Origin of the sequence: Venatorbacter sp. C2-1 (genome assembly GCF_022832715.1) — a bacterium.
GTDB classification, from domain to species: domain Bacteria; phylum Pseudomonadota; class Gammaproteobacteria; order Pseudomonadales; family Oceanobacteraceae; genus Venatoribacter; species Venatoribacter alkanivorans.
On sequence record NZ_CP094879.1, the window covers coordinates 1435348 to 1493018 of the forward strand.

The following is a 57671-nucleotide window of genomic DNA, read 5'->3' on the forward strand; positions in this document are numbered from 1 at the left end:
CAGCCGCCCAGATCTTTGTAGCGATTGATGATAAAGCAGAACAGTTCGGCGGTTTTGTAGGTGTCGTAAGCGGCACTGTGCGCAGCGCTGTTGTCAAAATCGATGCCGGCCATTTTGCACGACTTGGCCAGCACGGTATGACCGAGGGCCAGTGCGGCAATGGAGGCGGTATCGAAGGACGAAAACGGGTGGAACGGATCGCGCTTGATATCGTTGCGGGCGACGGCGGCACGCAGGAAGCCATGATCGAAGTGGGCGTTATGGCCGACCAGAACGGCGCGGTTACAGCCGTTGGCTTTGATCTCGCGGCGCACGGTCTGGAACATGGCGGTCAGGGCGTCGATCTCAAATTCGGCATCGCGTTCGGGGTCGAACGGATCAATGCCGGTAAAATCGAGGGCTTCCTGCTGCAGGTTGGCACCATCAAAGGGATGAATATTGGCGCTCAGGGTTTCATTCGGATGCAGATAGCCATCCTCATCCATGCGTAGTGTGACCATGGCGATTTCCAGCAGGGCGTCGGTTTCGGCATCGAAGCCGCCGGTTTCAACATCGACAACCACGGGTAAAAATCCGCGGAAGCGCTGTGCCATCATGGTTTTTTCCTGTTTCTCTTCACTCACCCTCAGTACTCCAGTTTCCAGCGCAGGGTTTCGCCGGCACGCAGCGGCACAATAACATCACTGCCGAATGGCAGCTCGACCGGCGCCTGCCAGTCTTGTTTGATCAGGGTAATTTCGTCGCTGTTACGCGCCAGACCGTAGAAGTCCGGGCCGTAATGGCTGGCAAAGCCTTCCAGTTTATCCAGCGCGCCGAGGTCTTCGAAGATTTCGGCATACAGCTCAATGGCGGCGTAGGCGGTAAAACAGCCGGCACAACCACAGGCGTTTTCTTTGGCGCCTTTGGCGTGTGGCGCACTGTCGGTGCCGAGGAAGAATTTGCTGTTGCCGCTGGCGACCACATCCTGCAGCGCCTGCTGGTGGATATTACGCTTCAGAATCGGCAGGCAGTAGAAGTGCGGCTTAATTCCGCCAACCAGCATATGGTTACGGTTGTAGGCCAGATGCTGCACGGTGATGGTGGCGGCAACGTTGCTGCCCTGGCTCTGTACGAATTCGGCGGCGTCTTTGGTGGTGATGTGTTCAACCACCACTTTTAAGGTCGGATGACGGCTGACCAGCGGTGCCAGAATGGTGTCGAGGAATTCTTTTTCGCGGTCAAAGATGTCGATGTGGTTCTGGGTGACTTCACCGTGCACCAGCAGCGGCATGCCGTTTTCAGCCAGCGCAGCGGCGATATCATCGAGCTTGCCGAGATCGGTAACACCGGAAGCGGAGTTAGTGGTCGCTCCGGCCGGATACAGCTTAACGGCTACAATGTTACCGGCTGCCTTGGCTTCAGCAATCATTTCCGGGGTGGTATTGTCGGTTAAGTACAGCACCATAAGAGGGTTAAATGTCAGACCCTGCGGTACGCGTGACAGGATGCGGTCGCGGTATTCCAGTGCCTGTTCGGCATTCATCACCGGTGGCTGCAGGTTTGGCATGATGATGGCGCGGCCCATCACCCGGGCGGTGGCAGGCACGGTATGTTGCAGCACGGCGCCATCGCGTACGTGCAGGTGCCAGTCGTCGGGGCGGGTAATGGTCAAACGGTCAGTCATGCTCTTCAACCTTCAGCTAAAATTGATGGGGCATTGTACCGAAAGCAGCCTTTAACCGCTTAATTTTTCTCGGAATTGGCCGATAACTCAGGAACAGCCCCGAATTTAACAGCCTCAACCGGATGTCTATGCACAAACTAATTGCCTTAAGCTGCATGTTGCTCAGCGCTTTCTGCCAGGCGGATGCGGCGCTGGACTACGGCGGTGACATTGAAACTACCGACTGGTCGGTCAGTGGTTCGGTATTTGAGTGCCGTTTTGAGCAGACGCTGGCCGGGTATGGCCGCGCGGTGTTCTATCACGAGGCCGGCGAGGACGTTACTTTTCAGCTCGAAACCCTGAAGAACCTGATGTCGTACAGCCAGGCACGGGTCAGTATTCTGCCGCCGCCCTGGCAGCCGGGAGTAAAAAGCGAAGATCTGGGTGTGGCGCGGATTGTAAAAGACACGCCGAATCTGAGTCTGGACGCCACCCGCACCAATCAGTTTCTGCATGCCTTGCTGGAAGGCAAATGGCCTGCCATCAGCCACAAAACCTATTACGATCAGAACCGCTTTGTAAAAGTGCATCTGTCGGCGGTGTCGTTCCCGCAGTTTTATCTGGATTATCTGGAGTGCGTAAAACAGCTGTTACCGGTTAATTACCGGCAGGTGGCGCGCTCGAAGGTGCTGTTTGCCAGTGGTGAAGAGCAGATCGATGCCCCCGATATGAAAATTCTCGACCGCATTATTTTTTACATAAAGCATGATCCGCGCATTTTTGCCGTGTATCTGGACGGTCATTCTGACAACGTTGGCCGCCGTTACGATAACCGCCAGACGTCCAAGGCGCGGGTTGAGGATGTGGAACGTTACTTTATAAAGCAGGGTATTGATGCGGAAATGGTGACCACCCGTTTTCATGGTGACCGTTATCCGGTGGCCAGCAACAAAACCGCGGCCGGACGTGCCGAAAACCGCCGTGTGACCATCCGCATTGAACAGCGGGAAGATATGCCGATACCGGATAATCTGCTATTTAAACCGAAGGTCCGCACCCAGACTACCGCCAGCGGCGACTGATACCCGCCGCGCTTTCTTTATTGCTCTTTTTAGTCCTCTTTCTTTACTGCTCTTTCTTTGTCCTTTGGGTACGCCTGTTGGCTATCCCGTGCACAATCAGTACAATACCGCCCCTTTCATTATTGCTATCCGCCGGTACGGGCTGTTTGCCCCCTGTGCGGCTAATCATCATCCTGGAGAATACCCATGTCAGACATCAAGAAAGTGGTGCTGGCCTATTCCGGTGGTCTGGATACGTCCGTGATCGCCAAATGGCTGCAAGAAGAATACAAATGTGAAGTCGTAACCTTTACTGCTGACCTGGGCCAGGGCGAAGAAGTTGAACCGGCACGCGCCAAGGCTGAAGCTCTGGGTATCAAAGAAATCTTCATCGACGACCTGCGTGAAGAGTTTGCCCGTGACTTCGTATTCCCGATGTTCCGCGCCAACACCATTTACGAAGGCGAATACCTGCTGGGCACCTCGATTGCCCGTCCGCTGATCGCCAAGCGTCTGATCGAAATTGCCAACGCCACCGGCGCTGATGCCATTGCCCACGGTGCAACCGGTAAAGGCAACGACCAGGTGCGTTTCGAACTGGGTGCCTACGCCCTGAAACCAGGCGTAAAAGTGATTGCTCCATGGCGTGAATGGGATCTGACTTCCCGTGAAACCCTGATGGCGTACTGCGACAAGCACGACATTAAAGTTGAGAAAAAAGCCGGTAAGAAATCTCCGTATTCTATGGATGCTAACCTGCTGCACATCTCTTACGAAGGTGACATTCTGGAAGACCCATGGAATGAGCCGGAAGAAGATATGTGGCTGTGGTCTGTGTCTCCGGAAAATGCTCCGGACGAAGCGGCTTACCTCACCATCAGCTTCAAAAACGGTGACCCGGTTGCCATCGATGGCGTGGAAAAATCTCCGGCCACCATTATGGAAGAGCTGAACAAGCTGGCTGGTGCTCACGGTGTTGGTCGTGTGGATATCGTAGAAAACCGTTACGTGGGCATGAAAGCCCGTGGTTGCTACGAAACTCCGGCCGGTACTGTACTGCTGAAAGCACACCGTGCGATCGAATCCATCACTCTGGATCGTGAAGCCGCGCACCTGAAAGACGAACTGATGCCACGTTACGCCAAGCTGATCTACAACGGTTACTGGTGGAGCCCTGAGCGTAAAATGCTGCAGGCGGCTATCGACGAAACCCAGAAAGTTGTTAACGGCGATGTGCGCGTAAAACTGTATAAAGGCAACGTGATTGTGGTTGGCCGTCGTTCAGAAGACACTCTGTTCGATGAAAAAATCGCCACTTTCGAAGACGATGCCGGTGCTTACGACCAGAAAGATGCGGCCGGCTTTATTAAGCTGAATGCTCTGCGTCTGCGCACGGCTGCGAAAAAAGGCCGCAGCTTCCTGGATTAATTCCGGCGCTGTTGTTTTTCGCAAAAAAAGAACCCGCTACGGCGGGTTTTTTTATGGGCTTTTTGAAGCTGTTTCCAGAACACTTCTGCATGCTGCTGGCGATTTTATGTCGCAATAAATCCCTTGTTTGCTGATGGTCAGACTGATAAGTTTATTTTTAGCGTAGCGCCTTATTGATGATGGCCTGCATATCATGAAATGACTGCTTGTTAGGGATAACGATGCTGGTATTTTTCAACGGAATAGCACAGTTACGGACGTATTTTTCTCAACCAGCTATTTATAATTTTCAGCGGCGGATATTTCTGGCGGTCATGCTGGGATGGCTGAGCGGCTGCACGGCGAATGTGTATTTTCACCCTCCGGAAGAAATGTACTTAGTTCAACCGGAAATGGCGGTGAAAAAGGATCATCAATCCGGATTATGCTGTTTGCTGATACGACCCAGATAACGTGGGTGGTGAATCAGCCAGCCACCAATAAGACCAATCAGACTGCCCAGTAAAATATCGCTGAAACGCGCCAGCATAAGGGTATCCAGCGGACTTTGCAGCGCCGTTACTTCGGCAAAAAGCAGTGTTAATGGCGTAATAAAGAGCATAGCAATGCCGTAATTACGCACCACCAGAACTTCAATCGAAAAACTCAGCAAACCAATAATCAGCACCAGCATCCAGCCGTTGGGCTGCAAGGCAAAAATCAGCCATGCGATGCCCAATCCCAGTGCGGTGCCGACGACGCGGTGTATTTTCCGTTGCCATACCAAACGAAAGTTGGCGCCCTGAATAATCGCGGCGCAGGAAATAGGTACCCAGTACGGATTATGCAGCTGTAGCGCGTTGGCTAATAACGATGACGCTGCAACAAAGACGGCGATAACCGTGGCTTCGGCCAGTATCCGGCGTGCCGGAGCAACGGCGCTGACTGGTGGTGTTGTTTCTGCTGGTAACAGCAGACTGTACAGCAGGGCAAGAATACAGGCTCCCGCGCTGCCGAGGCCAACCAGCAACAGTCTATGTGAAATCTGTTCCGTTTCATGAGGCAGAACGCTTGCCAGCGCGGCAACCAGAATAAAAAAGAAACTTCCTGGTGGTGGCATGCTTAGCCAGCGTGTCAGAAAGGTACTGGCCATGGTTATCAACAGCAGCATCAGGGCAGCACTCAGAGGACCTGAGCTGATGCTGGCGAGTAAAAAACTGAGCTGAAAACCAAGGCTGCAGGCCAGCAGTGTCAGCAGGCGGCGACGCAATCCGGCGGCGGGCAGATACAGAATCACCAGCGCACCAACACAGCCGAGAATGCCGGATTTTATATCGCCATACAGTACACCCGCTAATGCAGGCAGTGCCGAACAACACGCGACCAGCAAGGGTAAATGCCACGGACGGTTGGTCGGATTAAGGTGCAGCAGGGCACGTATTTCCTGTTTTATGATGGACCAGCGTGAGGAACGCTGTGGCGAGGGCGGCATAGATTCAACCTGAGCATGCAAAGGACTATGATACGGCGATGAGGTATTGGCTTACAGAGGTTTTATGTCGTCTTCAGGGGACAATCATACCAGCGTTCAGCAGGCGGAAAACTGTTCAGAGGGTGCAGATGAGCAGCGTTGTCCGCTCTGCGGCGGGCTTAACCAGTGTGCGGTTGCAGCACAAACAGAGCCATCGGCTTGCTGGTGTTTTCAGACGGAAGTCAGTCTCAGTAAATTGCTGCACCAGCAGGCTGATCTGCCAGAAAATTATTCCAGGCAGACGTCCTGCATTTGTCCGGGTTGTGCATCGAGACTGATTTCAGAACACTCGCGGATACCATAAGGGCGGAATAATTCCAGCAGCTTACCGTTGCTTTTCAGTTCATCCATCAGTTGGTTGATTTCTTTTGCGCCGGGCATAAAACCAGGACGGATCAGAGCGGAGTGCTGATAGCGCTGGTCATAACGATCCGATACCAGAAATTCTTCACGCGCGCCGGGGTTATCTTTAAAAAAGCGATGCAGAAATGCTTTGCTCATGACTGCAATATCGCCATGCCGCTCACGCAGCAATGACAGATTTTTTTCGTTGGTCCAGGACAAAATCATCTGAAAATTCTGCCGCAGAAACTGTTCGTCGGCATTAAAGGCGGCGAAGCCGTAATGAAAACCGAGAATGCCGATCATGCGCTTATCTGAGAGGTCGGCAAAATATTGCTGGTCGCGGCCTTGTTCGGCCAGTGCCACATAGACTTCACCGTCAGTCTGATAGGGGCGGGAAATTTCTATGGGAATACCCTGCCAGCCCCAGGCCGGGTTCTCAAAAAAGATGACGTCATAATCGCCCATGGTAAAGGCCTGATAACGGCGCTTGGGCGAGATGGGTACAGGTACAAACTGATAATGACTCTGGTGCTCGTTAAGCAGCTGAATAAGGCTGATGGCGATGCCCTCATATTCTCCCTGCTCATTCTGTTCAACATAGGGAGGATATGGATAGATCCCGACTTTAACCTGAGCTTCCGGCTGTGCTGAGGCAAGCAGCTGCGGAGACAGTAAATACAGGGCCAGCCAAAGCATGATACGGCGGCTGGCACTGATCTGTCGGAAGGGGGATGTTACTTTGTAAGATTGCTTAACCAAGTCCTTGGCCTCTTTTGTATAAGCATTGTATACAGAATAGTCCTGTGTCCGGGGCTTGAAAAGATTTTACTCATCAAGCTCTGGAACGGTTCACACTAATTTAACGGGCCCGGCTTGGGAGCGGCTCTGCGCGCTGTTATAGTCCGGCCTTATTGTTGCAATTTATTGCTCAGATTCTTTGTTCTGATGTCCACGCAGGATGCCTGGTATGACCAATTCATCTCCCCAGACTTTATATCCGGACGCCAGCCCGGTGGCTGAAATCCCGTCAACCTTGAAGTTGATTGACAGTTTGCGCCTTAACGCCCAGCTGGGTAAGAACAGCCACTTTTACGCATCGCTGAAGCGCCGTAACCTGCACATTCTCTGTGGTGTCCCGGTGGTGATTATTAATCTGATTCTGGGGTCGGTATTTTTTGCTCTGTTACAGGCCGAGTTACCGGACTGGGGCAAATGGCTCAGTGCCGGTCTGGCATTACTGGCGGCTGCTCTGGGCGGTGTGCAGACTTTTTTTGATTTTAAGAAAAACTGCGCCGGTCATCGTGAAGTTGGTAACGATTATCTGGAGCTGGCGCGTGAGTGTGAGCGTCTGCTGGCACTGTACGATGATGAACTGATGAATCTGCAGCAACTGGCTGTGGAACTGCGCCGGCTGAATAAGGAATATGCCGAGATTAACGAGCGCGCCGAGATGTTTATTGTGACACCACGTGAGTATGAATATGCCCGCCAGCGTTTGCTGACACGGGCACGATAGCGCTAGTCATCCCGGCTGCCGCTCTGTTGCCGGAATCGGAATCCACATAATAATAAGGACGACAGCATGCCAACTGAATGGGCTTATCAGAGTGCGACCCGCTTACTGGCGGCAATGGCCGCCGGACAACTGAGCAGCCGCGATCTGCTCGAATATTACCGCCAGCGGATCGAACGCTATAACCCGCAGCTTAATGCGGTGGTCGCCACCGCTTTTGACGCCGCTTTTCGCCGTGCCGATGAGGCTGATAATGCGCGCCGTGAAGGTGTGTCCTGGGGACCACTGCACGGTCTGCCGATCACCATCAAAGATACCTTCGAAGTGCAGGGCATGCCCTGTGTGGCCGGCGCACCGGCACTGGCCGGACATCGGCCGGACAGTAATGCCTTTGCGGTGCAGCGCCTGCTGGATGCCGGCGCCATTATTTTCGGTAAAACCAATGTGCCGCTCTATGCCGGCGATATTCAGAGTTACAACAAGGTGTACGGCTCGACCAATAACCCCTGGGATGAAAGCCGTACGCCAGGTGGCTCGTCCGGCGGTGCCGCAGCAGCGCTGGCCGCGGGCTTTACCGCACTGGAGCTGGGCTCGGATATTGGTGGCTCGATCCGTACACCGGCGCATTTCTGTGGTGTGTTCGGCCATAAAGTTACCTACGGCATTGTTTCCAGCCGTGGCCATATTCCTGGGCCGCCGGGCATGCTGAGTGAACCGGATCTGGCGGTTCCCGGTCCGCTGGCGCGCAGTGCCGAAGATCTGGATCTGGCACTGCAGGTGGTGGCTGCTCCCGGGCCGCTGATGTCGGAACATTGGTCACTCAATCTGCCGGCGCCACGGGCTAAGCAACTGCAGGATTTCCGCGTGTTGCTGTGGCTGGATGATCCGCTCTGTCCGCTGGATGAAACCCTGAAGCCGGTGTATGACGGCCTGTACCAGCAGCTGCAGCAAGCGGGCGCGAAAGTGACGAACGGCGCTCCTGAAGGAGTCTCACTGAGCCGCTTCTTTCCGGTGTATATGAGCCTGCTGGGCTCGGTGCTGGGCTCCGGCATGAAGCCCGGACAGCGGCGTATGATGCGTCTGATGGGCGGCATGGCCAAACGCTTTGGCCGCTGGCTGAAAAGCGGGGCATACGGTGATGAATTTTTGCTGGGCATGGGGCAGAGCCATGCTGACTGGGTAAAGCGCAGCGAAGAGCGTCATCGCCTGACCGAGTCGTTCAGCAAGCTGTTTGACCAATACGACGTAGTGCTGACGCCGGTGGCGATGACGGCGGCCTTCCGTCATTTGCAGGATGTCCCGATTCAGGTGCGCAAACTGGATGTGAATGGCGGGCAGCGTAACTACTCCGATATGTTTATGTGGATTGCTCCGGCCACCCTGATGGGGCTGCCTGCGACCAGCGCACCGGTCGGGCAGACCGCCACCGGCCTGCCGGTTGGCATTCAGATTCTGGGGCGCCGCTACGATGACCGAACGACCATTGAGTTTGCCCGGCTGCTGGAACAGGCGGGTATGGATTTCCGTGCGCCGCCGGGGCTGAGCTGAATGCCGGCAGGGGAGGATGGCAGCCTGCTGACTGTACTCTTTGCCGGGTTGTCGGTACCGGCGTTGCTGACCTTATTGCTGTGCAGCTTTCTCGGTTCGTTGCTGACAGCGGCACTGGGTGTTGGCGGCGGGGCATTTCTGATTACGGTAATGGCCGGTATTGTGCCGCCGCTGGCACTGATTCCGCTGCATGGCATGGTGCAGCTGGGCTCTAACGGTTCCCGCGCCTGGCTGGCCCGGCGGCATACTCAATGGCCTAAGGTCGGTTGGTTTTTAGCCGGCGCTTTACTGGCCGTGGTGTTATCCGTACTGGCTTTGCACTGGTTGAGCGGGCGCCTGGACCCTGGTGTTATTCCGCTGTTTATCGGTCTGTTTATTCTCTGGCTGAGTTGGGGCAAAGTGCCGCCGGTTGGGCTGGGGGAGCATCCTCTGGGGTTGTTTGCAGGAGGCTGGCTGACGACGCTGGCGACCATGCTGGTCGGAGCCACGGGGCCTTTGGTGTCGGCCTGGCTGGGACGCAGCGATGGTGACCGCTGGCAGTACACGGCCAATTTTTCGACCAGCATGAGCGTGCAGCATCTATTAAAAGTCGTGGTATTTGGCTTTGCCGGTTTCGCCTTCAGCCAGTGGCTGCCATTACTGCTGCTGATGGTGCTGGCCGGTTATCTGGGTACCCGTGCCGGTCTGAAACTGATGGGCAGGATTCCGGAAGCCTTGTTCCGCACCTTGTTCCGTTGGGTGCTGACGCTGTTGGCGTTACGGCTGATCTGGGTCTGGTATCAGGGCTGACAAGCCGCTGCACTCAGACGCCGATATCTTCGTTCCATAATGTTGGCTGATCTGCAATAAAGCCGCGCATCAGTTCAATGCATTCTGCATCGTGGAGTACGGTCAGGCTGACACCGCGCTCGCGCATATGGGCCTCGGCGCCCATAAAGGTAACGTTTTCGCCGATCACCACCCGCGGGATGCCATACAGCAACGCGGCGCCACTGCACATATCGCAGGGGGACAGGGTGGAGTAGAGCGTGCATTCACGGTAGTCGGCGGCGGTTAGGCGTCCGGCGTTTTCCAGACAATCCATCTCGGCGTGTAACACCACGCTGTTCTGTTGTACCCGGCGGTTATGGCCGCGACCGATAATCTGCCCGCCTTTAACCAGAACCGAGCCGATGGGAATGCCGCCTTCGGCCAGTCCTTTACGTGCTTCTTCCAGTGCGGCCTGCATCGCTTGCTGATCGTTCATAGGTTTGTCCTTTTGCCTGTTTTTGCTTTGGCCGGTTGCCGTTTTTATGGGGCTACCAGAGATCGCCGAAACGTTCGCGGTGGCTTAAGTATAAGCGCAGGTCGAATTCCAGCTGGTGGTAATCCGGTTCCATATAGCAGCACAGTTTGTAGAAGGCTTTGTTGTGTTCTTTCTCGCGCAGGTGCGCCAGTTCGTGTACCAGGATCATGCGTAAAAAAGCCTCCGGCACCTGACGGAACAGGGTGGACACGCGGATTTCGTGCTTGGCTTTCAGCTTGCTGCCCTGCACCCGCGAGACAAAGGTGTGCAGTCCGAGGGCGTGATTAATGACGTGAATTTTGTCGTCATAAATTACTTTGCTCAGCGGTGGAGAACTGCGCAGGTGGTCGTTTTTTAACGCCATGGTGTAATCGTACAGCGCACGTTCGTTATTCAGGCTGTGACTGTGCGGATATTTTTTCTGCAGCAACGGACCGAGTTTACCGGCCTCCAGTAACTCGGCGGCCTGGCGTTGCAGATCGGGGCTGTAGCCGTTGAGATAGTTTATCTGGCGTTGTTTCATGGGTTCCTGTTCGTTACTTGGTTAACGACGTGCCTCAGGGATTGAGGGCATGGTTACGGCACAGCTCAATCCAGGCCTGAATACCGGCGCTGCGGTATTTCTGGCGGTGCACAATCATGTACAGCTGGCGGCTGAAGTCGCGTTGCGGGGCTGTTAAATGCACCAGGCTGCCACGGCGGAAAGCATCGGTAAGGGTAATCTGCGACAGACAGCCGATACCGAGCCGCGCTTCCACCGCACGCTTAATGGCTTCGGTGTGCTGTAGCTCAAGGGTGATGTTGAGGTCGGGCAGCAGGCCGTGCAGGGCGCGGTCAAAGGCCTGCCGGGTGCCGGAGCCGCTTTCGCGCAGAATCCAGCGGGCTGCGAGTAAGTCGCTGTCATCGATATGGCCCTGCTGTTGTTGCTTGTGCGCCAGCTCGTCGTCGGGGTGGCAAAACACCGCCAGTTCGTCGTTATGCCAGGGAATCATTTCCAGTTCCGGATGATTCAGCTCGCCTTCAATCAGGCCGATGTCCAGCTCGTAGTTCAGCACTTTGTCGGCAATCTGGCGGGTGTTGGCCACATCCAGCCGCACCGGTGCATCCGGGTGTTCGGCCATATATTTCGCCATTAAACCCACCGCCAGATAATTACCGATGGACAGGGTCGCACCCACATTCAGCGGCCCGGCTTCGGCATGGCGCAGCAGTATCTGTTCGAAATCCTGTGCCTGAGCCAGCAGCGCTTCGGCCCGTGGGCGTACCAGCCGGCCCTGTTCGTTCAGCTGCAGGCGCTTGCCGACACGGTCAAACAGCTGCACGGCAAACTGATGCTCAAAGTCTTTTAACGCGCTGCTGGCGGCACTCTGCGACATGGCCAGTTCATCGGCGGCGCGGGTCAGGTTCTGGTGGTGGGCAATGGCAATAAACACTTGCAGCTGACGCAGGGTGTAACGCATGGCGGCCTCGGAGATGCCGGAGCCGGCATCGGGTTGTTATTCGGTAAAACCGAATAAAGTTATTCAGATAACTTGATTTGCCGATAGTCTGCCGTGGGTTACTCTGCCTGACAAGTTAAATTGGCCGCCAGGAACCAGCCATTATGAGCAATCTGATCCGCGAAACTGTTACCAGTGTGCATCACTGGAATGAAACCCTGTTCAGCTTTACCACCACCCGTAATCAGGGGCTGCGTTTCAAGAATGGTCATTTCACGATGATTGGTCTGGAAGTGGAAGATAAGCCACTGCTGCGTGCTTACAGCATTGCCAGCGCTAACTATGAAGAAGAGATGGAGTTTTTCTCCATCAAAGTGCAGGACGGCCCGCTGACCTCTCACCTGCAAAAGCTGCAGGTTGGCGATGAAATTCTGGTGGGTACCAAGCCGGTGGGCACACTGATTACCGATAACCTGCTGCCCGGTAAAAACCTCTATCTGCTGAGCACCGGCACGGGGTTAGCGCCTTTTATGAGCATCATCAAAGATCTGGATGTGTACGAGCAGTACGACAAAGTGATTCTGACCCACGGCGTGCGTTGGGTATCCGAGCTGGCGTATCAGCAGCGTATTGAGCACGAACTGCCGAACAACGAATATTTTGGCGATGTGGTGCGCGAAAAACTGATTTATTACCCAACGGTGACCCGCGAGCCGTTCCGTAATAACGGCCGCCTGACCGATGCGCTGACCAGTGGCAAGCTGACCCGTGATATCGGCCTGGCCGATCTGAACCCGGAAACCGACCGCTTTATGCTGTGCGGCAGCCCGGCGATGCTGGATGACCTGACCAGAATTCTCGATGACATGGGCTTTGAAGAAGCGCGTGGCGGTAAGCCGGGGCATTATGTGATTGAGCGTGCCTTCGTCGAAAAGTAAGGCGCTGTTGCCAATGAATTCGCCGTGATAGCGGCAAGCGGGTAAGCCCGCCCGTTCTCTGTTCTGCCGGAATCTTGGCCCGTCAGAACAGAGAACGGGTGGGCTTTTTTATTGGCCGTTATTCCTCTGCATGCTCAAAACTGAGCAGCAACTGACGCAGCAGATCGTTCAGTTGCCGTTGTTGTTCAGGCTGCAATGCGTTGAGCAGACGTGCCTGCAATTGCAGATGGTGCTCAACTGCACGGTTAATCAGTTCGCGGCCACTGTCGCTCAGCTGTACCAGCAGGCTGCGGCGGTCATCGGGATCGGGCAGGCGCTCAATCAGGCCGCGTTGTTCCAGCCGGTTCAGACGGTTGGTCATGGCACCGGAGGTCAGCATGGCCGATTTAAACAGAACCGTCGGAGTTAAGCGGTAGGGCGGGCCGCTGCGCAGCAGGGTGGCCAGCACATCAAACTCACCACTGGCGAGCCCCAGCTGCTTATGCAGTTCGCTGATTTCCTGACGGGTATAGTTTGCCAGACGCGATAGCCGGCCCACCGCCTGCATCGGCCAGATATCCAGGTCTGGCCGCTCCTGCTGCCATTGGTCAGCAATAAAATCCACATGATCCTGAGTCATAAGGTGTCGCTTTTCCTGTGTAAAACGGAATCTGTTCAGTGTGCCCGGGAAATATCTTAACATAAAGATATTTGACCGGGATCGTCGTTAGGGATATCTTTGCTTGAAATATCTTAACATGAAGATAAATGGTGGGCAGAAATGACAGCGAGCAGTAAAGATATACCCGTTGGTTTGCCGCTATGGCTGATGGCCGTGGCAGCTCCTTTGTTGTGGGGAACAACCTACGCGGTGACGCAGGCTTTTCTCCCCGGAGTTGATCCATTCTGGCTGGCGACGCTGCGCATCGTGGTGCCCGGCGTGATGATGGTATGGCTGGTGCCGCTGGCGGTGTGGCGCCGGCATTGGCTGAACATTGTGGTGCTCAGTGCGCTGAATATCGGCATCTTCACGGTGTTGTTGTTTGGTGCTATTCAGCGCTTACCGGGCGGCATGGCAGCGACACTGACGGCCAGTATGCCGCTGCAGTTACTGCTGTTGCGCGCGTTGCAGGGCAGGCTGCCGGCCCCTTTGCAGTTGCTGGCTGCGGTGGGCGGGATGGCGGGGGTTGGGCTGCTGGTCTGGCAGGCTCCGGCTGAACCTGACTGGACGGGAGTGGCGCTGGCTTTGGCGGCGGCATTCTGCATGGCGCTGGGCGTGTTGCTGATGCCGGTTCTGGGGCGCGGTATCAAACCGCTGGTACTGGCCAGTGCGCAGTTGTTCAGTGCCGGTGTTGTGTTATTGCTGCTGATGCTGCTCTGGGGACGGCCGTTTCCGGCACTGGATACTCAGGGCGTGCTGGCGCTGGTCTGGCTCGGACCGGTGGGTATGGGACTGGGTTATTACCTGTGGTTCCGTGCTATTACCCTGATTGCCGTTGATAAGCTGGCCTTTATGGGGCTGATTAATCCGGTGGTGGCAGTATTGGCCGGTGTTCTGGTGATGGGTGAACTGATGAATATCAGTCAGGCTTTTGCCATTGCACTGGTGCTGTTCTGTGTGTTGCTGGCTCAGCATCCGGCGGCGCAGCGGCATTTGTCTGCAGCCAGGGTCAGTTAAAACTGGCACTGAAGCTGCAATGTCTCCGGTTAGCTAAATAAATCGTCGGATTTCCGGCGTTATTTGAATGATCGTGTGACAGGAGAATGACAATGCCCGGACAAGGTACCGTAGAAGATGTACTGCGCAGCCTGAACTTTGCTCAGGATGTCGGTAAGCAGATACGCGACGCCGGTTATGTGCTGGATAAAACAGAGCTGAAGCGTCTGCTGGCTGAACTTACCTCGGCGGTTGCCTCCAGTAAAATGGAGCTGGCTTTGCTGCAGGGCGTGTGTGAAGCCCGTGACGAAGAACTGATCCGCTTACATGAAGCACTGGTGTACAAAGGCAATCTGCGCCGCCGCGGTGATGGCTATTACAAAACGCTGGATGGCCGTCCTTATGGTCAGCCTTATTGCTCCTACTGCTGGGAGAGTAAGCAGCAATTACTGCATCTTCACAGCCGGATTCTGAGTAAAGACATCCGCATCTGTCCGGGCTGCAAAAATGAATATCAGGCCATCCGCACACCGTATCTTGAAGCGGACGGCATGACGGTTTAAGCCAGCGCACGCCGATCGTTGCAGCTGGGAGACAGAGTGTCTGCGCTGTTTGGCGGGAAAATGGCCGGACAGGTAGAGGCTGCTCTCGCACTTCGCTCAGGGCACGGCTATATTGGCCGCGCAATGTCTGGCGATGGAATCCGTATGAAGCTGCTTAACCCTGCTGTTCTGATTTTAAAGGTATCGTTACTGGTCCCGGTTCTGGTCTCAATGCTGTGTCCTGTTTTTGTGGCCAATGCTGAAGACACTGAGGCTGATGCCGGAGCCGGTAGCGAACCGACGGTGCTGGAAGAATTATTACCCGCCACCGGGCCGCTGAAAACCAAGCAGCAACCGGTTGATATGATTGCGGATGATGAGTTCAAACCAGCATTGCGTGACAACCTGCCGCAATTGGTTGAAAAAATTCAGGTTGAGCGCCTGGCATCCGACAGTCCTTACGTGATGCTCCCGCACCGGCCTAATTATGTGTTGCCTCTGTCTTATCAGGGCCGTCCCAGTGATCGTGAACAGAATCGGGTTTTGCAACATTACACCGGAGATCCTGACGCTGAACGCGAAGCTGGCAATGATCATCTGGAGGCGGTATTTCAGCTCAGTATCAAATACCGTTTGTCCGAAGGTCTGCTGGGAAAATTCAGCAGCATTGATGTGGCTTATACCAACCGTTCCTTCTGGCAGGCGTACAACGGCGATATTTCCCGGCCATTCCGTGAAACCAACCACGAACCCGAGCTGATATTTTCCTGGCAGCCACAAAATAAATGGGTTGATTATTTTTCTCTGGCCATTAATCACCAGTCCAATGGTCAGACCAGCTCGATGTCGCGCAGCTGGAACCGGGTTATTGCCCAGGTTGCATCGGTATCGTCTACAGGGATCTATTCCACCCGGATCTGGTGGCGCCTGCCGGAAGAAAGTAAGGCTGATCCTTTTGACCCCGCCGATAATGATAACCCGGATATCGACGATTATATGGGTAACGGTGAATTCACCTATATCCATGTCATGGGCAACCACAATATCAGCACTATGTTGCGCAATAATCTGAATCCGGATAAAAACCGTGGCGCGATTGAAATCGGCTGGACCTTTCCGCTCAACCGTAAAATCAAAGGCTTTGTGCAGTATTTTAATGGTTACGGTGAAAGCCTGATTGATTACAACCGCTATCAGGAGCGTATTGGCGTCGGCATTAAACTCAGCGACTGGTTCTGAGCTGGCTGTATAACAATAGCGCGGTATAATCGCCGCGCATTCAGGCCGGAATTTCTATGATGTTAACCCTCGGACTTATTATTAATCCTTATGCCGGTATCGGTGGCGCCGTTGGCCTTAAGGGCAGTGACGGCGCGGACATCGTTGCCGAAGCTCTGGCCCGTGGCGCTGAGCGTAAAGCTGTATTACGTGCCCGTCAGGCGCTGGATGTTTTGATGGCATTAAAAGAGCGTTGCCACTTTCTGACTTGTCCCGGAGAAATGGGGGCCGATCTGCTGACGGAGCTGGGTTTTTCTTACCGTCTGATCGACGCCGATATTCCACAGGTGAATACCAGTGCCGAACATACCCGCCTGGCGGCGGCCGCAATGCTGGAGAATAACGTCGATTTACTGTTATTCGCCGGTGGCGATGGCACCGCCCGCGATATCTGTGCGGTTATTGGTGATACCTTACCTGTACTCGGTATTCCGGCTGGCGTGAAAATTCATTCGGCGGTGTATGGCATTACTCCGGCGGCTTCCGGTGAGGTGGTGCGCAGTCTGCTCGAAGGCGGACTGGTGGATATTAAAGAAGCCGAAGTACGTGATCTGGATGAAGAGGCTTTTCGTAATAATCAGGTACGAGCACGGCATTACGGTGAAATGCGTGTGCCGCAGGCCGGGCATTTTGTGCAGGCGGTAAAGCAGGGCGGCGTTGAAGTTGAGGAGCTGGTGCTGGCTGATATTGCTGCCTTTATCTGTGCCGATATGGACGATGATGTGTTGTATCTGGTTGGCTCAGGCAAAACCACACAAGCGGTGATGGATGAATTAGGGCTCGATAATACTCTGCTGGGTGTGGATGCTGTCTTTAACCGCGAGCAGATTGGTAAAGATTTAACCGCGGCTGAAATACTCAGGCTATTGGCAGAATATCCGCAGGCTCAGGCGATTGTCAGTGTGATGGGCGGTCAGGGACATATTTTCGGCCGTGGTAATCAGCAGTTCAGTCCGGAGATTTTGCGTTTGCTGGGTAAAAAGAATATCCGCCTTATTTCAACCAAAACAAAAATTGGCGCACTGAATGGCCGGCCGTTAATTATGGACAGTGGTGATCCTCAATTGGATAAAGACTGGGCCGGGACCATTGAAATCACTACCGGTTATCGTGATCAGATCGTACATACCCTGATATAGAAGCGGTTAAACCGGTGTCAGCAGGTCGCTGATCGCAGGCTGAAGAACAATGTTTAAACAATAAAAAAACGGCACTGGCCCACTGCTGCTCCACAGTTTTTAATCAGCACCGCAGCTGACAAAAACAGCATTTTTTAACATCCAGGCCCAATGCCTCCCAGGGGAACTTATCCCCTTGCCGGCGGGCCGACCCCAGCTTCGCGCTTTCTGGGCCGTGAGACTCCGGGCGTCCTGCCCTTCGCGCTGCGCGCCAGCCTTCGGCTGTTCATTTTGCTCCGGCAAAATAGTCCTTGAAACCTTGATATTTACTGGCCGCGCGGCTCATCGGCCATCCATGGCCCCTTTCTTTAAAAGACAGGGCTTGCCCGCATCCCTGCGGACAGACCAGAAATATCATCGGTTTCTGCGGCGGCCCCAGAGGCGCAGAAAACCATCACCGCGATTCCGCTTTTCAAATCAAACGTATTCTTTTAAGTCTCATGTCTCAAACACGGTTTCCTTTGAAATGCGGCTGAGCGAATTACTTAAACCGGCGATCGTGCGGCGCCAGACAACCAGATGATTCTGCGGCCTTCAGAGCAAAACCCTGCCCCGGAACGATACAACTTATTGGTGTTTTAAAGCGTCGTTCCGGGGCGAATTGTTTTGCGTGCCGCATAATCACAGTTGGCTGCCCTCTTTTTTCTAAGTCAGGCCGGACGCGCCGAAAAGAGAGGATCGTAAGGAGATACCTCTCCTTGCAGGGGTCCAGGGGCTTGCCCCGGAAAGGCGTTTCAGATTGAAAAATAGTAGTCTATGAATGCTGCAGTTTGGAGTGACACAATGTCACTCCAAACTGTGGGACAGTAATGGGCGTTGGCCGGTTCTTTTATTGTTTTCCCGGTGGAAGATTGAGTCATCAGTTGACGACAAATTTCTCTACCGTCTGATTCAGACGCGCTGCCAGTTCTGCCAGTGCCGCACTGGCCAAGGCCGCCTGAGACGCCTGCTCATGGCTGGTACTGGCCAACTCATTAACACGTACGACGTTGCGGTTAATCTCTTCGGCAGCATAGCTTTGCTCTTCGGCTGCAGTGGCGATCTGGGTGTTCAGGTCGTTGATGCTGCTGATGTTGCTGTAAATCACCTGCAGAGCTTCACTGGCTTCACTTACGCGGGCGATACCGGTTTCGGCGCGGTCACGGGATTTCAGCACGGTGTTGACCACTTCAGCGGTTCCTTTATTAAATTCGTTGATGGTTGCCCGAATAGACTCAGTGGATTCCTGAGTTCGGCTGGCCAATGTCCGCACTTCATCGGCAACCACGGCAAAGCCACGTCCCTGCTCGCCGGCACGTGCGGCCTCAATGGCAGCGTTCAGAGCCAGCAGATTTGTTTGTTCGGCAATGGCACTGATTTCACCCAGAATCGCGCCGATACTTTCACTGTCTTTCTGCAGTTTTTCGATGGCCTTAGTGGCCTCCAGAATTTCACTGTTGAGGGTTTCAATTTCGTGGCGGGCTTCATCCGAAATACTTTTTCCGCGACTGACCTCGCGATGTACTTCGTTGACCGCACTGGCTGCCTGATTAGCATTGCCGGCAATGTTCTGAATAGTTGAGGTCATTTCGGTCATGGCAGTAACCGCCTGGGCAACTTCTTCCTGTTGCTGATTGCTGGCATCGCCGACTTCACGGGTAATGGCTGACATCTCTTCCGATGCGGAGGCTACTTCGGTTGCACCGGATTTTACCTGCTCAACGGTTTCGCGCAGTGTGGCAATTAAAGCGTCAAAGGCATGAGATAAAATACCAATCTCATCACCGGAGCGGTGACCGATTAATTGTGTCAGGTCGAGGTCGCGGGCAATGCGCTGAATTTTTCCGGTAATATTCTGCACAGGCTGGTAAATCGCACGGGATACCAGAAAGGTCAGGGTTGCAACCACGGCGAAGGTTAACAGGATGCTCAGCGTGAGGGTTGTATATACCCGCTGAGTCATGGTTTCCATTTCGCTGGTGATGTAGACCGTCAGCTCATCAAAAATGGTTTCGGTTTTATGGATGGTGCTGCGCATCTCGCCGCGCAGACCTTCTTTTTCGTTTAATCCCATCAGCTGCTCTTTATTGAACAGTGTGGTGAACTGATCCTGGTAACTCCTGAGTTCCTGCTGAACCTGACTGTTACCGGCCAGACTGCTGCGTTCCAGCGCCTGACTGAAATCGTTAATACCCGCTTTGAATTTATCCATATAGGATGGGTCGCTGCGCAACATAAAATCTTTTTCATGGCGGCGCAGCATCAGCATGTAATAAAGCAGCTCATAGTCTTCGGAAGATTTTGCCGAGGTTTCGATATCATGTACGGCTTTGCGCAGGCCGCCATACAGACCGCTTTTAGGGTCCAGACCGATTTCCTGCTGAGCAGCGGCAAGGGTATCAAATATCTTGCGGTAACCATTCACCTGGGTGCTCAGTTGCTGGACCTGAGTGGTATTCAGACCCAGTCCCCGCATGTGGCTGTTCAGTTTCGTGATGTCATCCTGAGTTTTATCTGCGACGGTACCGAACTGCTGGACATACTTCATATCCTTGCGTGCCAGAAAATCCTTTTCATTACGGCGCAGCAGCAGAATATCGCCACTCACCGTTTGCTGTTGATACAGCACATCAGATAAAGCACCAAGGCGGGAAAACTGCTGTACGCTCAGTGCTGATGTAATTATCAGGCCAAGAACAACCAGCACCAGAATCATGCTGTGTTTACTTTTAATGCTGAAATTGTCAATAACCATGGGGTTAACCTTTATGTAGCTATGACAGAAGACTAGAACAACTGCCGTAGGGCGCCAGTGCTATGCAGTATATGGCAGGTTTTGGCTGCGTATCGCTGTTTCCGGTGTAGCCATTGGCATGGCAAGTCCTAGGGAGTACGGATATATCCCTGCTAATTTAATACGTAAGTACCATAATAAAAAATAACAGGGCCTTACCATGTCGATTATTACTCACGCCAGCCGCTACCGGCGCACCGGTTTTTGTATTCTTTCTGCTTTGACACTGCTCCCCCTGCAGGCTGTTGCTTTGCACAGCATTCCTGCTGCAGATGAGGTGCTTATCAGAGAAAAAGTCGTTGCCGGTCAACAGGATAAGGTCTTTGCCGCTGCCTCTGGCCGCGAGCTTGGATTCCGTGGCTTCAACGTATCCGGTGAAGTGAAGCTGGCAGAATCGGGCTTTAAAGCCTTTAAAAACAGTGAAGATGCGCAGGTCAGTCTGGGCTTACTGAAGGACAAAACCGGTGCCAATCTGATTCGCTACACCCTGGCATGGGAAGGTGTGCAACCGCAGCCGGGGCAGGTGGATGAAGATTATCTGGCGGCGCTCAGCCAGCAGATTGCCATCGCAGCGGACCTCGGACTGTATGTGCTGTTGGATTATCACTCGGATTTATACAGCCGCCATACCTTTACGGCCGATTCCGGCGATACCGGTAATGGTGCGCCGCGCTGGGCGGTAAGCGATGTTTACGGCAAGGATGATTGTGGTCTGCCCTGTCAGCTGACCTGGGCTGCGCACAAGCAATCCGATTCGGCGGTACGTAATGCCATGCGTGGTTTCTGGGCTGACCACTGGGCGCTGAATCAGGATCTGGCCGATATTGAACTCTATCTGCCTGCGTTGGATCAGTGCGTGGATATTGCTGGTGGCCAGGCCGGGAATTCGGTCACCGTTGGCGGCTGGAGCTGCCATGGCGGTGCTAATCAGCGTTGGCATTATCGGCAGGATGGCACCTTACGCAGCCTTACGGACACGGGACAGTGTCTGGATGTAGCCGGTGCCAAAACCGCAGCGGGTACCGATATTCAGGTGTATCAATGCAACGGCAGCAGCGCGCAGCAATTTATGGCGGATGCTTATGGCCGCGTACACGCTGTGCTGGACTTGAATAAATGCCTGAGCCTGAATAACGGTAATGTGCAGCTGGATGAGTGTGTGGCAGCCAGTCAGGTTACAGACAGCCATCAGCAGTTTCAGCTGCGTGATGCCGCCACCGGCCTCTCTCTTATGCCGCAACTGGATTTTGTCCAGAGCCAGTTTGTCTGGCAGCTGGGGGAAATGCTGAATTATCTGCAGACACATCTAACAGCCGCACAGCGGGCGATGATTATTGGCGTTGATCCGGTTAATGAGCCCTTTGACGGTGGCATCGGCAATATGAGCTATGCCGACTGGGATAATGAGGTGCTGTGGCCATTTTATCAGCGTGTGCGTGCAGAAATGGATCAGCGCGGCTGGAGTAATACCCCGGTGTTTGCCGAGCCGATGGTGTTCTGGAGTTCTATTGCCGGAGCCGTTGCACCGGCAACCGGTGGCCATCACTTAACCTATCAGCCCGGTGATGGCTTTGTTTTTAACAGCCATTTTTATGATCAGGCCCGTATGGGCGTTAATGATTTAACCGTGGCGCGTAATGGCAGCTATTTTTCCAATATTGACCAGATCCGTGACGAAGCCCGTTATCTGAATATTACGCCGTTTTTATCGGAGTTCGGTATGTGGCTGGACGGTTGGGGACATACCGATACCGAGCGGGTGGTGAATGCCACCTATCAGGGAATGGAAAGCTCAGATCGCGTTTCCGGTAAAGACCGGTATGTGGATTTTTATACGCCTCTGATCAGCGGTACTCAATGGCAGTGGGACTATTATTACGACAACCATCAGGAATTACAGAACGGTAATCCTCAGCGCGTAATGACCGACGATGATGCCTGGAATGGCGAGAATTTTTCCGTCATCCGTGATTATGGCCAGAACTACAATATTAATGCCGAACTGGTACAGCGTGCTTATCCGCGTGCATTGCAGGGGGATCTTCTGCATTTCAGTTACGAAGGCCGGGTACCGGATCGTGCCGGCGACCGGATGAACTACCACAGTATCCGTGTTTCTTTACCGCCGTTATTTTCTGAACGTGAATTTCTGCGCAATACCGAATTTTCTTTTGCTGCCTGGCGCGGACGTTTAAGCGATGCGCCGACGGAAATTTACTGGCCACGGCATTTGGCAAAAGAACAACTTACTGTAATTACTGATGCCGGTATTTTTCCGGCCGCGACATTATCGGCTGCGGTAACACAGCAAGCGGATGAAGTGGTTATGATTTCTGATCGCGGGGCTGGCACTGGCCAGCGGGTATTCATCTGGGATGATGTCACGGAAGGAGAAAATTCTGACAGTCTGCATTTTGCCCTGTTAATTCATGGGGATGCAGGGCTCAGTGGCGAAGAACTGGCGGATTTACAGGCGGGTATCCGCTATCAGTTAGCGCAGGGAAAAAGCCCGGTGTATCTCACCGGCAGTATGACGCATTCCGGCTATAGCGCCGACAAAGGAACTGCGGCCAATGGTTTTTCGCTGATTAATGCCCGCTCAGGCTTATGTCTGGATGTTGCCGGGGCACGCAGTTGGAACGGCACGAATGTGCAGTCCTATCCATGTAATGGCAGTAATGCCCAGCGCTGGTTTTACGATGCCAACAGTGGCTATCTGAAATCGGCACTCGGCAATAAATGCTTAGATCATGGAGGCCAGTTACGTGATAACGGTAAAGCTGTGATCTGGGACTGTGTAAACAGCGATAACCTGCGCTGGAACCTTCAGCCGGATGCTCAGGGTTATCAGCTGATTCCGCGCTCATCGGATGCTTATGCCCTGGATGCCTATGGCACTGAGGACAGCTCTAATGTGGGTCTCTGGTCACGTCATCAGGGGGCACAACAACGCTGGAAAATGCAGTTCTGAACTCTTTTTTGTGGGGCCATAAATAATAATTAAAAAATAAACTTATAAATAAAAACCACAAAAATGGAATAACTCATCATGACTTCTGCGTTACACAGATCCCGGATGCCGCATGGCTCCGGGAGGCGGCGAAAGCCGCTGCTCAAAGCTTTGTTTCCCGTTACAACCTTACTGCTTGGCAGTGCACTGACACAGCCGCTGCTGGCTATGAGTGATACTCCGCCAGCGGAATCGCCTGCCGGATTAGCTCAGCCCGGTCCCGGGCTTGGTAATCTGAGCTACAGCAGCAGTGAATTATTCACGCCGGTATCCTGGATTAATCAGGATAACGGCATTCCGCCGACTTATGCTTTCCGCAAAGCTTATGGTGCTAACGTCGGCATGATGGTGGACGGGTATTTTCTGACGTTATTTGCACCGGACAGCGGCTGGGGGCCCGGTGGCTTCCTGCTGTATGACGTATCCGACCCGCGCAATATCCAGCTGGTAAAACGCATTTATGAACCGGAAGGGCGTACCGGCGAATTCCGCGAAGCCCATGCCTTTGGTCTGACCAAAATTAATGACCGCCGTTATGTCAGCGTGCAGACCATTAAAGGCATCGAAATATGGGATTTCACCGACCTTAACGACCCGCAGCAGGTCAGCAAGCTGGTTCTGCCGGGGGTGAATTCCGGTGACTATACCGCCGTTGCCTGGCAGCAGTGGTGGCAGGCGCCTTACCTCTATGTTGCCGCCTCGGATCAGGGGGTATTTATCGTTGATGCCAGCGATCCGGCGAATCCTGTTATTGCTAACCGTGGCAACGGCCGGCCGAACCCGGTACCGCCGGCTGAGCTGGGAGGTTCGCGCGTCGGGCCGATCTTTACGCTGGGCAACCAGATGGTGGTCACCAGCATGGATCAGCGCGATGGCTTTGCCAGCCTGGATATTTCCGATCCGCTCAATCCGCGTTTACTCGACCGCACCCCGGATTTACCGCAGGGCTATTACGCCACCTGTTTCGATGGCAATAAAGTGCATGCTTCAGTGCGTGGCGCCGGCGCTTATATGGTCAGTTATGACCTGAGTAATCCGGGTAAATTTGTACTGGAAAGCAACAGCCTGCAGATTGATGAGCAGCTGTATTGCGGTGTTCAGGACAACCACGTGTTTCAGGGGATAGAACACGCGGTGCATAAAGTGGATATCAGTAACCCGTTTAATTACACCGATATTGGCCATGGCTCCTTACCGGTCGCCAATGCCGATCATGGTCAGGTCGCGCCCTTTGGTAACCTGGTGTTTATCGGTAACGATCACGGCACCGGTAATGCCTTTATGGTGCACGATATTCACCCGGATACGACGGCTCCCTGGGTGAAGCAGGTGTCGCCACGTCCGGGAGCACTGAATCAGGCGCTGACCAGCCGTATTGGTATTGCCTTTGCCGACTCCGTCGATTTTGAAAGCATCAGTGCTGCGACTATTCAGCTGCGTCCTGTCACTGAGCCCGGTTCGGCACCGCTGGCCGGTACGTACAGTGCCTGGCTGGGACTGGTGAATTTCACCCCGGCACAGCCTTTGGCGCCCAACACCGAATATGAACTGCGGGTCAGCGGCGTAAAAGACTATGCCGGTAATGCCCTGAGCAGTCTGTATATCAGCCGCTTTACCACCGGCAGCGCGACCAATGCCAGCCTGGCTTACCACTGGCCGCTGGATGGTAATGGCCGTGATGAGGCCGGTGGCAACCACGGCGAGTTCAGCAACGGCCAGTTTACGGAAGGTGGTCTGGCGCTGAATGCGGCGGGTCAGCTCAGTCTCGATGACGATGTTTCGGGCATTCTGGGCGGTTCGGCCACGGTGTCGTTTTATTTAAAAACCACGCAAAGCGGCAGCAATAACGCCTGGCAGGCGCCGGGATTATTTGGCCGTGATAATGAGAACGGTACCGAAGACGTATTCTGGGGCTGGCTCGACAGCAACGGCCGCTTGCGCCTGAGCGCCGGTAACGATGCGGGCATCAGTACTCCGCAGGCTGTTAATAACGGTGAATGGCGGCATGTTGTGCTCAGCCGTAATTCTGCCGACGGTGCACTGAGTATCTGGCTGAACGGTGAGCGTGTTGCCAGTGGCAGTGCCCGCGCCGGTATTCTTGGCGGCGCCTGGTATAACAGCTATCAGACCTTAGGCCGCATTCTGCAGCAGGGGCAGGCGCTGCAGGGCGTTATTGACGATGTACGGGTGTACAACCGCGTGTTATCCGATAACGAAATCCAGACGCTGGCGGCAACGCCGGTGCTCAGTATCAATGCCGATACCCGCGAGATGCAGCAGCAGGTGAACACCGCCGGCAGCTTCCGGGTGGATATCCGTGGCAGTGAAAACGCGTTAATCAGCTGGAATTTTGGCGATGGTACGGTGACGCCGTTCAGCAGCGCCAACCCGGTCAGCCACCAGTACAGCACGCCGGGTCACTACCGGGTGATTGTGACTATTCAGACGCCGGAGGGCGAACAAACCCAAAGCTTCGAGCATACGGTGACTTATCCGCTGACACCTCAGGCTCCGGCGAATTCAACCCCGGTCACTGGCGATGGCCAGCAGGTGTATAACGTCAATCCGGATAACGGCACTGTGACCGCCATTAATGCCAGCTCCCTCAATAAAGTCTGGGAAGTGGCTGTGGGGCGCGATCCGAAAACCCTGGCCATCGGTCCGAACGGCTGGATCTGGGTAGCGGTGCAGGCTGACGATCTGCTGCTGGCACTGGACAGCGCCGGGCAAGTCCGCAAGCGTGTTGCCTTACCTTATGGCGACGGCCCTTACGGCATTGTCTTTACTCCGGATCAGAGTCTGGGTCTGGTAACACTGCAGAACCGTGGTCAGTTACTCAGCTTTGACCCTTATAGCGGTGCCGAACTGAACCGCGTTGCGGTGAATCCGGATGCCCGTGGTCTGGCGGTGGATGCCGACAGTGAACGGGCCTACGTGACCCGTATGCGCACAGCGATCAGTAATAACGGCACCGGTGGTGCTGAAATCAGTGTGGTGAACCTGGGCAGTATGACGGCAGAAAACAGCATTCTGCTGGCCAACGACACCAGCACCACCGACGCCGAAGACCGTGGCCGTGGTGTGCCGAACTATCTGCATCAGGTGGTGATTTCGCCGGACGGCCGCCGTGCCTGGGTGCCGTCAACCAAGGTGAATATCGAGCGTGGGCCGGTGCGTGATGGCCGGCCGCTGAGCCATGACAGTACCGTACGCACGGTGGTAAACCAGATTGACCTGAGCAGCGGCAGCGAGCTGTTTGCCGAACAGATCGACTTTAACGACCGCGATTCCGCTCATGCGCTGGCGTTCTCACCGCAGGGGGATTACGTGCTGGTGGCGCTGCAGGGCTCGAACACCGTTGAAATTGTCGATGCCTACAGCGGTGCAGTGCGTGGTGCGCTGAATCAGAGTGGTCTGGCGCCTCAGGGCGTGTATATCGATGCTGAGCGTCAGCGCGCCTTTATTTATAACTTCACCAGCCGCTCGGTCAGTGTGTTTGATCTGAAGGATGTGCTGGCATCGGTCAGCTTTGCGCCGGCAAAGGTTGCCGATATCATGGTGGTAGCCAACGAAAAACTGGAAGATTCGGTGCTGCGCGGCAAGCAGATTTTCTATAACGCCCGTGATCTGCGTATGAGCCGCGATGGTTACATGGCCTGTGCCAGCTGCCATATCGAAGGTCTGGATGACGGTGTGGTATGGGACTTTACCGACCGTGGTGAAGGTCTGCGTAATACCATCAGCCTGAAAGGACGTATGGGTCTGGGCCATGGCCGGGTGCACTGGACGGCGAATTTCGATGAAATTCAGGATTTCGAAAATGATATCCGCTACGCCTTTGGCGGTACCGGCTTCCTCGCGGATGCTGACTTTAACGCAACGCAGGCGCCACTGGGTGCGGCCAAGGCTGGCAAAAGCGCTGATCTCGATGCGCTGGCCGCTTATGTTGCCTCACTTGAACACTATGAGCGCAGCCCGTACCGCAGTGAAAACGGCAAACTGACGGCGGCGGCACAGAGTGGTGAAGCCCTGTTCGGTGAGGTTGGTTGTGCCGGCTGTCACAGCGGCGATACCAAGCGTGACGGACAACGTCACGATGTCGGTACCATTCTGCCGGACTCCGGTCTGGGCCAGAATCAACCGCTGGCGGGAGTCGGCTTTGATACCCCAACGTTGCACGGCGTCTGGCGTACCGCGCCGTACTTCCATAATGGTCAGCTGCCGACCCTGGAAGCCGTGCTGGCATCCGGACACGGTGCCAACCGCAGCCTGAACAGTGCTGAGCAGGCCCGGTTGCTGGCCTATGTACGCTCGCTCGATGGTGCTGAGAAACAGTACTTCCGCATGCAGATGCGTGACTGGGATGAATGCTGGGTGGCCGAAGGTGTGGGTGACGATGCCAACATTGGCCGTTATCAGTGCGGTGACTGGAACGATCAGTGGTGGTATCAGGATCTGCTCGGTCGCTTCCATCCGAAACGGGCCGAACATTATTGTGCCAAAGGTCAGGCCGCTGACGGTGGCTGGTTCTCGCTGTGGAAGTGTAATAACAACGCCGATCAGCAATGGCAGACCGACGGTTACCTGATCCGCCTTAAAGCCGATCCGGGTAAAGTGGTTGATGCTCATCAGGGCCAGTTACGTGAAGTAAATATGTGGAGTGAAAACGGCAACAACAATCAGTTCTGGCAGAAGAACCCGTCTGACTTCCGGCATTTACGCCATGGCAGTGGTTTGTGTCTGACGGCTGTTGCGGTGCAGCAGGACAGTGGTCTGGTACTCAGTGAGTGCCGTGTGGATGAGAAGCAGCAATGGCGTGAAGACAGCGCCGGTCGTTTCCATCTGCTGGCTAATCCGAATCTGTGTCTGGATTATAAAGGGCAGACGCAGGACAACGGTGCGCTGGTTCTCTGGGCCTGTAACGGTGACTGGAATCAGCAGTTTATCCGTGACGGAGCACAGCTGACGACCCGCCGTAATACGGCTTTCGCTGTTGAGTCAGCCGAAAATGTCAGCGGTGCCTCTGTGCGTATCTGGTCGCGTGACCATTTACCGCAGCAGCAATGGGTCAGTGAATAAGCAGTACTGCGCTGAGTAAAATTTGCAGTCAGTCTGGTAAATTACCGGGCTGACTGCGGGTTTAAGCAAGGCTGTGTTGAATAAAAATTGAGGAACAGCACGCTGTACGTTTCTATTACATAAAAGTTACAAATTCTAAGAGGATTGATAACATTGTTATTAATCCTTTTTTTATATAGGGGTATAAAATTCTTTTTTATTTTTTGTGGAATGCATGGTTTATGAAGTGCGAGTTTTGCCATCAGTCGGCATTAGCCGGAAAACCCATCACGGTTTCCGGAATCGGTATTGCACACCAGTCCTGTTATGAGCGTCATCTGATTGAACAACGTGTGTTTAAATCTCTGAATCTGCGTCAGCTGAATGCAACGGAATTGAATGAGCTGCAGGATCTGGTGCAGATTGAAGTTAATTCCCGTCAGTCGATTCATACCGAAATCGAACTCTGGTAGCCGCCCAGCAATTTGCCGGATAAAAAGCAACGACCTCTATGCCTCTTGGGCAATGTTTTATTCGGCGTATACTGATGCCATTACTAAAGATAGGGATACTGTCATGGCACAACCATCGGCTCATTTTAATCTGCCCACCAAACTGCTGCATTGGGGGTCTGCCCTGCTGATTTTTGCTCTCCTGGCGATTGGTATATTGCTGGAGGAATTACCCCGCGGGCCGGAAAAACTGCAGCTCGTTGGCCTGCATAAATCCTTTGGCGTAGTGGTGCTTATTCTGCTGATTATCCGTATTCCGGTACGTCTTAATAATCCGGTTGCCCCGTTGGCTGGTATACCAAGGGCGGATGTGATTAAAGCCAAAGCCGTACAGGGACTGCTTTATCTGTGCATGCTGCTGATGCCTGTCAGTGGCATTCTGATGAGTCAGAGTGCCGGATATCCGGTTGCGCTGTTTGGTCTGGAGTTACCCACTCTGATAGGTAAGAGTCACGATATGCATGAATTCTCTGAAGGTGTACACGGCCTGACAGCCTGGGCACTGGTGATTTTACTGGTAGCTCATATCGGAGCGGCGCTGTATCACCACATCAAGCTGAAAGACGACACGCTGAAGCGCATGAGTCTGAAAAAATAACCAAACCAGTTCAGCATAAAAAAACCGGCAATCCGCCGGTTTTTTTTGTCCGTTACGATCAGACCGAGCCAGCTCAGAACGGGCTCATCACCAGAACCACATCGGCATCGCTGATGGTCAGGGATTTCAGCATCATCCGCGCCATGGCTTCCGTCATATCCTGATCGCTCAGGGTGTAGACCGGCTGCTTGGTCAGCGCCGGGGTCAGCGCCTTCTGCGCCAGTGATATCAGCTGTGGCTGCAGCGACGGAGCCAGGCCATCAATATCAAGCTGGCGGATGACCGGTTCTTCAATAAAAAAGCTGTAGCTGGCTTTGTCGTAGCGGATTTTTCCTTCCACGGTCAGCTGGCCACTGCTTTGCAAACCGATGCTGGTGGCAATCACGGCATTGGTTTGCAGGCTCAGGCGGTTACCGCTGGGCAGCAGATCAAGCTTTGGATTACTCAGCGTTAACGTCACCATGCCCTGACTTTGTGTCAGGGGCATCTGGCTGTCTAACTGCTGCTGCAGTTGCTGTTCCGTGAGGCGTACTTCATAGGCCTGTGCGGCAAGACTGAACAGCAGCAGGCTGCTGGTGCAGAGTGTGGTTAATAATTTCACAGATGCTCCTTAACCGCCTTCTGCTGGCTCAGATTGCGGATTTTTTTATTGGTCTGCCACTTCCAGAAAGCGGCCAGCAGAGAACCGCTGATGTTGTGCCAGACGCTGAACAGTGCGCCGGGCAGGGCGGCCATCGGGCCATAAAATTTCAGTGCGAGCGCGACGCCCAGGCCGGAATTCTGCATCCCGACTTCCAGCGCAATGGTGCGCGCTTCCACTTCGGTATGACCATTCCAGCGTGCGATGCCATACGCCGCGGCCAGACCCAGCAGGTTATGCAGCATCACCGCCACAACGGCGAGTGCCCCCATGGTCGCAATCTCGTCAGCATTCAGGGCAACGATGATGGCAATAATGGCGAGAATAAAGGCACTGGCAATATCCGGCAGGTGGCTGTTCAGGCTGCGTCCGACCTGGGGAAGAAAGCGGTTGCACAACAGGCCACCGGCAATCGGCAGTAAGACAATCTGAGCGATGCTGATGATCATCGCCTGGGTATCCACGGCAATTTCAGCGGACGAATAAAAGGCAACCAGCCATGGCGTCAGCACCACGCCCCACAGGGTGGAGATCAGCGTCATGCTGACCGACAGCGCCACATCGCCGCCGGCCAGATAGGTCATCACGTTGGAGGCGGTGCCGCCGGCACAGGCGCCGACAATGATCAGGCCAATCGCCAGCTCTGGCGGCAGTTGCAGCAGCTGTACCAATAGCCAGGCGATCAATGGCATTAAGGTAAACTGCAGCAACACTCCCAGAGCGATAGGCTGTGGTTTATTCCAGACGCGGCGAAAATCCGCCCAGCGCAGGGTCAGGCCCATACAGAACATAACGATGGTCAGCAGCGGCACAATGGCGTCTTTCAGCCCTAGCAATGGCTGCGGTTCATACCAGGCGAGGGCGCTGACGGCGATGGCCAGCAGGGGAAAATAACGGTTAACAGAAAACATAGGAGCCTCCGGAAGCAGAGCGCTATGTTACCTCAGTGACGCCTGCGGCGCAGTGCTGAGCGTTGGTGTATCGTCAGTGCTTATCCGTTGTCTGGTATTTCACGCCGCTGGCGGGAATAATTCACCCGGTTGTAAATCCGATCAATAACGGAGTCATCATGGAATTACGTTTTGCCGACCTTAACCCTGTTGAGAGTTATCACCTGCTGATTCAGACCGTTCTGCCGCGGCCGATCGCCTGGATTCTGAGCGCAAATGACGATGGCTCATCCTATAACCTGGCGCCGTTTTCGTTCTTCGCGCCGGTCTGTGCCAACCCGCCCACCTTTGTGGTTTCTGTGGGTAAAAAGCCCGGCGGCGACGAAAAAGATACCTTTACCAATCTGGCCCGTGATGGCCGTTGTGTGCTGCACATCGCGTCGGTTGAACAATTACAGGCACTGAACGCCAGCTCAGCAACGCTGGCCTATGGCGACAGTGAGGTCGAGCGCTCCGGTCTGGCGCTGGAAGCTTTTGCGGGTTCAGAACTGCCGCGCCTCAGTCAGGCGCCGGTTGCTTTTGCCTGCACTCTGCAACAGCAGGTGGATGTCGGACCGGGCGGGCAGCATGTGCTGTTTTTACAGGCCGGGGCGGCGTATCTGGCGGACGACATTGTACTCAGCAAAGAGCCGCGCCTGCAGGTAGGGGCTGCGGAGCTGAACCCTCTGGCGCGTCTGGGCGGCAGTGAATATGCCGCGCTGGGTGAGTTGTTTAATCTGCCGCGGCCGGAATAAATACGCTGGCACAAAACAGCGTCGTAATAAAAAACGCCCGGAAATCCCGGGCGCAGCGGCGACTCAGCCTTTATTCAGAAAGCGGATAATGGCGCGGGTAACCGCCCGTGGCAGCAGCTGGCTGGCGGCGTAGGTCAGGGCAAATTGCAGACTGACGGCGCGGTGGGTCTTAGGCTGTTCTATCTGCTGCAGAATGGTTCGCGCGACATCCTCGGCATTCAGGTGCACACCGAGTTTATCCAGAACCGGGGCGCCGGAAGCCTGTTCATTCAGCATCGGTGTGCTGACAAAAGGCGGCATCACATCGCAGACACGGATGCCGTACTCTTCCCATTCCAGCTCCAGCGCTTCGGTCAGGCCGCTGATGGCAAATTTGGAGGCGGAATAACTGGCCAGCCGCGGAATGCCATAGGTTGCCGAGGCGGAACTCATATTGATCACCTGAGCGCCGCTGGTGTGACGCAAATACGGGAAGGCGGCCTGACAGCAGTGGATTGTGCCCATCACGTTGATATCGAAAATCTGCTGGTGGCGCTGGCTGCTGACGTCTTCAAAACGGTCAATCTGCAGAATACCGGCGGAGTTAAACAGCAGACGCAGCTGTTTGTCATGCTGCGCGGCAAACTCACCGATCACCGCGGCACACTGCTCGGGTTTGGTCACATCGAGGGCGTAGCAGCACACGCGCTGCTCATCCCAGCCCAGGGTCATTTCCTTTAATGCCTGTTCGTTAATATCCGCCAGACCCAGACTCCAGCCCTGAGCGTACAGGGTTTCGGCTGTGGCGCGGCCAATGCCGGAGGCGGCACCGGTGATAAAGGCATTTTTCATCATGTGGCTTTACTCAGTAAAAAGAACCAGAGTGTCAGACTCGCGATTATCGTCTGACAGGTAAAGGGTAAAGTACGCCAGACATAAAAAAGCCCGCAATGTCACAGATCATGGCGGGCTTTTAAATCAGTAAAGGCTTACTGAGCGCTGTCTGCCAGACCGGCAGGCTGCAGCGTAAAGCGTGACAGCTGTTCGCGTTGCAGGCTGTCGAGCGCTGGCCAGTCCTGTACCGCGCCGCCCTGGGTCAGCAGCAGCCAGGGCTTGCCACGTTCCAGAATGGCATTCTGGTAGAGTGCGCGGACTTCGTCCTGGCTCAGGGTTTTCACCTCGGCGGCGATGGCTTCGTTGGTATCGAAGCTGTAGCGCTGCACTTCAATATCACGCCAGAAGCGGGCGACTTTTTCCGCCATATTTTTCGGTTTTTCCAGCAACAGAGTGCTCAGGCCCTGACGGTAGGAGTTAAATTCTTCCTCCGACATGCTGCCCAGCTGCTGTTCGAAGTTGCTGAAAAAGCTCAGGCTGCTGTCGAGAATTGCCTGTGGCGAAGCTTCCGGTGACTGCACGATAAAGGCCAGGCCCGGAATGGTTTGCTGCGGGAATGGCGTGGCAAACACGATATAACCCAGCTGCTGTTCGGTGCGCATGGTCTGGTAGTAAGGCGCACTGAGAATCTGACCCAGCAGTGCGTAGCGTGCACGGTTGCGGTCGCTGCCTTCCTGGCCCTGCACATAGAGCACGATGGCGGTGTCCTGGTGATCCAGTGTCAGGTTTTTCTGGTACTGGCCGGCTGGAATCTGCAGCAGTTGTGGCAGAGCGACCTGAGCGGCTTTGGCCGGATACTGAGCGTCAACAATGGCGGCCAGCTCTTGTGCCTGAGCTTTGCTCAGCTGACCATGAACATACATCTGCACGGCCAGTTCGTTGCTGAAGGTGGTGGCGTATTGCATAACGTCTTCACGGCTGACTGCGGCCAGAGCCTGAAGCAAATCGGCCTGATCGAAGCTTGGTTCGTACAGCCAGTTTTTCAGCACCGCCAGTTCACGTTCAAACGGCTTGTTCTTCAGCTGATTTTCCAGAGTGCGCTGCAGCGAGGCTTTGTAGCGGCCGAAGTCTTCTTCACTCAGGTTGATGCTGTTCATTTCGCTGAGAACGCGCTTCAGCAGTTCCGGCAGCTTGTGCTGATAACCACCCAGCGCCAGTTCCAGGCCTCGGCCGGAGGCATTGAGGCTGTAATTCAGACCGGCCAGATAGGCCGGATAGCTGTAGGTGTTCAGCGCTTCGTTAACGGTGCGGCTGTACAGCTGCGCCAGTACCCGCTGACGCGCGGAATTCTGTACGCTGGCCTGTTGCAGCTGCACCATCACCCGGGCTTTCGGCATGGCGAATTCATGCTCCGGGTAATACCACAGCAGACGGCCGGGTTCGCTGATCAGTTTTTCCGGAGTCGCCTGGGTGCTGTCTGCGTGCAGGGTAAAGTCGGTCGGAATAAACGGATTCGGTGCCGGCAGTGTCAGGCTTGCCAGACCCTCGGTGGTCACCGCATCGGCGCGGTAATCGCCGGGGCGGATACGGATCGCGGTGCCGTACCATGGGTCGATGGTTTCGGTGGCAATCTGTGGGGCGATCAGGGTGCGCAGCATGTTACTGGCGGATAACGCATCCAGATAAGGCTGCAGCTGTTGCTGGCTGATTGGCTGCCAGCGGTAATCGCCGTAGATAATGTCTTCAGCCGGATACACCAGCATGTTGCTGCTCAGGCGTACCACGTAATCACTGATGCGGCTCTGTTCCTGGAAGCGGAATGACAGGTCGCTCAGTTGCTGCTGCTCGGTAAGCAGGTATTGCGGCAGCGGCTGTTGCTTCAGCAGGTCGATGTAATGCATCAGCGCCTGGGTAATGTTTTCGGTATACAGCAGGCCCAGTTTGGTCAGCTGAATCTGCACCACCAGTGTGGTTTCGTCCTGAGTGCTGAGTGAGCGACCGGCGCTCAGACCTTCGGCCCAGCCTTTCTCTTTCAGGAACGCCAGCAGGCTGCCTTCACCTTCGTGGCCGATCAGGTTTGACAGAATCTGTACCGGTTTATAGGCATACAGCGACTGGGTTTCCGGCATCGGGAAGGTGAACTGCAGGCGGCGGATTTCTTTCACCGGCTCAATGTTCATATCCAGTGGCAACTGGCCCTGAATAAACAGGGGCGGATTAGCAACATGAGCTACGGTCTGACGCTTTGGTACTGCAGAAAAATGACTTTTTGCCCAGGCTTCCAGCTGATCCAGCTCGTATTTACCGGCCAGTACCAGGGTCATGCGATCGGCAGAGTAATGGCTGTTGTAGAAGGCCAGTAACTCGTCGCGGGTTTTGCTGTCAGGACGGTCGGACAGGGTATCGAGATTACCGGTGGCAAAGGATGCGTATGGGTGATCCGGATTCATCGCCTGTTTTTCGGCGGAATAAATACGGCGGAAATCGTCTTTCAGTTTAGAGCTGTATTCGGCATGAACGGCGTTTTTCTCACGCTCAACGTAGGCTTCGTCGAAGGTTGGCGAGATAAAAAACGGCGCGAAACGATCCAGTGCACCGCTTAAGGCTTTGTTATCGATGTCGAAAAAATACGTGGTCTGGCTGTGGGCAGTAAAGGCGTTATGGCTGCCGCCATGACGGCTGATATAAGCCTGATATTCACCGGCTTCCGGGTAAGGCTCGGTACCGAGGAACAGCATGTGCTCAAGGAAGTGAGCCAGGCCTTCACGGCCTTTGGGGTCATCGCCACTGCCGGCATCGACGCTGACGGCGGCAGCGGCTTTGTCGGCATTGGGGGTATTGACCAGCAGCACTTTCATACCGTTATCCAGAGTCAGATAACGGTAATTAAAAGTGTCAGCCGGGCTGACGATCAGTTCGGGTCCGGCGGAAAACTTAATCATAGAAAATACGATTGCGCCCAGTACGATGAATAAAAACGTCCAATAACGTGGCGATAACATGCCTGCTCCCTAGTGTGCAGTTCCGTTGTAATGAATGATGGCCTGCGCATCCGCCAGGGTATGGCGTTGCGGATCCAGCTGTTGAATCTGGTTGAGACGGTGCTTGCTGTCTTCGAGTTCCGCAACCAACAGGGCAAACTGACTTTCGAAGGCGTTATCGATAACAGAATACAGCTCTTTGACCGGGTCTTCGGCGCTGGCACCGGCTGGGGTACGCAGGGCTTTCAGGCAGGCGAGGGCAATCTGGTGGTAGGCTTGATCTTTATTCACAACGGGCTCCTTTTAACAGGAGCCTATCATAACCCAAGGAGCCTCTGAATAACCCGCTACCCACACGGGATTGCAGAAAAGTTCTGCATCATTCAGCCCAGTTCGGCGCTGGGCGAGAACCATTGCAGCTGGTCGGCGCTCAGCTCGCGCGATAATACCGATCCGGATAACCAGTCGACATTACTCTGATGGGCCGAAGCCAGGGCTTCCGTGTTGTCCATTCCCGGAGCGTAAATGGTCAGCTCATGATCGTGAATGCGCTGCAACAGACGGCGGCTCTGTGGCAGCGACTTACTGTTGCGCATATGAATGAGGAATTCCGGAGCCAGACTGACGCCCTGAATCGGCAATGACAGTATCTGGCGGGAGTTGAGGAAGCTGCGGCCGAAGTTGGCAATAAACAGCTGACACTGCTGGGTGCGCAGTTCGTCACGCCAGTTAAGATCGGCTTCATCCTGGCTGAGAATGCAGTCTTCGCCGAGGATGATATGGCATTGCAGGGGCAGGCGCTGACGGGCTTCAGCAAGGGCTTTGACAAAGGCCCTGACACTGGCTGGCGGTTGCTCAGCTGCAGGCATAATAATGTGCAGTTCATGATCAAAGTGTTGCTGCCAGATATTGCCGATGGCTCTGAACCAGGCAACCCAGCCGGATTCATTGTAGGTACTGGCTTCCGGAGCCTGCAGTGCGGTCAGTGTTCCCTGCTGGTTAAAGACCGGCAGAGCCCGGAACTGGCTGCTGGCGTGATGTTGATCGGCAACCGGTGTGGTTGTGGTCGTACGCGGTTGTTCTTTTCCGCTGGTCGCCGGCAGGCCCAGGCGGCGGCGCAGCCAGTCATCCCAGTGAGCGATGCCTGTGGGTTTCTGTTCGATGCTGATCTGTGGTTGCAGCAGAATTGGCTGTCCCTGAAAACTGACGCTCTCATTGAAATCCTGCTGAATATTCTGGCTCAGCCGTTCAATCTGTTCCGCAGATACCGACGCCGGCAGCAGAATCAGAAAGGTATGTGGTTGTGGTGAGTAAATCTCGTAAAGGTCATCTGTTGCGGCTTGCAGGCGCTCGTAGCAGATGGATGACAGATCTTTATGGCTTACTTCTTCTGGCAGCGCGACCACCATCAGCTGTGGCTCAGTACGGGCATCGTCTGCCGCCTGTTGCAGGCGTTGCAGGTGGTGCTCGCCGGAGTAGCGCTGCAGCTCGTCTTTAAGATCGCGTTGCGGAGACTGGTCGGACGTCACAAAGTTGCAGGAGCACAACCGGTACTGGCTGCCTAACGGGGTGATTGCCATCCAGGCTGGCAGGTTTAGCTGCCGTGGGCCGGTAAGGTTGAAGTGGCCAAGCCAGGTCTGCTGCTGTTCTACCTGACGGGTTACGTCGGTTTCCAGTGTCACGGGCATTGAAGAAAGGGCGTGGGCAAAGAGATTAATACCCAGCAGATCGCTTTCTTCACATTGCAGGGCCTCGCACAGTAATGGGCTGGCCATGCGTACAATCCAGTTGTTGTCAGTCAGCAGCATTGCCTGTTCGGTCTGTACCGCCTGACTGACCTGTTGCAGGTTTTTCAGTAAATCGTGCTGCTTCAGACCTTCTTTGATATCAATACCGAGTAACAGGTTGTCCCAGGGTTTGGCGACAAAACGGTGAACATCGCCTTGCTGCCAGGCGCTGCGCAGGGCGCTGTAATCAACCTGGCCAGACAGCAGCAGGCGATAGGTGGCGGGAGAAATTTCACGTGCTTTCCGGCACAGGGTCAGGCCATCCATTCCCGGCATTTTGTAATCGGTGATCAGCAATTCAATGTCATAGCGCTGCAGGATGGCAAGGGCTTCATCGCCACTGCTGGCCTCGTGGATATGAAAGGGCTCTGCACGCAGCATACGGCGGATGGCCTGAATAATGCCGGCCTCATCATCGACGAGTAAGACGTTCCTTTGCATTCTTTTTCTCCTGGCGGTTTAACATGGCCTGAGTCTGTCCTGAGCCAAAGCTACTGTAGCATCCTGCTTCTGCTTTATGTATGGCTCTGCCCGGGGTGAGGCAGGGGAATGTCGCAATTTGCTCATTTCTCCTTGCATTGGCGAAAGGCTATCTATACTGAAACCAGTGTAGTTGCTGACTTGAGATAATGCTGTGAGGGAAAAACAGGCCTTAACAACCGGAGAAGTGGCGAAATACTGCGGCGTGAATTTCCGCACCGTTATTCGCTGGATTGAACGCGGTCACCTGGATGCCTATAAGCTGCCGGGGCGCGGAGATAACCGTATTCCGGTGAGCAGTTTTATTACGTTTCTGCAGGACAATAATATGCCGGTGCCCGGTGATTTATCGCTGGGAGTAAGAACGCTGGTGTTATTGGCTGATGCAGAAGATTTTTCCGCCGATGTGGCTTCTTTTGTCCGGCGTGCAGGCTGGGAGCCGTTGGTGACCACCGACCCGATTCAGTTTGGTTTCCTGATTGCCGAACATCAGCCGGGAGCCATTGCTGTAAATTCTGCAGCTGCTCAGGATTCGGTTGCCCGCCTTATGCGCGACAGTGAATCCCGTGAAACCCTGTATCTGCTGATCAGTCGCCACGAACCGGAGAAACCGGCAAAGGATGGCTGGCTGAGCTACCAGTGGCCCAGGGATCAGCAAGCTCTGTTGGCATTTCTGACGGGTGACGCTGCTGCATAGTGAAACTCTGGGTCACAAAGGACTGAGACCTGTCCGGAGAGGGAGCTATGACTTTTTCTGCGTTACTGGGATTAACGCTTCTGCTGGTTTTACTGGTTCTCTGGCTGGCCAGCTGGTGCTGGCGTCTGCGGCGGGAGTTAAAAGAAAACCTTGCCTCGGCTCAGCGCTTCCGCATTCTCTGGCAACACCTGCCTGACGTTATCACCGAAATTGACCGTGAAGGCCGTATTCTGGATGTTAACCATTTGTTTGATGGCTTTACTCTGGAAGATGTTGCCGGCAAATCATCGGTCGATTTTCTGCCGCAGGATCAGGCTATCCGGTTTACTCAGAGTCTGGAAGCTGCGATCAGGAGCCACTCCCCTCAATCCTTTGATATTACTCTGCGCGATCCGCAGGGCCGCATTAACTATCTCCATAATCAGCTGATTCCGCTGAGTTTATACCGCGATTTGCAGAGTTTGCTGGTGATCAGTACCGATGTTACCGAGCAGAAGCTGGCGCGGGATATTCTGACTGCAGAAAAAGAACAGGCGGAAGAAGCGAATGTGGCCAAAAGCCGCTTTCTGGCCAGTATGAGCCATGAAATCCGCACGCCGATGACCGGGCTGCTGGGGATGGTTTCCTTACTTGAGCAAACACCTTTGTCATCTGAGCAAATGGGCTTTGTACGTATTATTCAATCATCTTCAGAACACCTGCTGACTATCGTTAACGATATTCTCGATATTTCCAAAATTGACGCCGATAAGCTCACGATTGAAGAAGAAAGTTTCAATATCCGTGAAATGATCGACAGCCTGATTGTCATGATGAGCGCCAGAGCGCGGGAAAAAAACCTGAGTTTGCAGTTCTTTGTAGAGGATTCGGTGCCGCACTATGTCATTGGTGATGCCATCAGAATCCGCCAGATTCTGATGAATTACCTCACTAATGCACTGAAGTTTACCGAGCAGGGCCATGTTCTGCTGCGCCTGGTTGTGGTCCGGCGCCAGTTCAGCCAGGTGTTGCTGCGTTTCTCGGTAGAGGACTCCGGTATTGGCATCGCCGCAGACCGGGCTCTGCAGTTGTTTGATGAATACAGTGTCGCGCATGGGCGTCTGTCAACGCTGGTCGGTGGTACCGGGCTTGGTTTAAGCATTTGCCGTCGTCTGGCGACGCTGATGCATGGCAAGGTCGGGGTGATCAGCTCGCCTGGGCTGGGGTCAAACTTCTGGCTTGATCTCAATCTGACGATTGCGGCCAGTGATCTGCCATCAGGCCAGCATCAGCCGGATACCAATGTTCATAGCGGCACGCTCTGGGTCTGTGATGAGGCCCGGATTAATCGTGCATTACTGGTATCGGTCGTACGCCGGCTGGGTATAACGGTCAGAGAGTTTTCTGTTGCTGAAGATCTGCTTGATGCCCTGAAAGATGCCAGGCCCGATATTCTGGTTCTGCCTTATCGTTTGTTTAGCCTTTATCGGGACGGAGTTACCGCCAGTCTGAGCGAGGGGGGCACCCGCCTTGCGGTAACGGCTGCAGACAACGTGCCGGTGCCGGAAGCGGATTTGCTGGCACAGGGGATTAATGCATTCTGGGACTGGCCGATCAGTCAGGAGCACTTACAGCAGCTCTTGTTGCGCTTGTTTGATGAAAACAATAACCATCAATTGATTACCCGCTTCGGCCGTCAGTTACAGGAACATTCACCCGACCCGGGGCAGTTACAGGGCATCCGTATACTGCTGGCCGAAGATAATATTGTGAATCAGAAAGTCGCTACCCAGATGCTGGTCCGGCTGGGGTGTGAGGTTACGCTTGCGGCTAATGGGCAGGAGGCGGTTGAACTGTACCGCCAAAAAGAGTTCGATCTGGTGCTGATGGATTGCCATATGCCGGTTATGGATGGGCTGGAGGCAACGAGGCAGATACGCAGCCTGACGCAACGCCGGCAGATTCCTGTTATTGCATTATCGGCGGATGTTATGGCTGAACAGAAAGCGGCCTGTAAACAAGCCGGGATGAATGGTTATTTATCAAAACCTATTCGCCTGGAGGAGTTGCGTCAGGCGTTATGTGGTTTTCTCTATCCGGATCAGAGTGCGCTGCCATAAGGTATGTAGCGGTTATCGGTCAGGCTCTTCAGATGACGGATTGCGTCTTTTTCCGGCAGCTGACCATTCCTTTTCAGGGTGCGGAAAATCCAGATTGCCGGGTTCTTAGCGCCGCACTGCCAGCCACTGAATTTCATTTCTGCCAGCGTAAAAAAGGTTGCCAGCTGAAACAGCTCATCTGCACTGAAGGTTTCCAGAGCCGGCTGCCACTGCTCCTCGGTGAGTTGTATATGGGAACGCAGCGTTTTAACAGTATCTTCACCCAGCTGTTGCTCAGCCTGGGAGCTGTCGCCGGCCATGAGCGCTGTTACTGCCAGACATTGTTGTAACTCTGACGCGCTGATCTTGGCCGAACCTTCGGTCGATGGCACCCATTCATCAATCATTTGCTTTAACCTTGGTCGTTATCTTAAGCAGGGGACGATAGGATATACTAATCCGCCCGAATTCTTAACAAGCCAATGGGTTGGCGATCTGGTGTGCCAGCCACGATCAGCGGGTGGATTGGTTTTATTTTTGCCCCGATAACAGTGAGACTACATGCAGGATCTATATTCCGATATCCGCCCTTATCATGACGATGAAGTCAGGCGTGTTATTCAGCGTCTGACTCACGCCAGAACTCTGCAGCACGCATTGGTTAAATACCGTTTTCCCGCGTTGCCTTCCTGGCTCAGACAGGCATTGTTGCCTCTGGCTGGCTGGTATCTGCGCCGTCGTACTGCACATATTCAGACCGTTGAAGCCTTTCAGCGTTGGCTGGCTCCGTGGATTGCGGGGCTGTTGGAAAAATCAACCGATGAAATTGTGGTCCGGGGGCTGGAACATTTATCGGCGGACAAAAGCTATCTGTGGATTTCCAACCACAAAGACATTGCCATGGATCCGACTCTGATTAATTACAGTCTGCATCACGCCGGCTGGCCGACCAGCCGGATTGCGATTGGCGATAATCTGCTGGGGCACCCGGATGTTGCCGATATTATGCGTCTTAACAAAAGTTTTGTGGTTAAGCGCAGCATTGCCAATAAACGTGAAAAACTGCGTGAATTACAAAAGCTATCTGCCTATATCCGCAGCTCGCTTGAGAGCGGTCATTCCGTCTGGATTGCCCAGCGCGAAGGGCGCGCCAAAGATGGCATCGACAGAACCGATACTGCGGTACTTAAAATGCTGGCGCTTAATGGCCGTGAGCGCGGTGAGGATTTTACCGCGACGATGACAGCCATGTGTCCGGTGCCGGTGTCTATTCAGTATGAATGGGACCCCTGTGATGTACAGAAAGCACAGGAGCTGGTTACCCGTGCAGAAACCGGCCGTTATGAAAAAAGCGATGATGAAGATACGCGCAGCATCCTGCTGGGGCTGACCGGGGCCAAGGGGCGTATTTATGTCGATTTTGGCCGGCCGCTGAACACTGAAGAACTGGTTTCGGCCGATACGATGGCTGCTGCTATTGACCTGCAGTTGCAACAAATGTGTGAGATCCTTCCGGTGCAGCAATCGGCTCTGAATTTGTTGCAGCAGGAATTTTCGCTGGCAACCGAACTTGTCTGTGGTGATGTGGTCACTGCAACACATGAACAGCTGCTGCTGCGCTTGCAGGGCTTGGACCGTCCGGTCCGTAAACGCCTTCTGCAGACCTATGCCGCACCGTTATTACAGAAAATGGCAGCGGTAAGCACAAGTGAACCGCAATCAGGAAGCATTGAATGAAAACATTATGGATCCCGGCTCTGGCCTGTCTGACTCTGACCGGTTGTCCGGAATTAGGGCGGGAGTGGACAGATAAGGAAGAAACACTGCTGGTGGATTATTACAAAGTGCAGTGTGATAAGGATGACAGCAAGCTGTGCTTCCGGGTGCGTGAAAAAACTACCGACAGCTGGAAAACCGCCGATCTTCCGTTTACTGGTTTCAGCAGCTTTGTCTGGGGCAACCGCTACAGCGTTACTGTGAACACCAGTTTTAACAGCAGCGGTAAAGACAGCGCTTATGAATTCCGCGCGGTAAAAACTACCACGGCGGTTAATCCTGCTGATGAAGCCTTCGCTTTAACCCTGTACAGTCGCGCCGGAGTGCTCACTCCCCAGAATGACACGACCTGGTCTCTGGGAGATGAAATTACTTTTGCCTGTGGCAGCTATTGTGCGCAGATTAAAAGTGCCGTGGATGCGCAATATGCTTTGCAGCTGGAATTCACAGCCAGTGCCGGTGCCGTAACCCTGACCTCTCTGTTGTGCAGTGCCAGTGAAAAGGATTTCTCCAGCGATTGTTCCGGAGAAAGCACGGTCAGCTGGACGGTGGCACACTTTCAGTCAGAGTGTGGTCTGGCTGAGGCTGCAATGTGTCTGCTGTATCGGGTAAACAGTTCTGACGATTTCTCGTTGTTACAGCTCTCTGGTGATATCAGTAATTTCACTCCGGTCTGGGGTAAACAATATGATCTGAAAGTGGTCAAAACCCTGTCCTCGGGCGGCAGCATCAGTAAAGCGGTACTGAAGGAAAATGACAGCAGCCCGGATGATAAAGCCAACAGTACTTATCCGTTTAAATTTATTCTGCGTGGCAGTGCGCTGGCGGCGAATAATGCGGGGGTTATTACCGGTTACGATGGCGCCGCGAATATGAACTGCAGCAGTAATTCGCTGTGCGCTGATCTGGATAACTACATTGATGATGATCAGTGGTTATTGCTGAAAGGATATGTCGATGGCGAGCAGATTCTGTTGCAGGAAATTATTTGTCACGATGATGTGCTGGCTGATTTCAAAGAGTGTGTCGCAGATGAAAAGGATGTCACCTGGTCATTCTGATGTGATGGTTTAACCATAAAAAAGGCCCTTATTCAGGGCCTTTTTTATTATCAGTAAATACCATTAATCCTGGCGGTTAATCAGTTCGCTGATGCGCTGGTTAGCCCGTGGAGCAACAGATACATGCGGGAATTCCTGCACAATCTTACGGAAGTAGGCCAGTGCTTTCTGATTATTGCCGGCCTGATTATATGGACTCATATAGATCAGACCCAGCTGGTACAGGGATTTGGCCCGCATTTCAGCTGACGAAGCTTTGTTATCGTAGAGAATCAGATAAACCGCTTCAGCATCGGCAACCCGGGCTTCGGTAATCGCCCGCTCGCTCATCGGAGTGAGTTCAGCGTCAAACGGTGTGTTGTCCGTTTTCAGCAGTTTACTGCGATCAACCTGTTTCAGCAGTTGTGTGGCCGATAGCTGTACCGGTTCATTCTGGCGGGCTTCAATAACCTGAATACGCTTGATTACTTTTTCTTTCAGACGCGAGTCAGGAAATTCAATCCGGTGCTGTTTAAGGTAGGCCAGTGCTTTCTGGTCATCGCGCTGATCGTTGTAGCGGTTCATGTAGAGTAAGGCCACCTGATAAATCGCCAGCGATTTCATGTTACTGCTGTAGTCAGGATCGCTGTAGCCTTTCATATAGGTGCTGGCGGCCTGTTCAGTTTTGCCGCGGCTGATGGCCTGTACAGAAAAGGTGAGCAGGTCTGGCTCTTCCTGCAACGCTGCTGCTGCACGGACTTTTATATTTTCATCGTAGCGGGCCACCTGGTGGCCACCTGCTTCAGCAATAAGCAGAGGTGTTGCTGCTGCACAGCCGGTCAGTATGGCAACCGTTGCCGCTGTCAGTATGGCTTTGATCATTATCGTATCCCTGATCATATTTTTAGAGTCTGGTGAGAGCGGCTAGTGTAATCAGCACCCTTCGGAATGGAAAGGTATAGTCAGGCCATATACTGGTTATTTATGACCAGGGTATGAAAAGCCCGGCTGGCGGGCTTTGGCAAGATGGTAATCAGAGGAAAAAGGCAGCGGTAATTCCGGCCAGAGCACCAATAACTGCACCAGCGGTGGCAGCCCTGATAGCTGTTTTTTGCAGCTCTTTCTGTAATTCGCTGCGGGTAGTGGCGAGTGTTGCTTCCAGTGCTGTCTGGCTGGTTTTCATGATGGCGATCAGGTCGTCAGCATTTTTCTTGTCCAGTTTGTCGGCAACCGTAACGGCGAGGCGCTGATTCATTACCCGGGTTTTCTGAAATAACGCCTGTTCTGTCAGCGTCTTATTAACTTCCAGTTGCCAGCGTTCCTGTTGCTGATGCATGCGCGCCTGAATCAGATCCAGTTGATGGGTCTGGTGGGTTTGCAGTTGTTGTGTCGTGGCATCCAGACCGGCACTGATTTCTGCTTTGGCTTCAGCAATAGCATTACGCAGATGCTTTTGTACGAGCTTATCAATTTCAACCAGTGCAATGGCCGGGGACTGAGATTTTTGCTCATCATTGGCGGCGGGCTCATCCAGAGACTGAATGACGGCCATAACGGCTTCATGGCTGGCGGGCTTGGCCAGAACACCATGAGCTCCGTGAGACAAAGCCATTTCCTGATATTCCTGCCCCTCTTTGGAGGTATACATAATGGTCGGAATGGTAGCCGTACGGGGATTGGATTTAATCAGCTGGGTTGCTTCCAGACCATCCATACCCGGCATCATATGATCCATAAAGATGACGTCAGGCTGGCTGCTTTCGAGAAAACTGAGCGCCGCTTCGGCACTGTCGACGGCATCGGCCTGTACATTAATTTTACCCAGCAGGCGCTGCAGCATCATGCGGGCGGATTTGGAATCATCAACGACTAGAGCATTTTTTATGGTCATGATTTGGCTCGTTCTGGACAGTCCGGCCGATAATAAGACCAAGATGCCTCTGATGGGTCAATAGGCGCAGGCGCCATCCTGTTTCAGTTTGTGGCAAATTACCACTTTTCGCGCTAAAAAGTCTGATCTGCCCAGGCCAATCTGGCATAATCCTGTGTTTACTGTTAATGAATCTGTAATGATTGTGACTTCTCATGCTGTCTTGATTAAACGTGCGTCCAGCGCATCGGTTCTGGTCGCTGTGACCCTGTTGTTAGCTAAAGTTTTCGCCTGGGTTATCAGCGATTCCGCCAGTGTGTTGTCATCTATGCTCGATTCTTTAATGGATATTGCAGCATCACTGGTGAATTTTTTTGCCGTACGTTATGCGCTGATGCCGGCGGATGATGATCATCCGTTCGGGCACAGTAAAGCTGAAGGTCTGGCGGCGCTGATTCAGTCGGCCTTTATTCTGGGCTCGGCGGTGGTGCTGCTATTACACGTATTTGATCGTCTGCTTAATCCCCAACCGCTGACCGCTTTGGGAGAGAGCATCGGTGTCATGACGTTTTCGATGTTCGCCACTATCGGCCTTGTGCTGTATCAGCGCTGGGTTTTCCGTCAGACCGGATCGCTGGCGATTAAAGCCGACTCTGCCCATTATTATGGTGATATTCTGACCAACGTGGCGGTTATTATGGCGTTAATAGCAGCTTACTGGCAGCAATACTGGTTTGATCCGGTTGTGGCGCTGGCTATTGCCGGTGTGTTGTTTTACAGCGTGTACGGCATTGTCAAAGAAGCGCTGCAGGTGCTGATGGATCAGGCCATGCCGGATGAGGATGAGGCCGAGCTGAAAGCGTTGATTAACAGCTGTGAAGGCGTGCGTGGGTTTCATGATTTACGTACACGGCAAGCAGGGGCGCTGCAGTTTATTCAATTTCATCTGGAGCTGGATGCGCTGCAGCCGCTGAAGTCCGCACATGCTATCGGGGATCGCGTTGAGAAACGCATTCTGGAACGTTTTCCCCGTGCCGAAATCATTATTCACCACGATCCGGTCTGAACGCAGATGATCTGGCGGGGATGGCTGGTATCACTGGGACTGGCACTTTCCGTGTCAGCATCGGCGCTCAGTCCGGAACCCTTTCTGCAAGGTGACAGTGAGCAACTGATCGCACCGGTCGTAACGGTTCCTGTTGCTGAAGAGCCTCCTTATACCGCTCAGACTACGGTTGATCCGGCGATGCTGGATCGTTCAAAGGACTGGTTGGCCGGTTATCTGAACCGGTTATCCGGTAATATTGATACGTTCTTTGTCGACTCTTTTTTCAGTGAAGAAATCACGGACGATGATGTTAAGGGCAGCCGCGCCAAGCTGTCGTTTTATACCCGGCGGGTTTTAGGCGACCCGGTGGATTATAAATTCGGCCTGAGTGTAAAACTGGTATTGCCGCATACCAATGAACGGCTGAATTTACTGCTCGATTCGGAAGATGAAGATAACCGCGAAGCGGACCCGATAGAGAGTGTTGAAAACGTGAATTACACGGCGGCGCTGCGTTTTATTGTGCGCGAATCCGATCAATGGAAAACCAACGTGGATGCCGGTATCCGCTGGGGCGTTCCGCCTAATCCTTTTGTGCGTTTCCGCGCCCGGCGCTATGCCTATTTATCCGAGTGGGAACTGAAAGCGACACAGACACTGTTTTATTTCTCTCTCGATGGCTGGGGAGAGGAAACCCGTCTGCAGATGGATTATCCACTAAATACGGAGAAGTTATTCCGCATTAATGCCAAGGCCGGTTATCAACTGAATGATGAATATTTTAAGCTTTCGTATGATGCCGGGCTCTATCATGAACTGAGCAGTAAAGCGGCGCTGGGTTTTGTGGCCGGGGCCAGTGGCGACAGCGAATTTGATACAACTTTTTATTCCTATCATGCCGGTGTTCGTTATCGCCGTCAGGTATACAGCAATTGGGTATTTGCTGAGGTGGCACCGGAATTTATCTGGCATCGTGACAAAGATTATGGCACGACCCCGGTTATTATGTTCCGTCTGGAATCTGTGATTGCCCGCGATTAAATCACGGGCTTAAGCGGATAAATCGTGCGGAAAGTAAGGTTGATGCGTGGCTGCCGGATGCGTGCGCGCTTGGGCAGGCTGTGCTGCCAGTGCCTCTGCATACCGGGTTGCATATCCAGCAGGCTGCCGCTGGCCAGTGGCAGGATTCCCGATTGACGGCTGCTGCCTTTACGGCGTAAGGCAAAATCCCGCTCTGCGCCCAGACTTAGTGACAAAATCCGCGGATTTTCGCCCAATTCCTGCTCATCGTCAGCATGCCAGCCCATACAATCCTGACCGTCACGGTACAGGTTGCACAGCACGGCATTCAGCTGTAATCCGGTTAGCTGGTTCAGTTGCTGACAAAGAATCTGCAGTGTTGGTGTCCAGGGATCTGCGTGCAGGGTTTTCCCGGAATAGGTGTAACAGATGCCGGGATCGCCGTGCCAGGCCTGTAAACGCGGAATAATGTGCTCGCGTCCGTAAATAAAAACGCGGCCCTGTTGCCAGGGAATTTCATGCAGCAATTGCTGATACAGAGCGTTTGCCTGTTCAGGCTCCAGCAGAGCGGGGTAGAAGTGCAGCAAACCGTCGAGCAATAGGTCGGGCGACTCCATGCGGAGCCGCCATATGGGTGCCGCCGGGTTACTTGTCAAAGAAACCTTCAAACAATGGTGAAGTGAGATAGCGCTCACCGGAGTCCGGTAAAATAACGACGATTTTCTTGTCTTTAAAGGCATCCTCCTGTGCCAGGCGCAGTGCGGCCACCATGGCTGCTCCACAGGATATACCGGCCAGAATACCTTCTTTTGACATCAGCTCATGGGCCATGGCCATGGCAGCGTCATTATCAACCTGCTCAACACGGTCAATCATGCTCAGGTCAAGGTTGCCGGGAATAAAGTTGGCACCGATTCCCTGAATTTTATGAGGCCCAGGACTGATGGCTTCGCCGGCCAGCGTCTGGGTAATGATCGGAGAGGCTGAGGGCTCTACCGCCACCGACGTGATGGCTTTATGTTGTTTGATAAAGCGCGAGATACCGCTGATGGTACCGCCGGTGCCGACACCTGCAACCACAACATCCACCTGGCCCTCGGTATCGTTCCAGATTTCCGGTCCGGTGGTTTTTTCGTGGATGGCCGGGTTGGCCGGGTTATTGAACTGTTGCAGCATAATGCGCTGCTCCGGTGCTTCGGCGACCAGTTTTTCTGCGGCCTCAACTGCACCTTTCATACCCTTGGCGCCTTCGGTGAGCACCAGATTAGCGCCCAGAGCCATCATCACCTTACGGCGTTCCATACTCATGGTTTCCGGCATGGTGAGGGTAATTTTGTAGCCGCGGGCTGCTCCGACAAACGCCAGAGCGATACCGGTGTTCCCACTGGTTGGCTCAACGATTTCCATTCCCGGTTTGAGTAGCCCATCCTGCTCGGCCTGCCAGATCATATTGGCACCAATGCGACATTTAACGGAATGCGCCGGATTACGGTTTTCCAGCTTGGCATAGATTGCCGGGTGATCAGTCAGATGGCGAATGCGTACCAGCGGCGTATTTCCGATGGATTGGCTGATATCTTCAAAAACCTTCATAGAACCTCGCATGAACATGGACGTGTCAGGATATTGTCTAAAATGGAGATAGCGTGTCTTATGTCACAAAAAATAACTTCAGCTTTGCCGTGTTCTGGTGGATTCTGTCAACACCAGCAGGCGGGTGTGGGAGAACCGGTGCCAAACATCAGCAGTCAGCAAGACAGTGACACCTTAAAGCGAGTAGAGGAGCAGATCAATATCCTCTCTGGCATCCTCGAACAGGGCCGTCATCATTTACGCTTCCCTGGCCGCCTTGAACAACGTTATCTGGAATTCCGTAATCAGCGTTTTCTGGAAATCGATCAGAAAATTATCATTGCTGGCCTGCTGTTTTACCTCGGCTTTACCTGGTCGGACTTTTATCTGGGCGGGGATAACGCCGGGCTGATTTTTGCCTGCCGCCTGCTGATTACGATTTCCATGTTTGCTTTGCTGTGGTGGATTCCCCGCTCCCGTTTTGCTACTCACATGATGACCATTGCCGCCAGCGGAATTTTTATTGCGGGGCTGTCGGTTATCTTTTTTATTCAGCTGATTCCTGATGCCCTGAAATATGCTTACCATCTCGGGCTGATACCTATTCAGGTATTTACTCTGGTGGCGCTGCGGTTGAGTTACCGCTCTATGCTGATTGTTTCGGTATCGCTGCTGAGTTGTTACGTAATGATGCTGCTGATCAGTGATGCACCGGAGCTCAGTGCTGAGCTGGGGGCCATCGTTGATATTTTTATGCCACTGTTTGTACTGTTCTGGCTGTTGTTGATCGGTATGGGGGCTTATCTGGCTTATGCCATAGAGTCTTCTGCGCGCAGCGATTATATGAAAAACCGCTTACTGGCGCTGGAAGCAGAGCGCTTGCAATACCTGACCCGGCGACTGCATCTGCTGTCGACCACTGACAGCCTGACCGGCATAGCCAACCGCCGTTATCTGGAAGAGTGTCTGGCCAGCGAATGGCGCCGCTGCCTGCGGGCGCAACGGCCGTTGGCCCTGATTATGATCGATATCGATAATTTCAAAGATTATAACGACCGTTATGGCCATCAGCAGGGGGATCGCTGCTTGTACGATATTGCCCGTAATATGGCTTCATTCTGCCAGCGGCCCGGAGATCTTTGTGCCCGGTATGGCGGAGAGGAATTTATTATTATTCTGCCGGATACAGCGCTGGGTGAAGCGGCTTATATGGCTGAAAAAATCCGTGAAAGTATTGTTGCTCTTGGTATCCGCCATGAAGCCTCAGAGTTTTCTGTGGCAACCATCAGCGCAGGCGTGGCAAGTATGATTCCAACGGCGGAAAACAGCAGTGACGATTTGTTGCGTATCGCCGACCGGATGTTGTATCAGGCTAAAGATCAGGGCCGCAACTCGGTGGTTGCGGCCTGAGCCTGTCTGCTGATTACCTACCGGCGATTATTTAACCGGCATAGCAAGGTGCACTCAGCTGGCGTTATGCAGAGCGCTCAGTTGCTGGTCTTTTTCTTCCCACAGCTGCTGTACCCATTGCTGGAAGTGCAGGCGGTAGGTGTCGTCATTTTCGTAGTCACCATCCAGCAATTCTTCCGGGATCGGCTTTTCGTTAATAATCACAGTACAACGCTGCATCTTTCCCTGTAAAAAGTCCCAGAATGTCGGAATTCCATCCGGATAGTGAATGGTTACGTCCAGAATTGAGCGGAACTGGTTACCCATCGCATTCATGGCGAAGGCCATACCACCGGCTTTGGGTTTGAGCAGATGCTGAAACTGAGAGTCCTGATCGTCGTGTTTACGCTGAGTAAAGCGCGTACCTTCGAGAAAATTCATCACGCTGGTCGGCATTTCGCGGAATTTTGCACAGGCTTTACGGGTTGTCGCCAGATCCTGTCCGCGTTTTTCCGGATGCTTTTCCAGATACGCTTTGCTGTAGCGTTTCATAAACGGGAAATCCAGTGCCCACCAGGCCGCGCCCATTACCGGAACGCGGATCAGTTCCTGTTTAAGAAAAAACTTCAGCAACGGAATGCGGCCGTTCAGCGCATGTTGCAGCACGATAATATCTACCCAGCTCTGATGGTTGCTGATAACGAAATACCATCCCTTTTTATCCAGACTTACCGGCCGCTGAATATTCCAGTTCATTTTCTGTGTCAGCATCATCCAGCCGGAATTACAGCTGACCCAGGCATTGGCAATGGCAGTCAGAATCGCGGTGACGCCTTTGCGTACCAATGGCACGGGAATAATGATTTTTACAAAGGTGAAGATAAACAGCAGGGAGCACCAGAACACGATGTTGATAAACAACAACAGGCTGGCAATAACACCGGTAATAACCGCAAGCATTTATTATTTTCCTTTATTTTGTTGTGACTGAATCGCGGTGAGAGCGATGGTGTAAACAATATCTTCAATCAGTGCGCCACGGGACAAATCGTTTACCGGCTTGGCCAGGCCCTGCAGCATTGGTCCGATGCTGATGACATTGGCGCTGCGCTGTACCGCTTTATAGGTGGTATTGCCCGTATTCAGATCCGGGAATACCAGTACGGTTGCCTGCCCTGCGACCGGGCTGTCCGGCGCTTTACTGCGCGCCACACTTGCCGTGGTAGCTGCATCGTACTGCAAGGGCCCGTCAATCAGCAATTCAGGGCGCTGCTGGCGTACCAGTTCGGTGGCCGCGCGCACTTTTTCCACATCGGCGCCGCTGCCGGATTTACCGGTGCTGTAGCTGAGCATGGCAATGCGTGCGGGAATGCCCATGGCAATGGCAGAGTCGGCACTCTGCATGGCGATATCGGCCAGCTCCTCAGCATCCGGATCAGGGTTGACTGCACAGTCACCGTAAACCAGTACCTGATCCGGCAGTCCCATAAAAAAGACGGAAGATACCAGCTTGGCGCCGGGCGCTGTCTTAATCAGCTGCAGTGCCGGACGGATGGTGTTGGCAGTGGTATGAATTGCGCCGGATACCAGACCATCCACTTCATCCAGCGCCAGCATCATCGTGCCGAGCACCACGTTATCTTCCAGCTGCGCCAGCGCCATAGGTTCGGTCAGCTGCTTGTGTTTGCGTAATTCGACCATGCCGGGTACATAGCGGGCACGTACGCTGGCCGGTTCAATAATCTGCAGACCTTCCGGCAGCTCCACCTCATTGGCCTGGGCGATCTGGTGGATACGCTCCGGATCACCGAGCAGCACACACTGGGCGATACCGCGTTGCTGGCAGATTGCCGCCGCCTGAATGGTTCGTGGCTCTTCGCCTTCAGGCAGTACGATACGCTTTTGTGCGGCACGCGCTTTGGCAACAATCTGATAGCGGAAGGCCGCCGGGCTGAGGCGTGAAGCATGGGGCTGGCCCAGACGTTCCATCAGTACCGGAATATTCAGGTGCTCGGCAACGGTGGTCATGATGTGCTGTACCCGGTCAACGTCATCAATGGATACGTGAGTATCCATCTGCGTCAGTTGCTGGGCAGTGGTAAAGGTATCCATGCGGGTCTGCAGTACCGGAATACCGGTCTGCAGTGCCGGGCGGCAGAGGTTAATAACCTGTTCGCCGGGTTGAAGTCCGCTGGTCAGCAGCAGTCCGGCCAGCGGAATACCGCTGCTGACGGCCATGGCTGCAGCCACAATAATATCGTCGCGGTCACCTGGGGTTACGATCAGCGTGCCGGGACGCAGGACATCCACCATATTGCCCAGTGTGCGGGCACAGAGGGCAATGCGCAGTACGCGCCGGTCAGGTTCGCCTTCGTGCAGGGTCTGAGTATCCAGAGCACGGGCAATATCGAGTATGCGCGGACTGACCAGTTCGGCTTTCCAGGGGATAACGCCCAGTACCGGACATTGCTTCATGCTGAGCTGCCAGAAAGCATCCTGTTCCTGTTGGCTGACCCCTGCGTCCTGAGACATCAGTTCGCCGGAGGGAATGACCTGCTGAGCGGGTGCTTTGCCTGCTTTGTTGATAATGCAGCCCATCAGATTGGCCTGAGAGCCGCCAAAAATACCAACCTGCAGCTTCAGCTCCGATTGTATCTGGGCGGGACTGCGGTTACGGCCACTGGCCACCAGAATTACTTCTGCATTCAGGGCTTTCGCCATCTCGGCGTTGAGTTTGGCGGTGTAGGGTTCGCTGCGGTCAGGCACCAGGCCTTCGATCAGTACCACATCGCAATCGCGGCTGACTTCATCGTGCAGGGCGATTACATCTTCCAGTACACGGTCGAGCATGCCGTCGCTGATACGTTGCTGTACCAGATTCAGGTGCATCGGATCAGGGGTTGTCAGGTGCAGTACGGTGCGCACCAGATGGCTTGAACGTTCGCTGGCGGCGTAACCCGGAGCAACCGGCTTAACGAAGCCAACCTTCAGACCCTGCGCATCCAGCGCGCGGATCAGACCGAGGCTGATGGTGGTGAGTCCGCTTTCCAGCCCGGTTGGGGCAATAAAAATATTGATCATCAGAGGTTCAGTTCGCAGCAATCAGTTGGTAAGTGTCGAGGGCAATCATGCGCTCTTCTGAGGTCGGTACCACCATAACCAGCGGTGAGCCGGGCTGACTGATGCGTCCGTTTTCATCGCCGTGACAACGGTTTAGTTCGCTGTCGAGACGGAAGTTCATCAGGCGCCAGGCGGCCAGAATACGCTGGCGTACCGGTGCGGCATGTTCGCCGATACCGCCGGTAAAGACCACGGCATCAATGGTTGGCAGAGAGGTGGCTAAAGCGGAAAACTGACGGGCAACGCGGAAACAGAATACCTGGATTGCGCGGTGCGCGCCTTCATGACCTTCGGCCTCGGCGGCGAGCAGGGTGCGCATATCGTTACTTAAACCAGACAAACCTTTGAGGCCACTGTTGCGGTTAAGCTCGTGCATGATCTGCTCCAGTGACAGATTACGGCTGCGCTGCATATGTTCAATCAGGCCTGGGTCAATGTCGCCACAACGTGATCCCATAACCAGGCCTTCCAGGGGGGTCAGGCCCATGGAACTGTCGACCGAACGGCCACAGAGCACGGCAGCAGCGCTGCAACCATTCCCCAGATGGGCAATCAGCAGGTTGCAGTCTTCAGGGGCTTTTTTCAGGCGGCGGGCGGTTTCCTGCGTGACATAGCGGTAGCTGGTGCCGTGGAAGCCATAACGGCGCACCGCATCCTGCTCATACCACTCGTAAGGCACGCCATACAGGTAGGCCGACTCGCTCAGGGTCTGATGGAAGGCAGTGTCAAATACGGCGACCTGTGGCACGCCGGCAAACAGCTCGCGGCACAGCTCAAGCCCGAGCAGATTGATTGGGTTATGCAGTGGTGCCAGGGGGGACAGCGTCGTCAGGCGCTGCTGCTGTTCGTCATCAATGATGGTGCTGGCATGAAACAGTTCACCGCCATGCACAACCCGGTGGCCGATGCCCTGCAGATTTTGCAGCACTGAACCACAGCGCTCAATAAAACTCAGCAGTGCGGCTTTATGGCCGGAGTCTGCGGGCAGGTCACCCTGATATTCAATAGCGCCCTGAATACGGATGCTGGGCTGGTGTTCATTCAGGCGCTCGGCCAGTGCAGTCAGCAATGGCGCGGATTCATCGGGATTAGCGTACAGAGCAAACTTAATGGATGAGCTGCCACAATTGATGACAAGTACAGATTGGTTCACAGCAGATTCCTTGCTTTTATCGATGTATGCCCGGCTCAGGCCGGGCTGACGGATTTCAGGCTAACTTCCAGACGTTGCAGAACGGTGTAAGCCCCACGACTGGCAACCTCCGGCAATTGCCCCATCGCAAATTTCAGCGCGTAGAGGTAATCGCCTCCCGAGGCTTCAGCACGAATAATCACGGCGGGAATGGCTTGCAGACGGTGGTCACGGCTTTCGATGCTGATCAGCAGCCGTTTACCGACCTTCATTTTCAGTGGCGAAATAATGGCAATACCGCCGATGGCAAAATCGCGGGCGATGGCCATATGGGCTTTTTTCGGCCGGCCAAACAAATTCAGCATGCGGATTTCCAGCTTCAGCGGAGAGGCATCGTAGCGTTGACGGAAACGTCGTTCATTGGCTTGCACATTACCCCCTGGGGACTGGTTGCTGCTCGGCGGGAAGGTTTTCCTGCAGAGGCTGCTGGTCATAGCGGTTCAGTTTATTGTGTTCGATCATATTACGAATTTCGTCAATATACTCCTGACCACGGGTTGAGTAGCCATGCAGGCCTTCGGTCAGGGTTTCGCCGCTGGCGTAGCCCCTCTGCTCGATTTCCTGTTCACGCAACTCGCGCAGCTCACGGTAGCGCGGGTGGCTGTTCAGGTTGCGCATATAGCTTTCGACTGATTCCAGTGGTGATTCAAAGGCGCGTACTTCATGACGCGAACTGCCGCCACGGGCTTCAGGCACCAGACCACAACCCTCGCGGAAACACCACTGCCCAAACAGATTGTTGCCTTCCTGAGCAAAGCGCGAAGTGCCCCAGGCGGATTCGTTGGCGGCCTGAGCCAGTACCAGTGATGGCGGAATGGTGTTGACCCGCAGTAGCAGCAATGCTTTCTGCTCATCTTCGTCGTCGGTATTCACGCGGTATTTGATCAGCAGTTCCTGCAAGGTTGCCCGGTCACGTTCGGTTAATTCGTCAGGCGCCAGATACCACTTCTCCACGATCTGACGCTCGGCCAGCACCCGTGTATTGGCCTCTTCAATTAACGGCAACAGGTAAGAGAAGAATGCGTTTTTCTTTTCTTTAACGTTCTGGTAACTGCTGAAGTCAGGCAGCGGCTGTATCTGCGCGCTGGCACTGCGGACGTCATTGTCTGGTTGCGGGGTGTCTTCCCGGCAACAGCCGGCTAATCCCAGAATGATGATAAATGCTAAGTACTTTGGCATGTAAGAAACTGATTTTTTTAAGAAAGCTTCGTCTAAGTTTAGCGAATTTAACGCATTCCCCCCAGTACCGGAGCGTGAAGAAACGTCGGCAACGAACTGTCTTGCTGATTGACACAATTGAAAGGCATCCGAGTCAGAATATTGTCTTATATTCACAGTCCAGTGATTTTTTGTTACCGCTTATGCGCTTTGGTGTATTCTTGCCGATAAAGCAATAAAGGCGCACCAAATACGCTGGAGTGCGCTGTCTACGTAATATTCAGGAAGCCGATTCTATGTCCAGTCAGCCATTGGTCATCATTGCTGCTGAAACCCTTGCTCTCCAGGCTCAGCTGGGGGATTTGCTGGCTGCGGAAGTCTGTGTGACCGGAGCGATCAATCGCGCACAGCTTTATGACTGGCTGGATGAGCCTTCGCAGATACCGGATCTGCTGATTCTTGAACAGGGCTTGCTGGAAGAAGATCTCCCGGCCTTTTGCCGCCGTTGGCATAATCATCCGCAAACCCGTCATTGCGATATTCTGCTGTTGGGTAGCGCTGATGAGGTTCTGGAAACAGAAGCGCTTATGGCAGGGGTTGCTGATTACCTGCGTAAGCCGCTGAACCCGTTGCTGGCACTGACCCGGATAAAAAAACAGCTGGCCCAGCGGGCACAATGCAAACGGCTGGAAGCCTTGTCGGTGACGGATGGTCTGACACATATTGCCAACCGCCGGTATCTGGATGAATTTCTTTGTGCGGAGTGGCGCCGGGCACAACGGGAAGGCGGTAATATCGGCCTGATGATGGTGGATATTGATCACTTTAAAAGCTTTAACGACCATTACGGCCACCCGCAGGGTGACCGTTGCCTGACTCAGGTGGCGCAGTGTCTGCAGAAAACGGTACAGCGGCCACGGGATCTGGTGGCCCGTTATGGCGGCGAAGAGTTTGCACTGGTTCTGCCGTCTGTTCACTTTGAGGGGATGGCCGTGGTTGCTCAGCGTTTGCAGGCTGCTATCGCCGGGCTGGCGATTGCTCATGCAGCGTCTGCGGTGAGTCAGTATGTGACCGTGAGTATTGGTCTGGCCTGGTGCGAACCCCAGGCCGATGAAAGCCATGAGCTGTTATTGGCGGCTGCCGATGAGGCGCTTTATGCCGCCAAATCAGCCGGGCGTAATCAATTCAGTGAAACGGTGAATCTGGCGCTGGTGCGCCAATTGCTGGAACACTGATCGTTCAGTTACTGCTTAAATTGGCACTCAGTTTATTCAGCAGGGCGCTGAGGCGAGACGAGGTACTCTGACGCCGGGTTTTCTGCAGCGCAATCCGTTGGAAATCTTCCAGTGCCTGCTGCAGTGAAACCAGTCCGGTGCTGATGACTTCATATTCGTAATGATGATCCTGAATGCTGATTTTCAGCAATTCCATATATTCTGCATTCAGCAGCTGCATCAGGTTAAAGACCTGATCTTTTTCTTCGCAGTTGCTGGCTTCCCAATAGGCATCTTCCAGTGTCTGAATCAGGTCCCAGATCAGTTCGCTGGCCTGACTGATGGTCATGGTGGACATAAGGCTCCTGTACAACATTGATGGTGACTGCTTTAAGCGTAGCAGACCGTCGATATCATGCCGTACAGGTGCGGTTGATCAGTGACTCGGGGCAGGCTTGCGGCGGATATACAGGGTTTTACGTGCGCGGGCGACCAGTTCGCCCTCGGCATCGACAATGTGTACTTCATAGGTCGGCAGAAATTTTTCGCCGTTCGCGGTTTTATCGCGGATTTCGGCCAGCATGGCATCGGTTACCAGAAAATGTGCACTGACAATACCGCGTCCGGGTTTTATAAAATCAATTTCAGCGCTGGCATCCCAGACGATGTAATCGCGGCCGAGACTGTTCATCAGCAACAGCATGTAAAACGGGTCAATCATAGAGAACAGGCTGCCGCCAAAGTGGGTGCCAACATAGTTACGGTTAAACCAGCGCAGCTTCATTTCGACTTCGGCTTCGCGGAAGTCTTTGGCCAGA

Annotated in this window: 51 protein-coding genes (2 of these 51 only partly in view); 24 read left to right on the forward strand and 27 right to left on the reverse strand. The window is 54.0% G+C overall.

What is annotated here, in order from left to right; translation table 11 throughout:
- A protein-coding gene (rnt, locus tag MT343_RS06485; RefSeq protein WP_222428575.1) for a ribonuclease T crosses the window boundary here: on the reverse strand, window positions 1-593 show its 5' portion. Its footprint begins 40 nt before the window's first position; 593 of the gene's 633 nt are visible here — the first part of the coding sequence; its start codon is at window positions 591-593; its stop codon lies beyond the left edge, outside the window.
- 32 nt (window positions 594-625) lie between these two features.
- Window positions 626-1663: a dihydroorotase gene (gene pyrC, locus MT343_RS06490; protein WP_145469327.1), complete on the reverse strand. Its 1038-nt coding sequence runs from the start codon at window positions 1661-1663 to the stop codon at window positions 626-628.
- Between the two features lie 128 nt (window positions 1664-1791).
- Here pyrC and MT343_RS06495 point away from each other — a divergent pair, with 128 nt between their 5' ends.
- Window positions 1792-2724: a flagellar protein MotY gene (locus MT343_RS06495; protein WP_186435931.1), complete on the forward strand. Its 933-nt coding sequence runs from the start codon at window positions 1792-1794 to the stop codon at window positions 2722-2724.
- 186 nt (window positions 2725-2910) lie between these two features.
- A complete protein-coding gene (locus tag MT343_RS06500) occupies window positions 2911-4131 on the forward strand; it encodes an argininosuccinate synthase (RefSeq protein WP_145469329.1) in 1221 nt (406 codons plus the stop codon).
- Between the two features lie 412 nt (window positions 4132-4543).
- Here the strand turns inward: MT343_RS06500 and MT343_RS06505 are convergent, their stop codons facing one another.
- Entirely contained in the window at window positions 4544-5602 is a 1059-nt protein-coding gene (locus MT343_RS06505; RefSeq protein WP_145469330.1) for an FUSC family protein, read from the reverse strand.
- 64 nt (window positions 5603-5666) lie between these two features.
- Between MT343_RS06505 and MT343_RS19615 the strand changes: the two genes are divergently transcribed.
- Window positions 5667-5945, forward strand: coding sequence for a cysteine-rich CWC family protein (locus MT343_RS19615; protein ID WP_145469331.1), 279 nt, complete (start codon window positions 5667-5669; stop codon window positions 5943-5945).
- Here the strand turns inward: MT343_RS19615 and MT343_RS06510 are convergent.
- Window positions 5870-6745 (reverse strand): substrate-binding periplasmic protein, encoded by an 876-nt coding sequence (locus MT343_RS06510; RefSeq protein ID WP_145469332.1) that lies wholly within the window; start codon window positions 6743-6745, stop codon window positions 5870-5872. The two genes, MT343_RS19615 and MT343_RS06510, sit on opposite strands and share 76 nt — an antisense overlap.
- A 208-nt stretch (window positions 6746-6953) precedes the next feature.
- Between MT343_RS06510 and MT343_RS06515 the strand changes: the two genes are divergently transcribed.
- From MT343_RS06515 to MT343_RS06525, 3 genes are all read left to right on the forward strand, one after another.
- Window positions 6954-7502 carry an SLATT domain-containing protein gene (locus tag MT343_RS06515; RefSeq protein WP_186435932.1) on the forward strand — a complete coding sequence of 183 codons (549 nt, stop codon included), beginning with the start codon at window positions 6954-6956 and terminating at the stop codon, window positions 7500-7502.
- 66 nt (window positions 7503-7568) lie between these two features.
- Window positions 7569-9047 carry an amidase gene (locus MT343_RS06520; protein ID WP_145469334.1) on the forward strand — a complete coding sequence of 493 codons (1479 nt, stop codon included), beginning with the start codon at window positions 7569-7571 and terminating at the stop codon, window positions 9045-9047.
- Window positions 9048-9836: a sulfite exporter TauE/SafE family protein gene (locus MT343_RS06525; RefSeq protein WP_186435933.1), complete on the forward strand. Its 789-nt coding sequence runs from the start codon at window positions 9048-9050 to the stop codon at window positions 9834-9836.
- A 13-nt stretch (window positions 9837-9849) separates the two neighbouring features.
- On the opposite strand, the gene MT343_RS06530 is transcribed toward MT343_RS06525, so the two are convergent.
- The 3 genes from MT343_RS06530 to MT343_RS06540 are packed head-to-tail and all read right to left on the reverse strand — an operon-like array spanning window position 9850 to window position 11792.
- Entirely contained in the window at window positions 9850-10293 is a 444-nt protein-coding gene (locus tag MT343_RS06530; protein WP_145469335.1) for a nucleoside deaminase, read from the reverse strand.
- Window positions 10294-10345: 52 nt separating this feature from the next.
- Window positions 10346-10855: a YgjP-like metallopeptidase domain-containing protein gene (locus MT343_RS06535; RefSeq protein WP_145469336.1), complete on the reverse strand. Its 510-nt coding sequence runs from the start codon at window positions 10853-10855 to the stop codon at window positions 10346-10348.
- A gap of 34 nt (window positions 10856-10889) precedes the next feature.
- Entirely contained in the window at window positions 10890-11792 is a 903-nt protein-coding gene (locus tag MT343_RS06540; RefSeq protein ID WP_145469337.1) for a LysR family transcriptional regulator, read from the reverse strand.
- Window positions 11793-11935: 143 nt separating this feature from the next.
- Between MT343_RS06540 and MT343_RS06545 the strand changes: the two genes are divergently transcribed.
- Window positions 11936-12709, forward strand: coding sequence for a ferredoxin--NADP reductase (locus MT343_RS06545; RefSeq protein WP_145469338.1), 774 nt, complete (start codon window positions 11936-11938; stop codon window positions 12707-12709).
- A gap of 118 nt (window positions 12710-12827) precedes the next feature.
- Here the strand turns inward: MT343_RS06545 and MT343_RS06550 are convergent, their stop codons facing one another.
- The gene (locus MT343_RS06550) at window positions 12828-13328 is read right to left on the reverse strand and encodes a MarR family winged helix-turn-helix transcriptional regulator (protein WP_145469339.1); all 501 of its coding nucleotides are present in this window, start codon (window positions 13326-13328) and stop codon (window positions 12828-12830) included.
- 141 nt (window positions 13329-13469) lie between these two features.
- On the opposite strand from MT343_RS06550, the gene MT343_RS06555 reads away from it, so the two are divergent.
- The 4 genes from MT343_RS06555 (at window position 13470) to MT343_RS06570 (ending at window position 17304) form a co-directional block, all read left to right on the forward strand.
- The gene (locus tag MT343_RS06555) at window positions 13470-14366 is read left to right on the forward strand and encodes a DMT family transporter (RefSeq protein WP_145469340.1); all 897 of its coding nucleotides are present in this window, start codon (window positions 13470-13472) and stop codon (window positions 14364-14366) included.
- 92 nt (window positions 14367-14458) lie between these two features.
- Window positions 14459-14908, forward strand: a complete 450-nt coding sequence (locus MT343_RS06560; RefSeq protein WP_145469341.1) for a hypothetical protein — start codon at window positions 14459-14461, stop codon at window positions 14906-14908.
- 144 nt (window positions 14909-15052) lie between these two features.
- Window positions 15053-16126: a phospholipase A gene (locus MT343_RS06565; protein WP_186435934.1), complete on the forward strand. Its 1074-nt coding sequence runs from the start codon at window positions 15053-15055 to the stop codon at window positions 16124-16126.
- A gap of 56 nt (window positions 16127-16182) precedes the next feature.
- On the forward strand, window positions 16183-17304 hold the full coding sequence (locus MT343_RS06570; protein WP_368666043.1) for an ATP-NAD kinase family protein: 1122 nt from the start codon (window positions 16183-16185) through the stop codon (window positions 17302-17304).
- Window positions 17305-18202: 898 nt separating this feature from the next.
- Here the strand turns inward: MT343_RS06570 and MT343_RS06575 are convergent.
- The gene (locus MT343_RS06575; protein ID WP_145469343.1) at window positions 18203-20077 is read right to left on the reverse strand and encodes a methyl-accepting chemotaxis protein; all 1875 of its coding nucleotides are present in this window, start codon (window positions 20075-20077) and stop codon (window positions 18203-18205) included.
- Window positions 20078-20276: 199 nt separating this feature from the next.
- On the opposite strand from MT343_RS06575, the gene MT343_RS06580 reads away from it, so the two are divergent.
- From MT343_RS06580 to MT343_RS06595, 4 genes are all read left to right on the forward strand, one after another.
- Window positions 20277-23087 (forward strand): ricin-type beta-trefoil lectin domain protein, encoded by a 2811-nt coding sequence (locus MT343_RS06580; protein ID WP_145469344.1) that lies wholly within the window; start codon window positions 20277-20279, stop codon window positions 23085-23087.
- 207 nt (window positions 23088-23294) lie between these two features.
- Window positions 23295-28205 (forward strand): ricin-type beta-trefoil lectin domain protein, encoded by a 4911-nt coding sequence (locus MT343_RS06585; protein ID WP_222428569.1) that lies wholly within the window; start codon window positions 23295-23297, stop codon window positions 28203-28205.
- Between the two features lie 221 nt (window positions 28206-28426).
- Complete coding sequence (locus MT343_RS06590) at window positions 28427-28657, forward strand: DUF2175 domain-containing protein (RefSeq protein ID WP_145469345.1); 231 nt, start codon at window positions 28427-28429, stop codon at window positions 28655-28657.
- Between the two features lie 103 nt (window positions 28658-28760).
- Window positions 28761-29294, forward strand: a complete 534-nt coding sequence (locus tag MT343_RS06595) for a cytochrome b (protein ID WP_186435936.1) — start codon at window positions 28761-28763, stop codon at window positions 29292-29294.
- 73 nt (window positions 29295-29367) lie between these two features.
- On the opposite strand, the gene MT343_RS06600 is transcribed toward MT343_RS06595, so the two are convergent.
- Both MT343_RS06600 and MT343_RS06605 read right to left on the reverse strand, forming a co-directional pair.
- Entirely contained in the window at window positions 29368-29895 is a 528-nt protein-coding gene (locus MT343_RS06600; RefSeq protein WP_145469347.1) for a DUF1439 domain-containing protein, read from the reverse strand.
- Window positions 29892-30845 (reverse strand): bile acid:sodium symporter family protein, encoded by a 954-nt coding sequence (locus tag MT343_RS06605; RefSeq protein WP_145469348.1) that lies wholly within the window; start codon window positions 30843-30845, stop codon window positions 29892-29894. Before MT343_RS06605 ends, MT343_RS06600 begins: the two co-directional genes overlap by 4 nt.
- A 158-nt stretch (window positions 30846-31003) precedes the next feature.
- Here MT343_RS06605 and MT343_RS06610 point away from each other — a divergent pair, with 158 nt between their 5' ends.
- Entirely contained in the window at window positions 31004-31618 is a 615-nt protein-coding gene (locus tag MT343_RS06610; protein WP_145469349.1) for a flavin reductase family protein, read from the forward strand.
- A gap of 63 nt (window positions 31619-31681) precedes the next feature.
- Here the strand turns inward: MT343_RS06610 and MT343_RS06615 are convergent, their stop codons facing one another.
- The 4 genes from MT343_RS06615 to MT343_RS06630 form a co-directional block, all read right to left on the reverse strand.
- Window positions 31682-32452 (reverse strand): SDR family oxidoreductase, encoded by a 771-nt coding sequence (locus MT343_RS06615; protein ID WP_243989470.1) that lies wholly within the window; start codon window positions 32450-32452, stop codon window positions 31682-31684.
- A 134-nt stretch (window positions 32453-32586) separates the two neighbouring features.
- On the reverse strand, window positions 32587-35433 hold the full coding sequence (locus MT343_RS06620) for an insulinase family protein (RefSeq protein WP_145469350.1): 2847 nt from the start codon (window positions 35431-35433) through the stop codon (window positions 32587-32589).
- A gap of 9 nt (window positions 35434-35442) precedes the next feature.
- Window positions 35443-35703 carry a hypothetical protein gene (locus MT343_RS06625; RefSeq protein ID WP_145469351.1) on the reverse strand — a complete coding sequence of 87 codons (261 nt, stop codon included), beginning with the start codon at window positions 35701-35703 and terminating at the stop codon, window positions 35443-35445.
- A gap of 92 nt (window positions 35704-35795) precedes the next feature.
- Window positions 35796-37640 carry an EAL domain-containing response regulator gene (locus tag MT343_RS06630; protein WP_145469352.1) on the reverse strand — a complete coding sequence of 615 codons (1845 nt, stop codon included), beginning with the start codon at window positions 37638-37640 and terminating at the stop codon, window positions 35796-35798.
- A gap of 193 nt (window positions 37641-37833) precedes the next feature.
- Here MT343_RS06630 and MT343_RS06635 point away from each other — a divergent pair, with 193 nt between their 5' ends.
- Entirely contained in the window at window positions 37834-38376 is a 543-nt protein-coding gene (locus tag MT343_RS06635) for a helix-turn-helix domain-containing protein (protein WP_145469353.1), read from the forward strand.
- Between the two features lie 47 nt (window positions 38377-38423).
- Window positions 38424-40475 carry a response regulator gene (locus tag MT343_RS06640; protein WP_145469354.1) on the forward strand — a complete coding sequence of 684 codons (2052 nt, stop codon included), beginning with the start codon at window positions 38424-38426 and terminating at the stop codon, window positions 40473-40475.
- Here MT343_RS06640 and MT343_RS06645 read toward each other — a convergent pair.
- Entirely contained in the window at window positions 40457-40861 is a 405-nt protein-coding gene (locus MT343_RS06645) for a hypothetical protein (RefSeq protein ID WP_145469355.1), read from the reverse strand. The genes MT343_RS06640 and MT343_RS06645 overlap by 19 nt on opposite strands.
- 154 nt (window positions 40862-41015) lie before the next feature.
- On the opposite strand from MT343_RS06645, the gene MT343_RS06650 reads away from it, so the two are divergent.
- Window positions 41016-42191 carry a 1-acyl-sn-glycerol-3-phosphate acyltransferase gene (locus MT343_RS06650; protein ID WP_145469356.1) on the forward strand — a complete coding sequence of 392 codons (1176 nt, stop codon included), beginning with the start codon at window positions 41016-41018 and terminating at the stop codon, window positions 42189-42191.
- Entirely contained in the window at window positions 42188-43291 is a 1104-nt protein-coding gene (locus MT343_RS06655) for a hypothetical protein (protein ID WP_145469357.1), read from the forward strand. Before MT343_RS06650 ends, MT343_RS06655 begins: the two co-directional genes overlap by 4 nt.
- Window positions 43292-43354: 63 nt before the next feature.
- Here MT343_RS06655 and MT343_RS06660 read toward each other — a convergent pair whose 3' ends face one another.
- Window positions 43355-44152 (reverse strand): tetratricopeptide repeat protein, encoded by a 798-nt coding sequence (locus MT343_RS06660; protein WP_145469358.1) that lies wholly within the window; start codon window positions 44150-44152, stop codon window positions 43355-43357.
- A 151-nt stretch (window positions 44153-44303) separates the two neighbouring features.
- Window positions 44304-45161: a response regulator gene (locus MT343_RS06665; RefSeq protein ID WP_145469359.1), complete on the reverse strand. Its 858-nt coding sequence runs from the start codon at window positions 45159-45161 to the stop codon at window positions 44304-44306.
- Window positions 45162-45339: 178 nt separating this feature from the next.
- On the opposite strand from MT343_RS06665, the gene MT343_RS06670 reads away from it, so the two are divergent.
- Complete coding sequence (locus tag MT343_RS06670; RefSeq protein WP_145469360.1) at window positions 45340-46206, forward strand: cation diffusion facilitator family transporter; 867 nt, start codon at window positions 45340-45342, stop codon at window positions 46204-46206.
- Window positions 46207-46212: 6 nt separating this feature from the next.
- Window positions 46213-47229 (forward strand): hypothetical protein, encoded by a 1017-nt coding sequence (locus MT343_RS06675; protein ID WP_145469361.1) that lies wholly within the window; start codon window positions 46213-46215, stop codon window positions 47227-47229.
- Here the strand turns inward: MT343_RS06675 and MT343_RS06680 are convergent.
- On the reverse strand, window positions 47226-47825 hold the full coding sequence (locus MT343_RS06680) for an alpha-ketoglutarate-dependent dioxygenase AlkB family protein (protein WP_145469362.1): 600 nt from the start codon (window positions 47823-47825) through the stop codon (window positions 47226-47228). The genes MT343_RS06675 and MT343_RS06680 overlap by 4 nt on opposite strands.
- Window positions 47826-47853: 28 nt before the next feature.
- Entirely contained in the window at window positions 47854-48801 is a 948-nt protein-coding gene (gene cysK, locus MT343_RS06685) for a cysteine synthase A (protein WP_145469363.1), read from the reverse strand.
- Window positions 48802-48939: 138 nt separating this feature from the next.
- Between cysK and MT343_RS06690 the strand changes: the two genes are divergently transcribed.
- On the forward strand, window positions 48940-50190 hold the full coding sequence (locus MT343_RS06690; RefSeq protein ID WP_225691677.1) for a GGDEF domain-containing protein: 1251 nt from the start codon (window positions 48940-48942) through the stop codon (window positions 50188-50190).
- A 54-nt stretch (window positions 50191-50244) separates the two neighbouring features.
- On the opposite strand, the gene MT343_RS06695 is transcribed toward MT343_RS06690, so the two are convergent.
- Genes MT343_RS06695 through MT343_RS06715 form a run of 5 tightly spaced genes read right to left on the reverse strand, consistent with a single transcriptional unit; the run spans window position 50245 to window position 55660 of the window.
- Entirely contained in the window at window positions 50245-51129 is an 885-nt protein-coding gene (locus MT343_RS06695; RefSeq protein ID WP_145469365.1) for an acyltransferase, read from the reverse strand.
- Between the two features lie 3 nt (window positions 51130-51132).
- Window positions 51133-53250 carry a phosphate acetyltransferase gene (gene pta / locus MT343_RS06700; protein WP_145469366.1) on the reverse strand — a complete coding sequence of 706 codons (2118 nt, stop codon included), beginning with the start codon at window positions 53248-53250 and terminating at the stop codon, window positions 51133-51135.
- A gap of 7 nt (window positions 53251-53257) precedes the next feature.
- A complete protein-coding gene (locus MT343_RS06705; protein ID WP_145469367.1) occupies window positions 53258-54442 on the reverse strand; it encodes an acetate/propionate family kinase in 1185 nt (394 codons plus the stop codon).
- 35 nt (window positions 54443-54477) lie between these two features.
- Window positions 54478-54852, reverse strand: a complete 375-nt coding sequence (locus MT343_RS06710; RefSeq protein WP_186435938.1) for a PilZ domain-containing protein — start codon at window positions 54850-54852, stop codon at window positions 54478-54480.
- A gap of 1 nt (window position 54853) precedes the next feature.
- Window positions 54854-55660 carry a glucosaminidase domain-containing protein gene (locus tag MT343_RS06715; RefSeq protein ID WP_145469369.1) on the reverse strand — a complete coding sequence of 269 codons (807 nt, stop codon included), beginning with the start codon at window positions 55658-55660 and terminating at the stop codon, window positions 54854-54856.
- Between the two features lie 275 nt (window positions 55661-55935).
- Between MT343_RS06715 and MT343_RS06720 the strand changes: the two genes are divergently transcribed.
- Entirely contained in the window at window positions 55936-56874 is a 939-nt protein-coding gene (locus tag MT343_RS06720) for a GGDEF domain-containing protein (protein ID WP_145469370.1), read from the forward strand.
- Between the two features lie 4 nt (window positions 56875-56878).
- On the opposite strand, the gene MT343_RS06725 is transcribed toward MT343_RS06720, so the two are convergent.
- Together MT343_RS06725 and MT343_RS06730 are read right to left on the reverse strand one after the other, a co-directional pair.
- Window positions 56879-57211 carry a hypothetical protein gene (locus MT343_RS06725; protein WP_145469371.1) on the reverse strand — a complete coding sequence of 111 codons (333 nt, stop codon included), beginning with the start codon at window positions 57209-57211 and terminating at the stop codon, window positions 56879-56881.
- A gap of 78 nt (window positions 57212-57289) precedes the next feature.
- Window positions 57290-57671 carry the 3' portion of a DUF4442 domain-containing protein gene (locus tag MT343_RS06730; protein ID WP_145469372.1) on the reverse strand. It continues 101 nt past the right edge of the window, so 382 of the gene's 483 nt are visible here — the last part of the coding sequence; its start codon lies beyond the right edge, outside the window; it ends in the stop codon at window positions 57290-57292.

Excerpts from the sequence above, each read along its gene's own strand:
- MT343_RS06605 (WP_145469348.1), bottom strand. The coding sequence starts at position 30,845 with ATGTTTTCTGTTAACCGTTATTTTCCCCTGCTGGCCATCGCCGTCAGC.
- MT343_RS06665 (WP_145469359.1), bottom strand. The coding sequence starts at position 45,161 with ATGACCATAAAAAATGCTCTAGTCGTTGATGATTCCAAATCCGCCCGC.
- MT343_RS06715 (WP_145469369.1), bottom strand. The coding sequence starts at position 55,660 with ATGCCAAAGTACTTAGCATTTATCATCATTCTGGGATTAGCCGGCTGT.
- MT343_RS06500 (WP_145469329.1), top strand. The coding sequence starts at position 2,911 with ATGTCAGACATCAAGAAAGTGGTGCTGGCCTATTCCGGTGGTCTGGAT.
- MT343_RS06725 (WP_145469371.1), bottom strand. The coding sequence starts at position 57,211 with ATGTCCACCATGACCATCAGTCAGGCCAGCGAACTGATCTGGGACCTG.
- MT343_RS06540 (WP_145469337.1), bottom strand. The coding sequence starts at position 11,792 with ATGCGTTACACCCTGCGTCAGCTGCAAGTGTTTATTGCCATTGCCCAC.
- MT343_RS06645 (WP_145469355.1), bottom strand. The coding sequence starts at position 40,861 with ATGATTGATGAATGGGTGCCATCGACCGAAGGTTCGGCCAAGATCAGC.
- MT343_RS06520 (WP_145469334.1), top strand. The coding sequence starts at position 7,569 with ATGCCAACTGAATGGGCTTATCAGAGTGCGACCCGCTTACTGGCGGCA.
- MT343_RS06555 (WP_145469340.1), top strand. The coding sequence starts at position 13,470 with ATGACAGCGAGCAGTAAAGATATACCCGTTGGTTTGCCGCTATGGCTG.
- MT343_RS06620 (WP_145469350.1), bottom strand. The coding sequence starts at position 35,433 with ATGTTATCGCCACGTTATTGGACGTTTTTATTCATCGTACTGGGCGCA.
- MT343_RS06525 (WP_186435933.1), top strand. The coding sequence starts at position 9,048 with ATGCCGGCAGGGGAGGATGGCAGCCTGCTGACTGTACTCTTTGCCGGG.
- MT343_RS06570 (WP_368666043.1), top strand. The coding sequence starts at position 16,183 with ATGATGTTAACCCTCGGACTTATTATTAATCCTTATGCCGGTATCGGT.
- MT343_RS06545 (WP_145469338.1), top strand. The coding sequence starts at position 11,936 with ATGAGCAATCTGATCCGCGAAACTGTTACCAGTGTGCATCACTGGAAT.
- MT343_RS06535 (WP_145469336.1), bottom strand. The coding sequence starts at position 10,855 with ATGAAACAACGCCAGATAAACTATCTCAACGGCTACAGCCCCGATCTG.
- MT343_RS06515 (WP_186435932.1), top strand. The coding sequence starts at position 6,954 with ATGACCAATTCATCTCCCCAGACTTTATATCCGGACGCCAGCCCGGTG.
- MT343_RS06615 (WP_243989470.1), bottom strand. The coding sequence starts at position 32,452 with ATGATGAAAAATGCCTTTATCACCGGTGCCGCCTCCGGCATTGGCCGC.
- MT343_RS06585 (WP_222428569.1), top strand. The coding sequence starts at position 23,295 with ATGAGTGATACTCCGCCAGCGGAATCGCCTGCCGGATTAGCTCAGCCC.
- MT343_RS06610 (WP_145469349.1), top strand. The coding sequence starts at position 31,004 with ATGGAATTACGTTTTGCCGACCTTAACCCTGTTGAGAGTTATCACCTG.
- MT343_RS06575 (WP_145469343.1), bottom strand. The coding sequence starts at position 20,077 with ATGGTTATTGACAATTTCAGCATTAAAAGTAAACACAGCATGATTCTG.
- MT343_RS06530 (WP_145469335.1), bottom strand. The coding sequence starts at position 10,293 with ATGAACGATCAGCAAGCGATGCAGGCCGCACTGGAAGAAGCACGTAAA.
- MT343_RS06680 (WP_145469362.1), bottom strand. The coding sequence starts at position 47,825 with ATGGAGTCGCCCGACCTATTGCTCGACGGTTTGCTGCACTTCTACCCC.
- MT343_RS06695 (WP_145469365.1), bottom strand. The coding sequence starts at position 51,129 with ATGCTTGCGGTTATTACCGGTGTTATTGCCAGCCTGTTGTTGTTTATC.
- MT343_RS06720 (WP_145469370.1), top strand. The coding sequence starts at position 55,936 with ATGTCCAGTCAGCCATTGGTCATCATTGCTGCTGAAACCCTTGCTCTC.
- MT343_RS06670 (WP_145469360.1), top strand. The coding sequence starts at position 45,340 with ATGATTGTGACTTCTCATGCTGTCTTGATTAAACGTGCGTCCAGCGCA.
- MT343_RS06675 (WP_145469361.1), top strand. The coding sequence starts at position 46,213 with ATGATCTGGCGGGGATGGCTGGTATCACTGGGACTGGCACTTTCCGTG.
- pyrC (WP_145469327.1), bottom strand. The coding sequence starts at position 1,663 with ATGACTGACCGTTTGACCATTACCCGCCCCGACGACTGGCACCTGCAC.
- cysK (WP_145469363.1), bottom strand. The coding sequence starts at position 48,801 with ATGAAGGTTTTTGAAGATATCAGCCAATCCATCGGAAATACGCCGCTG.
- MT343_RS06640 (WP_145469354.1), top strand. The coding sequence starts at position 38,424 with ATGACTTTTTCTGCGTTACTGGGATTAACGCTTCTGCTGGTTTTACTG.
- MT343_RS06595 (WP_186435936.1), top strand. The coding sequence starts at position 28,761 with ATGGCACAACCATCGGCTCATTTTAATCTGCCCACCAAACTGCTGCAT.
- MT343_RS06505 (WP_145469330.1), bottom strand. The coding sequence starts at position 5,602 with ATGCCGCCCTCGCCACAGCGTTCCTCACGCTGGTCCATCATAAAACAG.
- pta (WP_145469366.1), bottom strand. The coding sequence starts at position 53,250 with ATGATCAATATTTTTATTGCCCCAACCGGGCTGGAAAGCGGACTCACC.
- MT343_RS06660 (WP_145469358.1), bottom strand. The coding sequence starts at position 44,152 with ATGATCAAAGCCATACTGACAGCGGCAACGGTTGCCATACTGACCGGC.
- MT343_RS06565 (WP_186435934.1), top strand. The coding sequence starts at position 15,053 with ATGAAGCTGCTTAACCCTGCTGTTCTGATTTTAAAGGTATCGTTACTG.
- MT343_RS06560 (WP_145469341.1), top strand. The coding sequence starts at position 14,459 with ATGCCCGGACAAGGTACCGTAGAAGATGTACTGCGCAGCCTGAACTTT.
- MT343_RS06655 (WP_145469357.1), top strand. The coding sequence starts at position 42,188 with ATGAAAACATTATGGATCCCGGCTCTGGCCTGTCTGACTCTGACCGGT.
- MT343_RS06495 (WP_186435931.1), top strand. The coding sequence starts at position 1,792 with ATGCACAAACTAATTGCCTTAAGCTGCATGTTGCTCAGCGCTTTCTGC.
- MT343_RS06590 (WP_145469345.1), top strand. The coding sequence starts at position 28,427 with ATGAAGTGCGAGTTTTGCCATCAGTCGGCATTAGCCGGAAAACCCATC.
- MT343_RS06650 (WP_145469356.1), top strand. The coding sequence starts at position 41,016 with ATGCAGGATCTATATTCCGATATCCGCCCTTATCATGACGATGAAGTC.
- MT343_RS19615 (WP_145469331.1), top strand. The coding sequence starts at position 5,667 with ATGTCGTCTTCAGGGGACAATCATACCAGCGTTCAGCAGGCGGAAAAC.
- MT343_RS06550 (WP_145469339.1), bottom strand. The coding sequence starts at position 13,328 with ATGACTCAGGATCATGTGGATTTTATTGCTGACCAATGGCAGCAGGAG.
- MT343_RS06630 (WP_145469352.1), bottom strand. The coding sequence starts at position 37,640 with ATGCAAAGGAACGTCTTACTCGTCGATGATGAGGCCGGCATTATTCAG.
- MT343_RS06580 (WP_145469344.1), top strand. The coding sequence starts at position 20,277 with ATGTCGATTATTACTCACGCCAGCCGCTACCGGCGCACCGGTTTTTGT.